This window comes from Janthinobacterium sp. SUN033, assembly GCF_030397595.1.
GTDB classification, from domain to species: Bacteria; Pseudomonadota; Gammaproteobacteria; order Burkholderiales; family Burkholderiaceae_D; genus Janthinobacterium; species Janthinobacterium kumbetense.
Genome location: NZ_JAPQNV010000006.1, coordinates 340986 through 397081, shown reverse-complemented (window position 1 = coordinate 397081; position 56096 = coordinate 340986). Strand labels below are relative to the sequence as shown.

The following is a 56096-nucleotide window of genomic DNA, read 5'->3' as shown; positions in this document are numbered from 1 at the left end:
TCCATGTAGTCGGCAATCGAGCCTGGCCGCGAACGGGCGCGCATGCGCACCAGGCGGAACACGGGCAAGTCGTCCGTATGCATGGAAAACAGGATCTTGCGGGCAAGAATGAAGGCTACCGTGATGACGCGCGACGGGCCGTCGTCCTCTTCGCGCAGGAAGTCCGTGCGCAGATGCAAGTCGCCGTTTTCCGCTTCGTAATAGCGGGCCGACGCTTCAATATCCTTGACTTCGTCTTCGCCCGGCAGGGTGACGTTGTAGATGGCCTTGACCCAGGCCCGTTCATCATCGGTGGGGTCGGTCAGGTCGACCCACACCGGTTCGGCATTTTCGAGGTCTGCGCGGCTGTCGATCGGCACCTGGTTGAGCCGGCCATTCTGTAATACAAAGACATTGATCATGCGCGCTCTCAGCCGGATGTTGGGTTATCGTGATGTGCTGGCGCTGGCGCCAAAAATGAAAACAGCGCAAGTGTACCCGCAAAGGCCTTTTCACGACCACCCCCGGCACCGCTTTTTCACGGAAAAAGTGCGGCGTTGCACCAACTGGGCCGATTAAGATGCTGCGCCGCAATAATGCCAATCAGGCATCCTTGATTTTATGAAAAGAAATTCCACTATCCTCAAGGCAATTCCGCCGCCCCCATGCGGTGCAGGATGATACTGGTACGCCGGTTCAGGTAGCCCGTGTCGCGGTGACGGTCATAATAGCGGGGATTCGGCAGCATCACGGCCAGTTTTGCCGCCTGTCCGGCGCTCAGGCCCGCCGCGCTGACCCGGTAATAGTGGCGTCCGGCCGCTTCGGCGCCAAAGATGCCCGTGCCAAACTCCACCACATTCAAATAAATCTCGAAAATGCGCTGCTTCTCCATCAGGCTTTCCAGCATGTACGTGATGATCAATTCCTGGCCCTTGCGCACATAGCTGCGCGAGCCGGACAGGAACAAATTCTTCGCCAGTTGCTGCGTGATGGTGGAGCCGCCCGCCACGACCTTCTGCTTCTTGCTGTTTTTTTCATATGCCTTTTGCAAGGCTTCCCAGTCTACGCCTTCGTGCTCGGAAAAATTCGCGTCTTCCGAGGCGATGATGGACCGTTTCAAATTGTTCGAGATGCGGTTGTACGGCACCCACGTCTGCTGGATGGTGGCGTTGGGATTCTTGTCCTGCAAAACAGACAACTGTTCGCGCATGAAAGCCGTGCTGGACGGGTTATGGTCGACCCACCACCAGATTTGCAGGAAGAAATACAGTTGCACGACGATAAACGCCAGCACGGGCAGGATGAACAGCCACTTGATCCAGCCGTAGCGGCTGCCGCTGCGGCGCGCGCCCTTCTTGCCGGCGCTCACAGGGCACTGCGCAATTGCGCCAGCAAATCCTGCGTCTGCGGCCGCACGCCGCGCCACACGTAAAACGCTTCGGCCGCCTGCTCCACCAGCATGCCCAGGCCGTCGCGCACCTGCGCGCCATGCTGGGCGGCAAAATCCATGAAGACGGTGGGCTGGGCGCCGTACATCATGTCCAGCGCCAGGGTGTGGCGGCCGAAAATACCCGGCGGCACGGGCGGCAAGTCGCCCGCCAGGCTGGCCGAAGTGGCATTGATGACGATATCGAACTGGCCATCGGGCTGCGCGAAGCTGCCGGCGCGCAGCTGCCCGGGGTGCGCCAGCGCGTCGGCAAACTGCGCCACCAGCGCCTCGGCCGTGGCCACGGTGCGGTTGGCAATGAACATTTCCTGCGGCCCCTGTTCCAGCAAGGGCAGTACGACGCCGCGCGACGCGCCGCCGGCGCCCAGCAGCAGGATGCGCTTGCCCGCGACGCTCACGCCCGCGTTGCGCACGATGTCCGCCACCAGGCCCGCGCCATCGGTATTGTCGCCAAGAATGGTTTCATTATCGAAACGCAGGGTATTGACGGCACCGGCCGCTTGCGCACGCGGCGTCAACTCGGTGGCCAGCGCGCACGCGTCCAGTTTAAAGGGCACCGTCACGTTCGCACCCTTGCCGCCCTCGGCGGCAAACGTACGGGCCGCCAGGGCAAAACCGTCGAGCGGCGCCAGCCGGCGATCGTAGACCATGGCCTGGCCTGTCTGCAAGGCAAACGCGGCGTGGATCAAGGGGGACTTGCTGTGGGCGATGGGATTGCCGAAGACACAATATTGATCGGGATTCATTTCTTGCTTGTTCAATTGCTGCCGCCAGTCAGGTTAGCTTCCATTTTTTCTTCGCGCGTAAATTTGAAGCGGGTGATGACGACCCACAGGTCATCCTTGTCACTCGACAACATATTCGGTGGAAAACGGCCATACGGCGCCGCGCGGCGCACGATGGCCAGGGCCGCCGCATCGAGCGCCGGGTTGCCCGAGCTTTTTTCCACGCGGGCGCCGCCTTCCTTCTGGTAAATCGTGCCGTCCTGGAAGATGGGGATGTAGACGACCAGTTCGCCATACATCTTGCGGCCATTCTTTTGCGGGAAATTCAGGGTGCCGATTTCCTCGATGCGCTTTTGCAGGGTCTTGTAATACATGGCATAGCCGACTTCCTGCGTGCTGGGCGTAATAAAAGTCTTGCGCGGACGTTTATTTTGGTCTTCCACGGTCTGGCTGATCTCGGCCGCCATGCGCGCGATGGCCTTGCTGCTTTCCATCAAGTCCGAGCCGCTGGCCAGGGGATTGGGCTTGTCCTTTTCCGTGACGGGCGCGGCGCTGTAAGGCGTCGGCTTGGCCGCCTGCGTCAGCAATTCCTGCTGTTTTTGTTCCAGTTCGGCAATGCGCCTGGCGCTGGCCTTGACGCTGTCGCCCTCTTCCACCTTGCGCATGTCGGGCAAGGGCGACTTGGCGCGCCCCTTGTCGGCCTGTCCGCCACCGTCGAGGTTGGCTTGCGCCAGCGCCTCGGCCTTCAGCGGCTTGTTCGCATGCTTGGCATTGACCAGGATCACTTCCAGGCCGGGATCGGTGGCCACGGCCCGCTGCGGCGCCGGGGCGACAAAATGCATCGCCAGCAAGGCGCCGTGCGCCAGCAGCGAGACCGCCACGGCTATCATCAGGAAACGATTCTCTCGGAAAGACTTCACGCGCAACCCAGTTCGCAACAAGCACAAGATACAAGATGGCTGAATTCTACGTCAAAGGGCGGTGCCGGCAACAGTTTTCAGCACCGCCTGATGGCCTGACGGACGCCTTACTTGACCCCGGGTTCGCTGACCACGTCTTCGCTGGCCAGTTCCGCCACTTCCGCCTCGGCATCGCTGACCTGGTTGGCCGCTTCCGGCGATGCTTCCGGCGCCACATCGCCCTCGTCTGCGCCTTCGTCGCCCGCATCTTCCTCGTAGTCCAGCTCGGCGTCGTCGGCCGCCGCGTCCGGCACGGCGGCGATTTCCAGCAGGCGCGCTTCGATGCTCAAGTCGACTTCATCCCAGCGCAGCAAGTCCAGTTTCACCTGGGCGCCGCGCGCCACCGATGGCATGCCCGGCAGCTTGATGACCAGCGGAATGTCGACCAGGCGCAGGATTTCATCCTTCAAGACGACGGCATCGACCTGGCGCGCGTTTTCCTGGTGCAGCCAGCGCAAGCACCAGTAGCGTTCCATGTTCGACTGGAAATCGCCATACGCGGCATACGCAGCGTCGAAGGCCGAGACGATGGCGAACAAATTCGCGTCGCGCGGCTTGAACGGCGCCACCAGCGGCGCCGTCACGCCATGCTCGGCGCAGGCGATGATTTGCCACTGGTTCACCAGGTCCGTATAGCGGCGCAAGGGCGAGGTGCTCCACGCGTATTGATCCACGCCCAGGCCCTGGTGCGGCGCCGCATGGGTGACCATGCGCACCTGCATCTTTGCCGCCCAGCTATTGCCGCTGCCGCCGCCCTGGCTGCGGTAGATGCCCGGCACGCCATGGTCGTGCAGCATCTTGCCCCAGGTACTGTTGGCAAAAATCATCAATTCGGCGACGATCTTGTCCAGCGGCGCGCCACGCTTGCGGCGCGCCACGGTGACGATGTCATTTTCCACATAGAAATTGAAATCAACGCGGTTATTCTGTTCCGGCTTCAAGCCAAACGCTTCGCGCTTTTTCATGCGGCCCTGTTCCAGCTGCTGCGCCCATTGCCACAACACGGCAAAATCGGCCTTGTGCGGATACTCGCCTTCACCGCTGGCCAGGGTTTCCTCGTTGACCAGGTCGTCCAGCTGGTTATGGCGCAAATTGCTGGCGATCGGCACCAGTTCCGCGCGCGTGTGCGTGCTGACAACTGCCCAGTCCGCTTTCGGGTCCAGCGTGGCGTACAGCGACAGGGCCGGGCACGTCGTGCCTTCCGCGAGCGTGAAAGCATTCACGATTTCATCCGGCAGCATGGTGATCTTGTCGCCTGGCATGTAGACGGTCGACATGCGCTGGCGCGCCATCTTGTCGATCACGTCTTCCGGGCGGATGCCCAGGCCCGGCGCGGCGATGTGGATACCTACTTTCACGGTGCCATCCGGCAACGGTTGCACGGAGAAGGCATCGTCGATCTCGGTGGTGGTCACGTCGTCGATCGAGAAGGCGGCCACGTCGGCCAGCGGCAGCTTGGCCGTCACGGATGGCACGGGCACGCTCGGGAAGCCGGCGCCTTTCGGAAAATTCTCGAAGAGGAATTTCGACAAGTGCAAGTCTTTCGGCGAAGCAATACCACCGACGGCCAGCATCAGGCGCGGCGGCGTCGTGTGCAATTCCGTGCACGCCGCTTCCAGTGCCTTGTATTCGATGGTGTTCTTGTCCGGCTTGAACAGCAGTTGCAGCACCATGGGCTGCATCGAGGCAGGCAAGCGGTTCTGTTTCAGCTCTTCCACATACGCGGCTTGCACCAGCGCCTGCTGTTTTTTCTTTTCGATGCCGGCCAGGGCCGCCTTCAGGGACGCTTCCGGCGCCGCCTTGTAGCGGCCACGGCCCTTCTTGTAGAAATACACGGGCGCCGAATGCAGGGCCAGGATCAGGCCGGCAGCTTCCGGCGGCAATGGTGCGTGACCGAAATACTCGGCACCCAGCTCGGCAAAGCCGAACTCGTCTTCGCCTGCCACTTCCCACAGGAAATCGAGGTCGATCTCGGCAGCAACAGTCTTGGCTTGCTCCAGCAGCTCGGCCGGGGACGGTTTTTCATACTGCAGCAGCACATCCTTGACCTTGACCTTGGTGCGCTTGCCGCTGGCCATTTCGACCTGGTACGCTTCACCCGCTTGCGACAGGACCGTGCCGACCTTGAAATCGCCGGATTCTTCAAAAAATAGATTCATTGTTATGCTTTGTTTATTAATGTGTCGGTTGCAACGGTGCGAGTGACGGACGTCAACTCCAGCACCGCCGGCAAAAATACTTCGGTTACCAGCAGCAATCCCTGGTGACGCTGGTACAGGCAGCGGCGGGCAAAAAACAGCGACTTGTCATCGACGCGCTGCCCTTCCCCTGCCAGCGCCGCCTGCGCCCGCTGCACCAGCGGGTGCCCGGCGCGCAAGCGGGCAAATTCCAGTTCACCGCGCCGTACCATGCGGTCGCCAAACAGGGTCGTACCCAGCGAACGCTCGCCCAGCGCGGAAAACAAGGGCCAGTCCGTGGCCGTCGCCTGCATGGGCACGACGGTATGGCCAAACACGGCCGGTTTGTTATCACAGCGCAACAACACTTCGCGTTCCCACACCCGGCCCGCACGGTGCAAACCGATGATGGCGGCCTCGTCGGTCAAACAGCGCGATGTTTCCTGATGCAAACATTGCACGCGGAACGCGCTGCTATGCGCTTTCAGCTTGGCCGTCAGCGAACCGCCGCCCGTCAGCCAGTGGCGCAAGGCCGGCGGCGCATTGACGGCATTCACGTGCGCATGCCATTGCGCCTGGCGCAGCGAACCCGGCCTCACCGGGCAGAGTCCGCGTCGATGCCGCAAAAGGCCAGAACGGGCGCCAGGTATGCGGCAAATTCGCTGATGCCATGGTCGCTGCCATCGATGACGCACTGCTGCGCCCCCTGATAATGCGCCACCATGTCGCGGTAGTCGAGCACTTCATCGCCCGTAGCGGCAATCAGGAAATAGCGTTGCGGCTGCGTAATTTTCTCTACAGCAAACGTGCGCAGCTCATCGATGTATTCGCGCTTGAACTCGAATGGCTTGTCCGAATGGAATTCGGTCGTCACGCCCACATGTTGTTCCAGGTCAATCAGGGGAACAATCGCCGGATTGAGCAGCACGGCGCGGCAACCGAGCTGTTCGGCCAGCCAGGTGGCGTAATAGCCGCCCAGCGAGGAGCCGATAATCGTCAGGTCGGCCGGCGCCACCTCCTTGACCAGCGACAAGGCCAGCTCGATGGCCAGCTTGGGCGAGGCCGGCAATTGCGGGCACAGCCATGCTGCTTCGCGGCCCAGCGCCTGCATCTGCGCGGCCAGCAGGCGCGACTTCATCGACAGGGGCGACGAGCGAAATCCATGCAGGTACAGAATCATCGGCCCAGCGCCTCCAGCAATTTCTGGTGCACGCCGCCAAAACCGCCGTTGCTCATGACGACGATCTGGTCGCCGGGACGGGCGCTGGCGGCCACGGCCGCCACCAGGGTATCGATGTCTTCATAGGCGCTGGCAATCTGGCCCAGCGGCGCCAGCGCGTCGCCCAGGCTCCAGCCCAGCGCGGCATGGCTGCCGAAACCGAAGACCAGGTCCGCATCCTTGAGGCTGCCGGGCAGCGCATCTTTCATGGCGCCCAGCTTCATGGTGTTCGAACGCGGTTCCAGCACGGCCAGGATGCGGCCGCTGTTGCCGATGGTTTGGCTCATTTTTTGGCGCAGGCCGCCCACGGTGGTGGCAATGGCCGTCGGGTGATGCGCGAAATCGTCGTACACGGTAATGTTGTTGACCACGCCGCGCACTTCCATGCGGCGCTTGACGCTCTCGAACGTGGCCAGCGAGGCGCACGCCTGGGCAATCGGCACGCCCACGTGGCGCGCGGCGGCGATGGCCGCCAGCGCATTGCTGCGGTTGTGCTTGCCCGTGAGCGCCCATGCCACATGGCCTTCCTGCTGGCCATTGAAGTACACGTCGAAGCTGCCATCGGCCTGCTCTTGCAGTTGCCAGTTGGCATCTTGACCAAAACTTTCTTTTTCGCTCCAGCAACCGCGCGCCAGCACGCGCTGCAGCGACGCTTCATCGCCGTTGAACACGAGGCGGCCGATGCCGGGCACGGTCCGTACCAGATGGTGGAATTGCGTCTCGATCGCGTGCAGATCGGGGAAGATGTCAGCGTGATCATATTCCAGGTTATTCATGATGGCCGTCTTCGCGTGGTAATGCACGAACTTGCTGCGCTTGTCGAAGAAAGCCGTGTCGTATTCATCGGCTTCGATGACGAAGAAGTCCGAATCGGCGCTCTTGCCGTCAATCTTGCCGCTGAGGCGGGCGGAAATGCCAAAGTTCATCGGCACGCCGCCGATCAGGAAGCCCGGCGCGTAGCCAGCGTCTTCGAGTATCCAGGCCAGCATGGCCGACGTTGTCGTCTTGCCATGCGTGCCGGCCACGGCCAGCACCCACTTGTTGCGCAAGATGTGTTCGCCAATCCACTGGGGGCCGGACACATACGGCAGGCTGCGGTTGAGGATTTCTTCCACCAGCGGGTTGCCGCGCGAGACCACATTGCCAATCACATACAAATCCGGGTTCAGCTTGGTTTGTTCCGGATCAAAGCCTTGGATCAGTTCGATTCCCTGCGATTCCAGCTGGGTGCTCATCGGCGGATATACGTTGGCATCGCAACCAGTGACTTTATGGCCGGCTTCCTTGGCCAGGACAGCCAGGCCGCCCATGAAGGTACCGCAAATGCCGAGAATATGAATATGCATGTGATCAGTGCGAAAGGTGCACGCTTAAGTAAGTAAGACGGTGAGATAAAAAACAGCAAGTGCAGGATTTTACCTGACGCCATGACTTTTTCCGCTTCGGAGTATCATCTCGCTCATGACGAACGATGCATTTGACGATAGCGCGCAGTTGCGCCTGGAAATCGCCGCCGCTGCCGCGCGCCTCGTGGCGCAGGATGGCGCCGACTATGGCAGCGCCAAGCGCAAGGCGGCGCGGCAAGTCCTGGGCGACGCGCCGAACCGCCCCAATATCTTGCCGGACAACGACATGATCGAAGAACAGGTGCGGCAATACAATGCCCTGTTCCTGGCCGACAGCCAGCCGGCGCGATTGTTCCAGCTGCGCACGATTGCGCTGCAGGTGATGGAAGCGTTGCAACAATTTCATCCCCTGCTCAGCGGCCCCGTGCTCAATGGCACCGCCGGCCCCCACGACGAGATCTATTTGCAACTGTTTGCCGAGAGCGCCAAGGACATCCACATCTTCCTGTTGAATAAAAATGTCGTGCTCGACATGTCGGAAAGCCCGCATTTCAAGGGAGCGCGTTATGATGCGGTCGAGACAGCCAGTTTCTTGTGGAAAAACGAAGGCGTGCACGCGGCCATGTATGAACTCGACGACATGCGCGGCGCGCTGAAAACCAAGGCGGATGGAAAAGTGCTGCGCACCGACATCGCCGGGCTGCGCAGCCTGCTGGCCGCCAGCCTCGCCGACGGCGTGCCGGCTGCCGACTAACATTGATATAGATAAAGTTATGACAAAAAAGAATTGGATCGCCTGCGCCATCGTGGCGCTGATGTTCGGCGGCATGGGTGCTTACGTCGGTTTGAGCAAGGAAAAAGCGAAAGAAGCGGGACCGCAGACGACCGCCATCGCGCCAGGCGCGAAGGGTCCCGTCAACGAACTGTATGCGCTGTCCCTGCCGGACGCGGCGGGCGTCACGCAGGCGTTATCGCAATGGAAAGGAAAAAACCTGCTGGTGAATTTCTGGGCGCCGTGGTGCCCACCTTGCGTGGAAGAAATGCCAGAGTTATCCGAAGTGCAAGGCCACTACGGGGCGAAAAACCTGCAGGTGATCGGCATCGGTATCGATTCGGCCAGTAATATTGCCACTTTTGCCAGCAAGGTCAAGATCGCCTATCCCGTGTATGTGTCCGGCATGAGCGGCACCGACCTGTCGCGTCATTTTGGCAATGCCACGGGCGGTTTGCCCTTTACGGTGCTGATCGGCGCCGATGGCGAAGTCAAAAAGACCTATCTGGGCCGCTTGAAATTTGATCAGTTGCGCGCCGATCTGGATAAATTGTAAATTCGGAGCGTGCTTTTTTCTCTTGCCAATGCGTATCTTTGGCGGCAAAATGCGGAACTTTCGCTAAAACGGTCTTCCATACATGGCAAAAAACCTCCTTCTGCTCAACGGTCCCAACCTGAATTTGCTGGGAACGCGCGAGCCTGAGGTCTACGGCGCCAGCACCTTGGCCGATATCGAGCAGGCAGCAATGGCGCAAGCCATGGCGGCCGGTGCCGACCTGGTTTGCTTTCAAAGCAACCATGAAGGCGCGCTGATCGACCGCATCCATGCCGCGCGAGCGGAAGGGATCGATGCCATCGTCATCAATCCGGGCGGCCTGACCCATACCAGCGTTGCCTTGCGCGATGCGCTGGCCGGGGTCGCCATCCCGTTCGTGGAAGTCCACATCTCGAATATTTATCAACGCGAAACGTTTCGACATCACTCATTTCTCAGCGCGATCGCGCAGGGGACGATCTGCGGCCTGGGTATCGATGGATATCGGTTTGCCATCGACTTTGCGCTTAAAAAACGTTAATCTACGCGATCTGCACGCATTTAGCGCGGCGATAGGTTCTTGGACATCACCGCATCACTCATAAAACAAACTACATTCCTAGGGGTTTTACATGGATCTACGAAAACTCAAGACCTTGATCGACCTGGTCGCCGAATCGGATATCGCAGAGCTGGAAGTTACCGAAGGCGAAAGCAAGGTTCGCATCGTCAAATCGTCGGCCATGCCGCAAAACCAGATGGTCATGATGCAGCCGCAAGGCATGCCAGCCCAATACCAGCCAGCCGCGCCAGCCGCCGCTCCCGCTGCGGCAGCCGCCGTCGTGGTCGCCGCCGAGCCAACGGGCTATGTGGTCAAGTCGCCGATGGTCGGTACATTCTACCGTTCCTCCGCTCCTGGCAGCGCCGCCTATGTTGAAGTGGGCTCGACCGTCAAGGAAGGTGATACCCTGTGCATCATCGAAGCGATGAAGCTCCTGAATGAAATCGACTCCGATAAAGCCGGTGTCGTGACCCAGATCCTGGTCGAAAACGGCCAACCGGTCGAATTCGGTCAACCCTTGTTTGTGATCGGCTAAAACCCAGTCCACACGGCCGGCAACGGCCGTTTGCAGTTTTAGCCCCTCACACTTGTTGTTTCGCCGGCTCGCCGGCTCTCACAGACATACGCGAACCTACCATGTTTGAAAAAATCCTGATTGCCAACCGTGGTGAAATTGCCCTCCGTATTCAGCGCGCCTGCCGCGAAATGGGCATTAAAACGGTTGTAGTCCACTCCGAAGCCGACAAGGACGCGAAATACGTCAAGCTGGCCGACGAATCCGTTTGTATCGGCCCGGCCCAGTCGTCCCTGAGCTACCTGAACATGCCCGCCATCATCAGCGCCGCTGAAGTGACGGATGCGCAAGCGATTCACCCAGGCTATGGCTTCCTGTCGGAAAATGCCGACTTTGCCGAACGCGTCGAGAAATCGGGCTTCGTCTTCATCGGCCCCCGCTCGGAATCGATCCGTTTGATGGGCGACAAAGTGTCGGCCAAGCAAACCATGATCAAGGCTGGCGTACCGTGCGTCCCCGGCTCGGAAGGCGCGTTGCCGGACGATCCGAAAGCGATCGTGCAAATTGCCCGCAAGATCGGCTACCCGGTCATCATCAAGGCCGCCGGCGGCGGTGGCGGACGCGGCATGCGCGTGGTGCACACGGAAGCGGCCCTGATCAACGCCGTGGCGATGACCAAGACGGAAGCCGGCACGGCCTTCGGCAACCCTGAAGTGTATATGGAGAAGTACCTGGAAAATCCGCGCCACGTGGAAATCCAGATCCTCGCCGACGAACACAAGAACGCCGTCTGGCTGGGCGAGCGCGACTGCTCCATGCAGCGCCGCCACCAGAAAGTGATCGAAGAAGCACCGGCGCCGGGCATCCCGCGCAAGCTGATCGAGAAAATTGGCGACCGTTGCGCCGAAGCGTGCCGCAAGATCGGCTACCGCGGCGCCGGCACGTTCGAATTCCTGTACGAAAACGGCGAGTTCTATTTCATTGAAATGAATACCCGTGTGCAAGTGGAACATCCGGTCACCGAGATGATCACCGGCATTGACATCGTGCAAGAGCAGATCCGCATCGCCGCCGGCGAAAAACTGCGTTTCCGCCAGCGCGACGTCCTGCTGTCGGGCCACGCCATCGAGTGCCGTATCAACGCGGAAGATCCCTTCAAGTTCACGCCATCGCCAGGCAAGATCGTCTCGTGGCATGCACCGGGCGGCCCCGGCATCCGCGTCGACTCGCACGCCTACGCCGGCTACTACGTGCCGCCGCACTACGACTCGATGATCGGCAAAGTGATCGCTTACGGCGCCACGCGCGAGCAAGCGATCCGCCGCATGCAGATCGCCCTGTCCGAAATGGTGGTCGAAGGCATCAACACGAATATCGCCCTGCACCGCGAACTGATGATCGACGCGCGCTTCATCGAAGGCGGCACCAACATTCACTATCTGGAACAGAAACTGGCCGACATGCCGGACCTGGGCAAGAACCTGAATAGCGGCAGCCCCAGCATCGCCAAGAAATCCGAAATCAAGGCGGGCGCATGAGCTGGACGGAAATCGTCATCGAAATCGCCCGTGACAACGCCGAGGCCATGTCCGACGCGTTGATGGAAGCGGGCGCCCTGTCGGTCTCGGTGGAAGACGCCGATGAAGGCACGGATGCCGAGCAGCCCTTGTTTGGCGAGCCAGGCATGGAACCGAAGGAAGCGGCGTGGGAACGCAGCCGCGTGGTGGCGCTGACGGACGTCGACGCCGACCAGGCCGCCATCGTGGCCGCCGCCGCCCAGGCGGTCGGCATGACGGACGTACCTGTCTTTACCATGCGTCCCGTGGAAGAGCAGGACTGGGTGCGCCTGACCCAGTCGCAATTCGCACCGATTCACATCGGCAAGAATATCTGGGTCGTGCCCAGCTGGCACGAGGCACCGGATCCTGACGGCCTGATCCTGGAACTGGACCCTGGCCTGGCTTTCGGCACGGGCAGTCACCCGACCACGCGCCTGTGCATGGAATGGCTGGAAGCGAACCCTGCTCCCGGCAAGACCGTGCTCGACTACGGTTGCGGTTCCGGCATCCTGGCCATGGTGGCCAAGAAACTCGGTGCGGAAACTGTCGCCGGCGTCGATATCGACCCGCAAGCGATCGAATCGGCGCGCGACAATGCCGAACGTAACCAGTGCGAGATCGAATATTTCTTGCCGGACACGTTTGCCACTTCGGCACACGCCACGGCCAAGTTTGACATCGTCGTCGCCAACATCCTGTCGAGCCCATTGAAACTGATGGCACCGATGCTGTCGGGCCGCGTTGCCGACGGCGGCGCCCTGATCCTGTCCGGCGTGCTGGCACGCCAGGCGGAAGAAGTGGCCGCTGCCTATGCACCGTTCATCCAGCTGGGTGTATGGGCCGAGCAAGACGGTTGGGTGGCCCTGCATGGCCGCCTGGGCAGCACGCAAGCACCTGCGCCCCGCGCGGAAGGTGCATAAGCACAGCAATGGCCCTCGCCACCAAATGCCCCCATTGCAACACGATATTTCGGGTCGCTGCTGACCAGTTGAAGTTACGTGGGGGCATCGTGCGCTGCGGCACGTGCAGGGAAGTCTTTGACGGCAATGCCACGCTGGTCGATCCAGCTGCGGCATCGCCGTTTTTAACATCCGGCCCCGGCACTGCCGCCCCCCTGTCGACCAGTTACCCGATCGACAACAGCCTGCCGTCCTCCACGGACGACGAACCCATTTATTCCCTCGACTTCGATACCTCGTTCGACCCATTCGGCATCTTGCCGGAAACGGCGCAGCTCAAGGACGATGCAGACGATGGCGAGCACATCGAGCTGGACCTCGACGTGGCCCTGCCCGACGAGGCGCTGGACCACGTGCCGGCCGCCGCACCGCTCGATATACCTGAAGCAACACCAGTAGAAACACCGGCAGAACTGCCCGAACCACCGTTGCCCCAGCCAATGGCGCCCTTCAAGCGCCGCCAGATCGATGACGCGCCCGCCTTCGCCACGTATTTGCGCGATAGCCGCCGCGAACCGAACCTGGAAGCGGCGGCAACCCCAGTGGCCCCGACATTGCCTGCCGCCGAAAAAGTCAGCCTGGACAAGCCCCTGCCGGCGGCGCCTGCCGCAACCAGCCCCACGCGCCGGGAACCCACGCTGGCCGACCCGCTGCCCGTCCCCCCCATTACGCCGGATGCCGCCGAAGAGCAGGAAGAACCCATCCAGCCGCCGGCCGACGACGAGCCGGCCTTTGTGACATTGGGCCGGCGCCGCGAACAGAGCGGCAAGGCCTTGCGCGTGGCCATGGCCCTCGGCTCGGTGGTACTGCTGCTATTATTATTCCTGCAAGTAATGACCACCTTCCGCAATCCGCTGGCGGCGCAATTTCCGCAGTGGAAACCGACCCTGGTAGCGCTGTGCAAGCTCAGTGGCTGCCAGGTCGACTTGCCGGCGCAGATCGAGGCGCTGTCCATCGAGCAAGGCGAGTTGCAAACTTTGAAGGACCAAACCTTTTCCTACGTCTCGCTGCTGCGCAACCAGGGCCGCAGCGTGCAAGCCTGGCCCAGCATCGAACTGATACTCAACGATGCCAACGACAAACCGGTCTTGCGCCGCGTGATCGCGCCGCGCGACTACCTGCCGGCCACTATCGACGTGAGCACGGGGTTTGCGCCGCGTTCGGAACAAGCCATCAAACTGTACTTTGCATTAGACCAGCTCACGGCGTCTGGCTACCATATCGCCATCTTTTACCCTTAACAGACACTATCATGACCAAAACATCGCTGATCTGCGGCTCGCTTGCCACCGACACCATCATGCAATTCCCCGGCCGCTTCGGCGAATCCCTGCTGGCCGACCAGTTGCACAAGGTAAACGTCTCCTTCCTCGTGCCCACCATGCGCACGGAGTTCGGCGGCTGCTCGGGCAACATCGCCTACAGCCTGAAAATGCTGGGCGGCGACCCGCGCATCGTCGGCGTCATGGGGCAAGATAGCGCCGCCTACCTGGAGCGTCTGCAAAAGCTGGGCATTTCCACCGCCAACATCCTGATCAAGGCCGACAGCTACAACGCGCAGTGCTTCGTCACGGCCGACGCGGACAATAACCAGATCAACGCCTTCCACCCGGGCGCCATGTCGTTTGCGCATGAAAACCCGATCGCCAATGCGGGGCCGGCCAAGGTCGCCATCATTTCGCCGGATGGCGACCAGGGCATGCTCAAGCACGCCGCCGACCTGGCCGAGCTGGGCATTCCCTTCATGTTCGACCCGGGCCAGCAGTTGCCACGCTTCAACGGCGAACAGTTGATCGACTTCATCAACAAAGCCACGTATGTGTCGGCCAACGACTATGAAATGGAGATGTTGATGGAACGCACGGGCCTGACTCTGCCGGACATCGCCAGCCGCCTGGAAGCGCTGATCGTCACGCGTGGCGAAAAAGGATCGGAAATCTATACGGACGGCAAGCGCATCGACATTCCTGTCGTGGCCGCCAAGGAAGTGCTGGATCCGACCGGTTGCGGCGATGCCTACCGTGCTGGCTTGCTGTTCGGCATCACCAACGACCTGGGCTGGGAAACCAGCGGCCGCCTGGCCAGCCTGCTGGGCGCCATCAAGATCGCCACCCAAGGCGCGCAAAACCACGTATTTACGCCGGAAAGCATCGCCGACCAGTTCGAAGCGGCGTTCGGTTACCGCTATTAATATGTAGTCCGGTCGGCTTGTGCACTAGCGCCAGGCCGACCTCCTCGTTTTACCTCAATACAATAATCATCCCCACCAGCACTTGCGCAATCTGCAGCAAGATCAACGCCACCAGCAAAGACAGGTCCAGGCTGCCCACCAGCGGCACGACCTTGCGGATCGGGCGCAGCAGCGGCTCGTTCAGGGCCCGTACGAACGGCGCCAGCGGCGCATGCGGGTTGACCCAGCTGAAGATGGCTTCGATGATCAGCAAGGCCATGAAACCGTAGAGTATCCATTGCAGGAAGCGTTGCAGCGACTTGAGCAGTACCACCTCGACGGGATAGCCGGAAATAAACAGCACCGAGCTGGCCAGCAGCACGATCAGGAAGGCGCCGATCAGGCTGGCCCAGTCATACCCGCCCACGCCCGGCACCACGCGGCGCAGGGGGCGCACCAGCCAGTCGGACAATTGAAACGTGAATTGCGCCACCGACGAGGGCGGCCGCACGCGCACCGCCTGCATCCAGAAGCGCAGCAGCAACACGCCGCCCAGCAAGGTGGCGATGGTATCAACGATCAATGTAAGGATAACGATCAGCACGACTAATTCTCCAAAAAAAAACCGCTGTGTGATTGAGTCACACAGCGGCGTGTTGCCTCATCCAGGCACCCGTATCGCAGGAATTACGATGGGCGGGTGCTGGTTGGGAATGGCCAGGCTGCAGCCGGTGCCAACACGGTTTTTGCTACAGGTGCGATAGGCGCCGATGGCTTGGCGACAGGAGCTGCCTTCTTCGGTGCGGCCTTTTTAGGCGCGGCCTTCTTGGCTGCTGGCTTGGCTGCCACGACGGCTGGTGCCGCTGGAGCTGCGGCCGGCGCTGCGGCTGGTGCGGCTGCCACGACTGGCGCTGCGGCTGGCTTGGCGGCAGGTTTCGCTGCGGCTTTCGCTGCCGGCTTGGCGGCTGGCTTGGCTGCAGCTTTTGCTGCTGGCTTCGCTGCTACCTTGGCCGCTGGCTTGGCTGCAGGTTTTGCTGCGACCTTGGCGGCAGGTTTCGCTGCTGCTTTGGCTGCCGGCTTGGCTGCGACTTTCGCTGCTGGCTTGGCTGCCGGTTTCGCTGCTACCTTGGCTGCTGGCTTCGCTGCAACCTTGGCCGCAGGTTTGGCTGCCGCTTTCGCTGCTGGCTTCGCCGCTACCTTGGCCGCTGGCTTGGCTGCAGCTTTTGCTGCTGGCTTCGCTACTGCCTTGGCTGCTGCTTTGGCCGCTGGCTTGGCTGCGGCTTTGGCGGCCGGCTTGGCTGCTGCCTTGGCGACGACTTTTTTCGCTGCTGGCTTGGCTGCCGCCTTGGCGGCCGGTTTCGCTGCTGCCTTGGCTGCAGGTTTCGCTGCGGCTTTTTTCACTGCTGGCTTGGCTGCTGCTTTTGCTGCTGGCTTCGCTGCTGCTTTTGCCGCTGGCTTGGCTGCTGCTTTGGCTGCAGGTTTCGCTGCTGCTTTGGCGGCCGGCTTGGCTGCTGCCTTGGCGACGACTTTTTTCGCTGCTGGCTTGGTTGCTGCCTTGGCTGCAGGTTTCGCTGCAGCTTTTTTCACCGCTGGCTTGGCTGCTGCCTTGGCCGCTGGTTTTGCTGCGGCTTTTGCTGCTGGCTTGGCGGCCGGTTTGGCGGCTGGTTTGGCTGCGGCTTTTTTCGCGACAGGTTTGGCTGCAGGTTTTGCTGCGGCTTTCGCTGCTGGCTTGGCGGCCGGTTTTGCTGCTGCCTTGGCCGCTGGTTTCGCTGCGGCTTTCGCTACTGGCTTGGCAGCCACTTTTGCTGCAGGCTTGGCTGCGGCTTTGGCGACTGGTTTGGCGGCTGGTTTTGCTGCGGCTTTGGCAGCTGGTTTAGCGGCAACCGTCTTCGCTGCGGCTGCCGGCTTCTTCGCGGCAGGAGCAGCCTTGGCGGCTGGTTTCTTTACTTCTGATTTCTTAGCGGCTGTTGCCATTTGTCTCTCCTTCATCTGAGATGAGAAATTTAAGCTACAAGATTTAAACCCGTCCGACCCACCACAGGGATAGGCCAGGCGAATTATTCATCGGCACAAACGGTCGTTTGCGCTAATGAATTCGGCACCAGCTGAACTGCTGCAACTCCTCACGTTTGCAGCACTTCAGCCATCGTCGGTGCCACCCTGCTTTATCTCGCAGCTGGTGGCAAAGTCTGAATTCGGTCATTCGTTTTCGATGCCGTGCGTTTTTTCGCTCCTCGCATCGCGCTCGCCACAACACCCATCCGTCAAATAAAAAACCGCCATGCCTGAAAAAATTCGGGCACGGCGGCAGACGAAAACGGTGTGGTTTTGTGCATATCCGTGTAAATCTGTATCCCTGTTTTGCGAGGTTTTTTCGCTACCGCGCTGGTTAAAAAACCCCGCATTCTAACGCTCGCATTTGCAATCTCATAAAGTACACGAAAACCTTGTCAATGCGCAACCGGCACGACACGTTTTCGCCCGCTTTTTTGCACGTTACGCGTGCTATCGCACAATCGCGCGGCAAATGCCGCCGCCAGCGTCTCCGGAAATGATTTTTGGGGCCCGCGATGCGGCCATTCGCGGCAGCCGAAAATCCTGGTGCAAACCTCATCGCATGACGCGATGAGGCACGCATTTTCCCGCCGCCATGCAGGCGAAAAAAAAGCGCCGTCTCAATGACGGCGCTTTTGGGCGTTGACTGAAAAAGGGTTACTCCCAGTTCAGCGCACCACCGGTTTGGTACTCGGTCACGCGCGTTTCGAAGAAGTTACGTTCCTTCTTCATGTCGATCATTTCGCTCATCCACGGGAATGGATTTTCTTCCTGGGCGAACAGCGGCTCGATGCCGATCTGCTGCGCGCGGCGGTTGGCGATGAAGCGCAGGTAGCCCTTGAACATCGGCGCGTTCAGACCCAGCACGCCGCGCGGCATGGTGTCTTCCGCGTACGCATATTCCAGTTCCACGGCTTTCATGAACAGGTCCTTGATCTCTTCGCGGAAGGCGGCCGTCCACAACTGCGGGTTTTCCATCTTGATCGTGTTGATCAAGTCGATGCCGAAGTTGCAGTGCATCGATTCGTCGCGCAGGATGTACTGGTACTGCTCGGCCGCGCCCATCATCTTGTTCTGGCGGCCCAGCGCCAGGATCTGCGTGAAGCCGACGTAGAAGAACAGGCCTTCCATCAGGCAGGCAAACACGATCAGGGATTTGAGCAGCTTCTGGTCGTTTTCCACCGTACCGGTGACGAACGCCGGGTCGGTCAGGGTGTTGATGAACGGAATCAGGAATTCATCCTTGTCGCGGATCGACTTGACTTCGTTGTAGGCGTTGAAGATCTCGCCTTCGTCCAGGCCCAGGGATTCGACGATGTACTGGTAGGCGTGCGTGTGGATCGCTTCCTCGAACGCCTGGCGCAGCAGGTACTGGCGGCATTCCGGCGCCGTGATGTGGCGGTAGGTACCCAGCACGATGTTGTTGGCGGCCAGCGAGTCGGCCGTCACGAAGAAGCCCAGGTTGCGCTTGACCAGGCGGCGCTCGTCGTCCGTCAGGCCGTTCGGGTTTTTCCACAGCTCGATATCGCGCTGCATGTTCACTTCCTGCGGCATCCAGTGGTTGGCGCAGCCGGCCAGGTATTTGTCCCACGCCCACTTGTACTTGAACGGCACCAGCTGGTTGACGTCCGTCTTGCCGTTGATGATGCGCTTGTCGTCGGCATTCACGCGGCGCGCGACTTGCTCGGCGTTCGCTTCGGACGGCTCGGCACCGGCCGGCAGGTTCAATTCGGTATTACCCAGTGGCGCTTGCTGCGCCGGACGCGGCGCAGCTGCCGACGTGGTTTCATCATCCCATGACAACGACATATTCTTCTTCCTTTCCATGCCGGCGAGCCGGCGATCCGCAACAGGCCCGTTGTATCGGACAATGCGGACATTGACAACATTGAATCAGCCCGACCGTGCCGGGCTGACAACTAAAATCTTACTGGCAGGCTTCGCATTCCTCAAAGCCATCGTCACCCGGACGCAGGTAGCAAGCTTCGCCATCGGCGTCGTCCGCTGCCGCTGCCACTACCGGCGCCACGGCCACTGCTGCCGCCGCCACGACCGCCGCCTGGGCGCTCTGCGCGCTGGCCGACATGCCGCCATCGACTGCCACGGCGTTCAGGGCGCCCGTCTTGGAGGTCGATTTCTCCATGTGGGTAGCGGCGATGGTACGCAGGTAGTAGGTGGTTTTCAGGCCACGCAGCCATGCCAGCTTGTAGGTCTCGTCCAGTTTCTTACCCGATGCGCCAGCCATGTAGATGTTCAGCGACTGAGCCTGGTCGATCCACTTCTGGCGACGCGAAGCCGCTTCCACCAGCCAGCTTGGCGACACTTCAAAGGCGGTGGCGTAGATATCGCGCAGGTCTTGCGGGATGCGGTCGATCTTCACCAGCGAGCCGTCGAAGTACTTCAGGTCGGAGATCATGACTTCATCCCACAGGTCGCGCGCCTTCAGGTCGCGCACCAGGTAGCCGTTGATCTCGGTGAATTCGCCCGACAGGTTCGATTTCACGTACAGGTTCTGGAATGTCGGCTCGATACAGGCCGAGACGCCGATGATGTTCGAAATCGTCGCCGTCGGGGCGATCGCCACGCAGTTCGAGTTGCGCATACCGAACTTGGCGATGCGCTCGCGCACCGGTGTCCAGTCCATGGCCGACGAGGAATCGACTTCCAGATAGCCGCCGCGCTCTTCAGCCAGCAGCTTGACCGAGTCCTGTGGCAGGATGCCGCGGTCCCACAGCGAACCGGCATACGATTCATAGCGGCCGCGCTCTTCGGCCAGTTCCGTCGACGCCAGGTAGGCGTAGTAGCAGACGGCTTCCATCGAGGTGTCGGCAAACGATACGGCGGCGTCCGAGGCGAATGGGATGCGCATCATGTGCAGGCAGTCCTGGAAGCCCATCACGCCCATGCCGACCGGACGGTGGCGCATGTTCGAATTGCGCGCCTTGTCGACGGCGTAGTAATTGATGTCGATGACGTTGTCGAGCATGCGCATGGCGGTGCGCACGGTCTTGGCCAGCTTGACGTGATCGAGCTTGCCTTCCTTCATGTGCGCCGGCATGTTCACGGAACCGAGGTTGCAGACGGCGATTTCATCGCTGCTGGTGTTCAGGGTGATTTCCGTGCACAGGTTCGAGCTGTGGACGACGCCGACGTGCGACTGCGGGCTGCGGATGTTGCAAGGGTCCTTGAACGTGATCCATGGGTGGCCCGTTTCAAACAGCATCGACAGCATCTTGCGCCACAGATCCAGCGCGGCGATCTTCTTGAAGACGCGGATTTCGCCGGCGGCGGCCTTGGCTTCATAGCCCACGTAAGCCTGTTCAAAAGCCTTGCCGACCTTGTCGTGCAAGTCTGGCGTGTCCGACGGCGAGAACAGGGTCCATTCGCCTTTTTCCATGACGCGCTTCATGAACATGTCGGGAATCCAGTTTGCCGTGTTCATGTCGTGCGTGCGGCGGCGGTCGTCGCCCGTGTTCTTGCGCAGGTCGAGGAATTCCTCGATGTCCATGTGCCAGGTTTCCAGGTAGGCGCAGACGGCGCCCTTGCGCTTACCGCCCTGGTTGACTGCCACGGCCGTGTCGTTGACCACTTTCAGGAACGGCACGACGCCTTGCGACTTGCCGTTGGTACCCTTGATGTGGGCGCCCAGGGCGCGCACTGGCGTCCAGTCGTTACCCAGGCCGCCGGCGAACTTGGCCAGCAGCGCGTTGTCCTTGATGGCGTCGTAGATGCCTTCCAGGTCATCCGAGACGGTGCTCAGGTAGCACGACGACAGCTGCGAGCGCAGGGTGCCCGAGTTGAACAGGGTCGGGGTCGAGCTCATGAAGTCGAACGAGGACAGCAGGCTGTAGAACTCGATGGCGCGCGCTTCGCGGTCCGCCTCGTTCAGTGCCAGGCCCATCGCCACGCGCATGTAGAACGCCTGCGGCATTTCGATGCGCACGTCCTGAATATGCAGGAAGTAGCGGTCATACAGGGTTTGCAGACCGATGTAGCCGAATTGCAAGTCGCGGTCGGCCACGATGGCTTTGGCCAGGCGTTCCAGGTCGAAGCTGGCGAGTACCGGGTTCAGCAGCTCGGCGGCGATGCCCTTGGCGATGTATTGCGGGAAATACGTCAGGTACTCGGCGGCAGCGGCCGCTTGCGGCACTTCCTTGCCGAACACTTCCTTGCGCACCGTGTGCAGCAGGATGCGGGCCGTGACCTGGCTGTAGGCCGGGTCTTTTTCCATCAGCGCGCGCGCTGCCAGGATGGCCGACTTGTGCAACTCTTCGACAGGCACGCCGTCGTACAGGTTTTTCACCGTTTCAGCCAGGATGGCGTCGGCATCGACGTGCTTTTCCAGGCCGGCGCAGGCGGCGTTGATCAGGTCGCGCACTTCCTGCATGTCCAGCAGGCGGCGCACGCCGTTGTCGGTCACGTTCAGTTGTGGTGCGGAAACTTGCGCCGAGGCGCCTTGCGCTTCCTTCTGCAGGCGGCGCTCTTCCATGTGCTTGGCGCGGTACAGCACATAGGCACGCGCCACGTCATGCTCGCCCGAACGCATCAGCGACAGTTCCACCTGGTCTTGCACGTCTTCGATATGGAAGGTGCCGCCGCCCGGGTGGCGGCGCACCAGCGCAGCGACGACGCCGTCGGTCAATTGCTCCACCAGTTCGCGGATGCGTGCCGAGGCAGCGCCCTGGCCGCCGTTAACGGCCAAAAACGCCTTGGTCATGGCGATGGCGATCTTCGAAGGCTCAAATGCCACCACCGCGCCGTTGCGGCGGATGATGCGATAGTCGCCCAATGCCGCGCCCGTGCTCGCCACGCTGTTGGCCGCGCCTGGCGCTGGCGATACTGGCGTTGGATGGATGGAAATATCTTGTGGTGATTGCATTGAAGCTCCCGTTGTCAGCTAAAGTCAGCCTGCAGTTTTGCTGCCGCGTGTGTTGTTGAATAGAACGCCCGATGGTCAGGGTTTCTTCAGGTATTTGTTGCTAAATAGTAAATTCATAGTGCATAAAACAGGTCAGTATCCATCTCGCCACACCGCACTGCCCGGCTGGCGCAAAACACGATCAAGGGTGATAAACCGCCAGTTCCAGTGCTTTATCAGCAATCCGGGTAGCTTTGACAATAATTCTGAAAACGTCTGTGATGGCACTACATATAGTCTTTACATCCAACTTCTGCACTAATTGTAGTACCCATCGAAGGGCGATGCAATAGTTTTCCGGCATCCGTCGGCGTAATTTTTTGTATTTTCATATACGATTTCGGTTGACTTTTCAGGGCATGGCTGGGAAGCCCAATCCCCGCGAAGTAAGCGCTAACGCAGCTTGTCCGTTCAGGGTTTCCAGCCAGCATTCTTGATAAAAATGCCAGTCAAAAAACGGCCCCGGATCCGTCTTCCTGCCCGGCGCGATATGCTCGTGGCCGCGCACCTGGGACAGCCCGTAGCGCGCCACCAGCGCCGCCGTCAGCGCCGCCAGCACATGATATTGCCGCAGCTGGAACGGCACATCGTCCGCACCTTCCATTTCGATACCGATGGAATAGCCATTGCACTGCGGGCGTCCTTCGAAGGCGGACGCGCCCGCATGCCAGGCACGTTGATCAGCAGAAACATATTGCAACAGCGCACCATCGCGCCGCACAAAAAAGTGCGCCGACACCTGCAAGCCACGCAGGTCGGCGAAAGAAGGATCGGCATTATAATCTACCCGGCCCGTAAACAAGTCCGACACATGCGGCCCGCCAAAGCGGCCACCCGGCAAGCTGATGTTATGGATCACCAGCAAATCGACTTGCGCACCGTCCGGGCGCGCATCGCAGTACGGCGAGTCATAGCGCAGCGCGCCGTCGCACCAGCCGTCTTCATCTATCGTCCATGCGCTCATCAAGTAGGGCTTCCTGTATCGTCAATTTCTGCATGCGGTAACGCAACTGGCGCACGCTCAGGCCCAGCTGGCGCGCCGCCCGTGCGCGGTGGTAGCGCGCCTGCACCAGCGCCAGCATGATCATGTCGCGCTCGGCCTGGCGCAAATACACGTCCAGCGGCAAGACCTTGGCCACGCCATACGCCGCCATGCCGGGCAGACACTGTTGCCGCTCGGACACAGCCGGCATGGCCGGCGCCGCCCGCAAGGGCACGTTGCCCGCCGCGAAGGGCAAGGCCAGCCCGTCGAGCGCGATCACGCCGCCGTCGGCAAAGGCCAGCGCCCGTTCCAGCACGTTTTCCAGTTCGCGCACATTGCCGGGAAACGCATATGCGGCCAGGGCCGCCAGCACCGGCGGCGCCAGGCTCACGACCCGGTGCGGCGACAGGCGCGCGAGGATCACCTCACATAATACCTGCAGATCGCCGCGCCGTTCGCGCAGCGGCGGCAGCGCCAGCTCGATGACATTCAGGCGGTAAAACAGGTCCTGGCGAAACGTCCCGGCGGCCACGCCGCGCGTCAGGCCATGCTGGCTGGCGCACAGGATGCGCACGTCGACGGCTTCGTCAGTACTGCCGCCCAGCTTGCGCACGCGGTGCTCTTGCAACACGCGCAACAGTTTCACCTGCATGGACAGCGGCAGATCGTCGACTTCGTCGAGCAGCAAGCTGCCGCCGTGGGCCGCCTGGAACAGGCCCTGGCGCTCGTGCAGCGCGCCCGTATAGGCGCCCGGGCGGCAGCCGAAGAATTCCGCTTCCATCAGCGCTTCGGGAATGGCGCCGCAGTTGACGGCGATAAACGGAAAACTGGCGCGCGCGCCCTGCGCATGGATGGCGCGCGCTGCCAGCTCCTTGCCCGTGCCCGATTCGCCGCGGATGGCCACCGGCGCGCCGCAGCGGGCGATGCGGCCGATCTGCGCGCGCAGCGCCTGCATGGGCAGCGAGTTGCCGCTCAGTTGCGGCGCCGGCGGCATGCCGGCGGCGGTCGGCGGGCTGGAACGGGGGCTGGGACGGGACATGGTGAGCGCGCCTTTCTGCAATGGCGGCGACGAACCGCCTGCTGCAGATGCTACGCCGGACGGATGCCGGAGGACGTTACGATACGGATGAGCAACGCACGCGCGCCTGCGGACCGCCCCTTACAGCGTGGCGTGCGCGTGGCTGCAGTAGTCGTGGCCCTTGGCCTGCACGTTTTCCGAGGCCGGGTAGTACACGCCGCAATGGGCGCAGCACAGCATCAGCTCGGCATCCGGCAATTCCTGCGGCCGCACCGGCGGCGTAAACGGATTCGGCCGCTGCTGCTGTTGCGCGCGGGCCCGCTGCTGCATGCCACGGATCTTGCTGCGGATAGCGAACAGCACCAGGAACACCAGCGCCAGCCAGAATAAAACACGTGTCATGCGAATCCTCGGTGTAAAACCACTTCCAGTACAAAACGGCTGCCGACATAGGCCAGCAGCAAGGTGGCGAAACCGGCCAGGGTAAAACTCAGGGCCGTCTTGCCGCGCCAGCCGCGGAAGCGGCGGCCTGCCAGCAGCGAGGCAAACAGCAGCCACGACAGCATGGTAAACACGGATTTGTGATCCCAGTTGAGCGCCTTGCCAAATAATTGCTCGGAGAACACGATGCCCGACAGCACGGTCAGGCTGAGCAAAATAAACCCCAGGCCGATCATGCGGAACAGCAACTTTTCCATCGTCAGCAGGGCTGGCAGCTGGTCCAGCGCCGTGCCGATGAAGCCGCGGCTTTCGCTGCGCGTGTGCAAACGCGATTCCTGCAGCGCCATCAGCACGGCGTGAAAGGCGGCAATCGTCAGGGTGCTATAGGCGAGCACGGCCACGGCAATATGCCAGCCGAAGACGGCCGACTTGCCTTCCATGCTGACCTGGCTGCCGGGAAAGGCCCAGGCCAGGCCGATGGCGATGACGGCGCTGGGCATGACCATGCGGCGCAAGCCGTCCAGACTGAAATTGCGGTTCTCTAACCAGTAAGCGCCTACCGAGACCCACAGCGCGGCCGACAGCATGGCGGAAAAACCGAAGCGCAATGTGCCCGGCGCCATCAGGTCGAACCACAGGGTGGCGGCGTGCGCCAGCCAGGCGACGCCGGTCAGGCCGGCAATAAGCCGGGCACGGGACGAGGGAAGCACCGCGCACACCGCATACAACAGGGCGGCGATGAAAAAGAAATAGATCTGCATAGTTTAAGTTTACACCATAGCCGACAAGCGCGATTCAGGCGACAGGCTGGGTGACAGGCACGACGCCGTCATCCAATGCCGCAAGCCTGCCATGATATCGCGCCTGAGGCATGACGGGGTGGCGCACCCTCAAGATTTCGGCAATCTTTCCTGCGGCACACTGTCGCCGCGCTGCGGGTATGTTGCCACCCTGATTAGCCAGTCCTATAATTATGTCCACAAAGCAATATTTATCCACCCTGACGCCACCGCCCCCCGCCATGTCTTTTCTAAAATTGTCCTGGACCTGTCTCTTGCTGGCCGCCTGTACTATATTAGGCGGCTGCATGAAAGATGCACCTTCCCAATCCACGTACGAGGAATACTTCCGTACGTCCATCCAAAGCTATGATCTGTACAAACAGTACTTCGACATCGCGAAGCTGGAAAAGCTCAATGGCTGGAAAGAGAACGAACAGTACGAAATCAAGGGCTCGGCCGTGCTGCGCGCCAAGGTGGGCTACCTGGAATTGCTGGCCGACGTGGCCGACAGGCTCGAAACAGAGGCGAAGACGGATGGCTCCGTGGGCATGACCATGGGCCTGGGCCTGATGGCGCGCGGCATGGGCGGTGAAAACAAGGTTTTCCGCGAATTCTGGGCGCAGCAGCAGGAAAAGAAGGCGATTCCCGCGCCGCTGCTGGCGCGCCAGGCGGCGATGACGGCCGAACGTTTCGAGAACCTGATGCAGTGGTCGGACCAGATCGTGCAAGACAATTACGGCGCCATCATCAGCCGCCAGCTCAAGAAAGGCGACGAGCTGACCCGCATCTACACGCTGAGCTTCCGCCAGACGGAGAAAGGCTGGATGGGCTTTAACGCCCGCTAAAGGCAACCCGCCACAAGCTCCGCACCAGCACTGGCGCGGAGGTTTTTTCATGGTTTCCTGATTTACTTCACATTCAGGCTCTTTTTCGCCTGCTCCAGCAAGTCCGTCTTGACCCAGTCCCTGGCCACGGGCGGCTTGCTCATGCGGCCCACGCCCGTTTTCACCATCACATCGGTGGTCACCTGGATATGCTCGGGCGAGATGTCATACGAATACGGCGAATTGCTGATCGCGTCGTCGAAGTCGTCCTTCGTGATCTGGCCGCGGAACACCACTTCGCGCACATACTTTTCCGCCGTCGCCTTGTTGTCGATAAAGGCCTTGGTGGCTTCGACGAAGCAGCGCATGAATTTTTCCGCCACGGGACGGCGTTCCTTGTAAAACTTTTCCGTCATCACCATGGTGCGCACGGGTTCGCCGATCGGCGTGTCGTACGGCTTGATGACTTCGGTGCCGAAACCCTTGTTGATCGCCTGCGACGATTGCGGCTCCGACTGCATCATGGCGTCGATATTCTTGCCCATCAGCGCCTGGTTCAAGTCGGCGTAAGCCAGGAACACCAGTTGCACATCCTTGCCCTTGGTTTCGGAATACGTCAGGCCCGCCTGCGACAGCTCGGCCAGCAGCAGCACTTCCTGGATGCCGCCGCGCGTCACGCCCACGCGCTTGCCCTTGAGTTCCTTGACGCTGGCGATCTTTTGCCCGGCGCCCGCCACCAGGCGCGCGCCGCCCTTCGCAAAGCCTGCCACCACATAGATGGGTGCGCCGCCGGCACGGCCGGAAATGGCCGCTTCGGAGGCCGTCGCCCCCACGTCCAACTCGCCCGCGATAATCGCCTGCATCACGTCGAGGCCCTTGGCGAAGACATGCTCTTCGACCTTGATGCCGCACTTGGGCGCGATTTCCTTGATGTACGACACGGCGCCGTAATGGGCGAACTTCAAATTGCCCAGGCGCACGACTTCCTGCGCCTGGACAGCGCCCATGCCGAAGGCCAGCATGAGGGCGGCGACAATACCGGTCTTCAAAGTTGATTTTTTCTGCATCGGGTTCTCCTGTGGTGGTGGGTGTGTGCCCGCAAGGGCATAAAACACGGCGCTTTTATTATGAGGAGATAGTACCGTGTGTTGGAGCCAGGGCAACATTTTTTTTGCCGGCAGCCACGCTGCCGGCGTTGTCACTACTGCCCCGCCAGCGCCACCACCGGATCGAGTCCCGACGCCTTGCGCGCCGGCATGAAGCCAAACACCAGCCCCGTCACCACGGCGCAGGCAAAGGCGCCGCCGACGGCGCTGAGCGAAAAGATCACCGGCACGTCCCATACCAGCAGCAAGCCGGCCACCGTCACGCCGACCACGATGCCGGCCACGCCGCCCACCACCGACACCAGCACGGCTTCGGTGAGGAACTGGCGCAGGATGTCGCGCCGGCGCGCGCCCGTCGCCATGCGGATGCCGATTTCGCGCGTGCGCTCGCGCACCGTCATCAGCATCACGTTCATGACGCCGATGCCGCCCACCACCAGGGAGACTGCGGCGATCAGGCTGAGCATCACGGTCATGTTGTCCTGCGTCTTCGCTTCCGCGGCGATCGACGCGGCCGCGTTGCTGATGCCATAGTCGCGGATGCGGTGGCGCTCGAACATGGTGGCGTCGACCGCCGCCTCCACCTCCGTCACGCGCTTGACGTCGGCCACCGCCATGACGGTGTACGTCGGCTCGCGCTGGCCGAAGACGCGGATGCCGGCCGTGGAAAACGGCAGCAGCAGCACGTCGTCTTCATCCTTCTCGCCCGTCAGCGCGCCCTTCGCGCTCATCACGCCGATCACCTGGAACGGCACATTGCCGATCAGGATGCTCTGCCCCACAGGATTGGCCACGTCGGGCATCAGCTTTTCCGCCAGATGCGCGCCCAGCACAGCCACGGTGGCCATCTCGCGCTCGTCCTCCTCGGTAAAGAAGCCGCCCTTGGCCACCGGCCAGGTCTGGATCTGCGGCAGGGCCGGCCCCGTGCCCCGCACATAGGTCTGCACATCGAGGTTGCCATGGCGGATCACCTTGTTGCCCGTGACATTCGGCAGCACGTGGGTGATGCCCGGCACGTCCTTGAGCGCATCGAGGTCGGCCAGGGTGATGCTGCGCCCGGGGATGCGCGAGCTTTCGCCGCGCGACGCCATGTACAGCAGATTCGAGCCGAACGCGCCCAGCTGCGCCATCACCTGCTGGCGCGTGCCCAGGCCGATGGCCAGCATGACGATCACGGAAGCGACGCCGATGACGATGCCGAGCAGGGTCAGGCCCGTGCGGAAGCGGTTGATCCACAACACGCGCCAGGCGGCGCGCGCCGCATCGAGCAATTCCGTGCCCAGCGACGCACCCGTGTCATGGGCGGCGCGCGACATGTCCAGCGGCGGCAGGGCCGTCGACGTGGATGGAATGGCGATGGCGCCCGAGTCTTCGACGATTTCGCCATCGCTGATCTCGATCACCCGGCGCGCCTGGGCCGCCACCTTGCGGTCATGCGTAATCAGAATGATGGTGTGGCCCGCGTCGGCCAGTTCGCCCAGCAGGGCCATGACTTCGGCACCGCTGCTGCTATCTAACGCCCCCGTCGGTTCATCGGCGAGGATGATGCGCCCGCCGTTCATCAGGGCGCGGGCGATCGACACGCGCTGCTGCTGCCCGCCGGACAACTGGTTTGGCCGGTGGTCGAGCCGCTCGCCCAGGCCCAGGCGCTTGAGCAGCGCTTCCGAGCGGGCGTGGCGGGCGGCTGCCGGCATGCCCGCGTACAGGGCCGGCACTTCCACGTTTTCGCGCGCCGATTCGGTGGCGATCAGGTGATAACCCTGGAAGACGAAGCCGAACGCTTCGCGCCGCAGCCACGCCAGTTCATCGGGATTCAGGCTGGCCACGTCCTGGCCGGCGAAGCGGTAGGTGCCGTCACTGGGCCGGTCCAGGCATCCCAGCAAATGCATCAGGGTCGACTTGCCGGAACCGGACGCGCCGACGATGGCGACGAATTCGCCGGCGCCGATCGACAAGGTCAGGCCGCGCAGCACTTCCACGGCCGGCGCGCCGTCATGGCCGCCGTAGCGCTTGCGGATGCCCCGCAGTTCAATCAGGGGAACCGGCTGGCCAGGTTCCGCTGGCTGCCCCAGCGACCTGGCCTCGCTCATGGCGCTCACAGCTGGAACCTGCTGCTGCCGCTGCCGGCCGGCTGCTCGCCCGTGACCAGCAATTCGCCTTCGCGCAAGCCTTGCAGCACTTCCGCGCTGAGGCGGTTGCGCACGCCCACGGTGACGGTGCGCGTATCGACCTTGCCGTCCGCATCCATCACGCGGGCCGTAAACTGCCCCGGCTTGGCGCCTTCTTCCGTCGACGGTTTCAGGGCAGGCAAGGGCACGGCCAGCACATTGTTCGCCGCGGCCGTGACAAACACCACTTGCGCCGTCATCTGCGGCATCAGTTCGCCGTCCGCGTTATCGACGTCGAACAGCACCGTATATAAAATCACCTTGCTGGTCGACGGCGCCAGGGCCGTGCCGGCGGCAGAACCGCCTGGCACCGGCGGCGCCGGCAGCACTTGCCGCACCTTGCCGCTCCAGCGCCGCTGGTCGCCGCCCAGGGTGGTGAAATACACGGGCATGTCCGGGCGCACGCGGCGCACGTCCGCTTCCGACACTTCCGTCCACACGGTCATGGCCGACAGGTCGGCGATGCGCAGGATGTTCGGCGTCTGGTACGTGGCGTTCAGGGTTTGCCCTTCCTTCGCATCCAGGCCCACCACCTTGCCCGCCATGGGTGCGTAGATGCGCGTATAGCCGAGGCGCGCCTCGTCCGCCTTCAGGCTGGCCTGGGTCTGGTCGATCTGCGCCTTCAAGTGGTCGATCTTGGCGCCGGCCGAGGCCAGCGTGGCTTCTGCCGTTTCCAGGTCGGCCAGCGGCGTCGAGTCGAACTTGGCCATCTGCTTCTGGCGCACGTGCTGCTGGCCCGCCAGGCGGTGCTGCGCCTGCTGGTCGGCCAGCTGCGCACGCAAGCCCGCCAGGGCGGCGCGGCCCGCATCGACCGTGGCTTGCTGCACGCTGGGGTCGATCTCGGCCAGCAACTGGCCTTTTTCCACGGCGCTGCCGGGCTGCACGTGCAGGCGCGTGATCTGGCCCGACACCTGCGCGCCCACGTCGACATAGGTTTGCGGCTGCAGGGTGCCGATGGCCGTGACGCTCGCCTCGATATTGCCGCGCTTGACGGGCGCCGTGTCGAATACGGTGGCCGGGCCGCGCGTGGCCCACAGTGCGCCGGCGCCGAACAGCGCCAGCAAGACCACGCCGCCCAGGATGCGGGCACGGCGGGAAGGCAGGCGGGCCGCCATCAGGCAGCCGCCTTGGATGAAGTCAAAACGAAATTACAAACGTCAAACGGTGTCGCCAGGCGTGAAAAGTACATCGGTCTATCCTTGAAAATGGCGGTGAACATCACCGCAGGAACGTCACAAGACCTGCCAGCGCGGCGACGGCTGCCAGCAGGGAACTACGAAACAGCAAGCGGGGGGCATACGGCAGCAGCAGGGCCACCAGCAGCGCGCCCACCCCGATGAATCCGAGCCAGGCGACCACGCCAACGGTGGCGCTCCAGCCGGCCACGCAAGGCCAGATGGCCAGCGCCAGCAACAGCGCGCCAGCCAGCTGCAGCGCGCGCCGCACGTTCGGCGCCGCGTCCCTGCCCCAGACCTGGCCATGGTGGCGGTCCATCGCCAGGGACAGGCTGGCCATGCCCGCATACGACAGGCCCAGCGCGCACAGGATGGTATTGATCATGACTGTCCCTCCGTATTGACTTGCAGACTGGCCGAGGGCGCAGCGCTTTCCCTGGCGGCAGCCTTTTTCACCGACTTTTCCTTGCGCTTGTGGACTTTCCACGCGCCCCAGGCGGCCAGCAGGCCGAAGGCCATGCTGCCCAGTTCCACGCCAGCGCTTTCCCAGTCGCCGCGCGCAATCTGCGCGGCCAGGTTGTCGCCCGTGCTCAGGACATTCAATACGGGCAGCAGCAGGCACAGGGCCGCCAGCAAGCCCAATTGCTCGATCCACGCGCGTTTTTCCGCGCGCAGGCAAGCGTGCACCAGCATCAGGAACCAGACGCCAAAGAAGGCGCGCACTTCCCAGCCGGCACGCTGCTCGATGCCGACGGGGATCAAGCGGTTGGCCCACAGGAAGCCCACGCAGGCGATCGCCAGGCCGGCGATCGCCGCCACGTTCAGGCATGCGATGACGCGGTACACGCGCTGCGTGTAGGCGCCGAACTCGCCGCCGGACTTCTGGCGGCGCTTGACCATGAACAGGATGGCGCCCGTGCCCATCATGGCCGTGCCGGCCAGGCCGCAGAAGAAGTACAGCCAGCGCATGGGCGTGCCGCCGAAGCCGACCATGTGCAGGTTCGACATGACGGAGCGCGTCAGGCCAGCGCCGCCCGTGTCCGACTTGCCCGGCAGGCGCACGGCGACCTGCTCGCCTGTGGCCAGCGCATAACAGGCCCTGCCCGAATTGGCGCTGAGGCGCGTGAGCAGTTCCGTGTCCTCATTCCAGCCGTACATGCACACGCGCATGGAGGCATCGTTCGGATTGTCCAGCACCACGGCGCGGATTTCCTGGCCGATGGCCTGTTCGGCGCGCAGCGCGAACGATTCCAGCGCGGGAATGGCCAGCGGCTGGCCCGACCGCGCAGGCTTGCCCGCATCATTCCAGTCGGCCAGGAAGGCTTTCTTGGGATTGTCCATGCCGTATTGCGCCGCCACGGGGGCCGGCACATAGTCGTCGCTGAAGAATGCCAGGCCCGTGTAGGCGATCATGAACTGGAACGGCAGCGTCAGCACGGCCACCGCGTTGTGCGCGTCGAGCCACGAGCGCTGACCCTTGGCCGGGCGGAAGGTGAAGAAATCCTTGAAGATGCGCTTATGCGTGATGACGCCGCTCACCAGCGCCACCAGCATGATCATGGTGGTGATGGCGACGATCCACACGCCGATGCGGCCCGCGTGCAGTTCATAATGGAAATCGACGAAATGGTGGCCGCCGATGGTTTCCCGTTCCGTTGCCTCGCGCGCAGGCTCGATGACAGCGCCCGTCAGCGGATCGAGGTCCGCCGAGCCATAGCCGCCGCTGGGCTGGAACCAATAGGCGGACAGGCCATGGCCGGGACGCTGCACGGGCCAGATTTCCCACATATCCGCCTTCGGATGTTCCTTCCCCATGAAGTCGAGCGCCAGCTCCAGGCGGTGCGCGCGGTCCGTGACCTTCGGCAGCGGCAGATCGTTCGCGTGCGCCGCCTCGGCCAAAGCGTGCTCGGGCGTCATCCAGTGGCCGATCGGGTCGTCGAAGACGGCCAGGGAACCGGTCAGGAAGATGGCAAACAGCAGCCAGGAAATCCACAGACCGCTCCACGTATGCAGCCAGGCCATGGCCTGGCGCAAGCCCCCCTGCTGCGGCGTTTTCACCACTTTATCGACCTTGACGGCGTTCATGCGGCACCTCGCGACAGCAGCATACCGATGCCGCCGCAGACGATGGCCGGCAACAGCATGCCCAGCCAGGCGCGGCGCAGGTCTTGCACGGCAAAGACCCAGATCACGGCGCAAGTGTAGACGACGAAGGCGCTCAGGGTCGCCGTCAGCACGGCTTCGGCGCGCGACAGCGGCAGCACGGCCGACAGCAACACGGCCACGCCGGACGTGAGCGCATAGCCGCCAAAGATGGCGGCGAGCACGCGCGAGAACAACATCATGTGGGCCGATTTCATCATCGCGGCACTCCTGGGTATGGCTGTTGTGCCGGGCGGCAGACCTTGTACATCAGATGCATCACACTGCGTCCTTCCATTTGGGTTGATCGTGGCGGCGGCACGCAGCGGCATGAAACCTGGCAGCGTGGCGCCTTGCATGGGTACTGGATATTGAGTCTCTTAACTACAGGTGCCGCGAGAATCGAAAACGGGCAGCCCGATTGAACATTATTTTTTATTGCAAGGGCTATGGCGCCGGTTCGACGCTGACCCAATACCGCGTGCGGCTGCGCACCTGCACGGGCAGCGAGTTGGGCAGCATGTTCAGGATGCGCTGGGTGTCGGTCAGCGGGAACACGCCCGACAGGCGCAGCTGGGCGACTTCCGGCGCGCAATGAATCACGCCGGGGCGGTAGCGGGCCAGGTCGGCCAGGAAATCGCCCAGGGTTACGTCGTCGACGATCAGCTGCCCGTGCGACCAGGCGTGCGCATGTACATCGATGGCGTGCGGCGCATCCGGCGCATGGCGGGAAAAGGCCACGCCGCGCCCGGCCGCCAGCAACAAGGGCGCGCCGACATCGTCGCGGGGACGGATTTCAACGGCGCGTTCAAACACGTCCACGGTGCTGTAGCCATCCTGCTGGCGCACGGCAAAGCGCGTGCCCAGCGCGCGCACCCGGCCTTCGCGCGTGGCCACTTCCAGCGGGGCGTCGCTGCCGGCGCCATGACCGCTGGTGACGAGGACCTCGCCGGCCAGCAACTCGATCAGGCGGCGGCCGGCGTCGAAACGCACGTTCACGGCCGATCCCGTATTCAGGCTGAGCACGCTGCCGTCAGCCAGCGCCACCACGCGCCGCTCGCCCGTGGCCGTGCGGTAGTCGGCATGCAGGGCGCGCACGCCATTCCAGGCGCCCGTCTGCGCGGCCAGCATGCCGCCGCCTGCCGCCACGCCAAGCCACGCCAGCAACTGGCGCCGCTTGCCGTTGACGGCTTGTTGCTGCGTACCGGCCAGCGCCTGCGCGGCCGCGCCACGGTGCAAACCGTTGAAGCGCTGCGACACCGCTTCGATATGCTGCCAGGCCCGTTCGTGTTCCGGGTCGACCCCGCGCCAGCGCTGCCAGGCGGCGTGTTCCGCCTTGCTGGCCTGCTCCGACATCAGCACCGTCAGCCACTCGGCCGCCTGCTGCTGCACCTCCTCGCGGATGGCCGCCGGAGCTGCGGGGTCTGCCGCTGCGCTCATGCCGGCAGCGAGAAAAACACCTGGCGGTTGGCCCGCGTCAGATATTGCTTGACCGAGCTGGCCGACACGTTCAGGCGCGCGGCGATCTCGGCATAGCTGAGGCCTTCCAGCTGCGCCAGCAAGAACGCCGTGCGCACGGGCGCAGGCAAGCCGTCGAGGGCCTGGTCGATTTCCTGCAAGGCTTCCAGCGCCAGCAGCCGCTCCTCGGGCGCGGGCGCCACCTCGGGCGGCAGGCAGGCCAGCGCCTCCAGATAGGCGTCTTCCAGCACCTGCCGGCGGTAGCGGTGCGCCACCAGACGCCGCGCGATGGTGGCGAGAAAAGGCCGCGCCTCGCGGATCTGCGGCGCCGTGCCGTTGGTCAGCACGCTGATGAAGGTGTCTTGCGCCAGGTCCGCCGCCTCGCCCGCATTGCCCAGCTTATGCCGCAGCCAGCCCTGCAGCCAGCCATGATGGCTGCTGTAGAGCGCGTGCAGGTCTTGTTGCTGTGCAAAATCGGCGGCCGACATGGCATCCCTTTCCGCTCAGGCGTGCGGCACCCGAGAATGTAAATAAGAATTATTCTCATTTTAACCGTGTTTTTGACTTTCATGCAATCGCGGCATTGCCAGAAATACCAACTAATTCAAAAGCAGGCCAACCGCCAGGCGATGCAGCGCAGGACCGCCAGCCAACCGCGATAAGGTAAAATGACGGCCATCGTCCGGCTTTCGCCGCCCACTCCCAAGCTTTTCATTGCAGGTTCATCATGCTAGATAATCTCACCCAACGGCTTGCCAAAGTCGTCAAGACCATGCGCGGCGAGGCGCGCCTGACCGAGGCGAACACCGCCGACATGCTGCGCGAAGTGCGCCTGGCGCTGCTCGAAGCCGACGTCGCCCTGCCCGCCGTGCGCGAATTCATCGCCAAAGTCAAAGAAAAAGCCATGGGCGAGGATGTCATTTCCTCGCTCACGCCAGGCCAGGCCCTGGTTGGCGTGGTGCAGCGCGAGCTGGCCGCCCTGATGGGCGCCGACCTGGGACCGGAAGCGTCGCAGATCAGCTTTGCGCAGCAGCCGCCCGCCATCATCCTGATGGCCGGTTTGCAGGGTGTGGGTAAAACCACCACCGTCGGCAAGCTGGCGAAATACCTGAAGGAAGAAAAGAAGAAGAAAGTGCTGACCGTCTCGGCCGACGTGTACCGTCCCGCCGCGATCGCCCAGCTGCAATCGGTCACCGCCCAGGTAGGCGCCGACTTCTTCCCGTCTTCCAGCACGGACAAGCCGGTCGATATCGCCCTGGCCGCGCTGGACTGGGCGAAAAAGCACTACCACGACGTGCTGATCATCGATACGGCGGGCCGCCTCGGTATCGACGAAGAGATGATGCGCGAAATCGCCGCCGTCCACGGCGCCGTAAAACCGATCGAAACCCTGTTCGTCGTCGACGCCATGCTGGGCCAGGACGCCATCAACACGGCGAAAGCGTTTAACGATGCGCTGCCGCTGACCGGTATCGTGCTGACCAAGCTCGATGGCGATGCGCGCGGCGGTGCGGCCCTGTCGGTACGCCACATCACGGGCAAACCGATCAAGTTTGCCGGCGTCTCGGAAAAACTCGACGGCCTGGAAGCATTCGACCCGACCCGCATGGCCAACCGCATCCTGGGCATGGGCGACATCCTCGCCCTGGTGGAAGAGGCGCGCAAGGGCGTCGACAGCAAGGCGGCGGCCGACCTGGCGCAAAAGATCAAGGTCGGCGGCAAGTTCGACATGAACGATTTCAAGGCGCAACTGGGCCAGATGAAGAAAATGGGCGGCATGGCCAACCTGATGGACAAGCTGCCAGCCCAGTTCCAGCAGGCGGCAGGCGGCAAGAACATGGACCAGGCCGACAAGCAGGTACGCCGCATGTGCGGCATCATCGACTCGATGACGCCGCAGGAACGCGCCAAGCCTGAACTGATCAAGGCCACGCGCAAGCGCCGCATCGCCGCCGGCGCCGGCGTGCAAGTGCAGGAAGTGAACCGCATGCTGACGCAATTCGAGCAAATGCAGACGATGATGAAGAAATTGTCGGGCGGCGGCATGATGAAGATGATGCGCTCCATGAAGGGCATGATGCCCGGCATGAGGTAGTGGAAGGCGTCAAAATCCGCTGCGCGGGGAGCTTTGCGGCCGGCGATGCTCAGCGCACTAGAGTGCGCTTGCGCTTCTCGACCACAAATCATCCCCGCTCGCTGTGATTTTGAAGGCCTTTTTTACGCCGCGTGAGATGTAGTTCAAGTCAAGAAACACCGTTATAAAATCATGCCGGATTGCATTTTCATGGCGTCCGGCATCATTTCCTCCCTCCCCGCAGTACCCCTCCCCGCACAGCCAGCAACCATGCCATTTACGGGCAAAAACGCCGTTCTGCGCCCCCAAGCGGTGCGCCCGGGCGACAGCATGGTCATTTCCCTGCTTTTTCCTCGTGAAAACGTGAAAAACACTTGCATACAAGGTAAATCCACACCAATATTAGCCGTGCGATTAATTGCGCAATTTCCCATGTGTTTGTTAAGGAGGCTCGAAGATGGCAACAGCCAAAAAAACCCCAGTAGCAGCGCCAGCCAAAGCAGCAGCAGCCAAGCCTGCAGCCGCCAAGAAAGCAGCACCCGCAGCCAAAGCAGCAGCTAAACCAGCAGCGGCGAAGAAAGCGGCAGCACCGGCAACACCACGCAAGCCAAACGCAGCATTCATGAAAGCAATGACGCCATCGAAAGAGCTGGCCGCCGTTGTTGGCGCAGCACCACTGCCGCGCACGGAAGTGACCAAAAAGGTATGGGATTACATCAAAAAACTCGATCTGCAAGATCCGGCCAACCGCCGCATGATCAATGCGGACGACAAGCTGAAAGCAGTTTTCGGCGGCAAAGCCCAAGTCTCCATGTTTGAAATGACGAAACTGATCTCCGATCATTTGAAATAATCAGATACGCACAGGGCGTTCCGCGCCGTGTGAGTGCCCCGCCGCATCACTGCGAGCGGGGCATTTTTTTGCCTGCGGTTCAACTGGCCGGCTTGAATTCCCACTGCCGCCATGCCGCCCGCACGGCATTCGGGTACTCGGCCCGCCCCCGGCTGCCGTTGTAGCGTCCCAGCGCCAGGTACAAATCGCCCTTTTCCATATCCAGGTACATGCGCAGGATCGCGCAGCCATAGCGCAGATTCGTCTGCATGTGGAACAGCTTGCTGCGGTCGCTGTCGCCGATGACGCCCGTCCAGAACGGCATCACCTGCATGTAGCCGCGCGCGCCGGCCAGCGAGACGGCATATTTGCGGTAGGCCGACTCCACCTGGATCAGGCCCAGCACCAGGGCCGGTTCCAGGCCCGCGCGGCGCGCTTCATACCAGACCGTTTCCAGGAATTCCGTGCGCAGCTGCGCATCCGGCAGCTTGCGCTGCAGGCGCGACGACATCTGCGCCAGCCATTGCTGGTAGCGCTGCAAGTCGGCGGGAGTGGCAAATTTGGGTTGCGGCGGGCGTTCGTCGCGGATCGCGTGCGACAGCGCCAGGCGGACGGAGTCGGCCAGCGCCTCCTCCTTCTGGTTGCCGGCCTGCGCCGGAGAGACGCAGGCCAGGCAGGCGGCCAGCGCGAGCGCGCCAGCCGTTTTACTTACGGATATGCGCTTCACTGCGCCATTTTGCCCTGGATGAAGGCGACGATCTCGTCCGGCGCCACGCCGGTCGCTTCCGCATCGCGGCGGCCCTGGTACTCCAGCTTGCCTTCTTTCAGGCCGCGCTCGCCGATGACGATGCGGTGCGGCACGCCAATCAGTTCCCAGTCAGCAAACATGGCGCCAGGGCGCAAGCCGCGGTCGTCGACGATGACATCGACGCCAGCGCCTTGCAGGGCCGCGTACAGCTTCTCCGTCTCTTCCTTGACCAGTTCGCTGCGGTCCATGCCCATCGGGCACAGCACGACCTCGAATGGCGCGATCGACGCCGGCCAGATGATGCCCTTGTCGTCGAAGTTCTGCTCGATGGCGGCGCCCAGGATGCGCGTCACGCCGATGCCGTAGCACCCCATCTGCAGCGGCGCAGGCTTGCCGTTTTCGTCGAGGAAGGTGGCTTTCATGCTTTCCGAGTACGCCGTACCCAGCTGGAACACGTGACCCACTTCGATGCCGCGCTCGATGGCGAGCGTGCCCTGGCCGTCCGGCGAAGCGTCGCCGGCGACGACATTGCGCAAGTCGGCCACGATGGCAGGCTCGGCCACGTCGCGGCCCCAGTTGGCGCCCGTGTAGTGGAAACCGGCGTCATTCGCGCCGCAAACGAAGTCGCTCATGTGGGCAACCGTGCGGTCCGCCACCACGGTGACGGGTGCTTGCGTACCGATCGGGCCCAGATAGCCGGGAATGGTGCCGTAGACTTCCAGGATTTCCGCTTCCGTCGAGAAACGGTGACCGGCCAGGCCGGCAACCTTGCCCACCTTGATGTCGTTCAATTCATGGTCGCCGCGCAGCAGCAGCATGAAATGCTGTTTCGTGACTTTTTCATCCTTGCCAACGGTTTCCACCGTCAGGGCGATGGTTTTCACGGTCTGCGCCAGGGCTATGCCCAGCAGGGCAGCCACGGTTTCGCACTTGACGGTGTCCGGCGTGGCCGTTTTCGTCAGCGCCTGGCTTGCTGCCGGGCGCTCGCCCGCTGGCGGCAGCGCTTCGGCCGCTTCCATGTTGGCCGCGTAATCGGAGGTCGGGCAGTACACGAGCGCGTCTTCCCCCGTGTGGGCGATGACGTGGAACTCATGCGAACCGGAACCGCCGATGGCGCCGTTGTCGGCTGCCACGGCGCGGAATTGCAGGCCGAAACGCGTGAAGATGCGCGTGTAGGCGTCAAACATGACCTTGTACGACGCTTGCATGCCGGCCAGGTCGCGGTCGAACGAGTAGGCGTCCTTCATGGTGAATTCGCGGCCGCGCATCAGGCCGAAGCGTGGGCGGCGCTCGTCGCGGAACTTGGTCTGGATGTGATAAAAGTTCAACGGCAGCTGGCGGTAGGACTTGATTTCCGTGCGCACGACGTCCGTGATGACTTCTTCCGATGTCGGCTGGATCGCGTATTCGCGGCCGTGGCGGTCTTTCACGCGCATCAGTTCGTCGCCCATCTTGGTCCAGCGGCCCGTCTCTTGCCACAGTTCGGCCGGCTGCACGAGCGGCATCAGCAGTTCGATACCGGCAGCTTTGTTCATCTCGTCACGGATGATGGCTTCCACCTTGCGGATCACGCGCAAGCCCATCGGCATGTAGGTATAGATGCCGGAACCGAGGCGTTTTATCATGCCTGCACGCATCATCAATTGGTGGCTGACGATTTCCGCGTCAGAAGGTGCATCTTTAAGTGTGGAAATAAAAAAACGGGAGGCGCGCATAACGGTGAATTCTTTTTAAAAAGAGAGGGTTATAATCAACCTAATTTTAAAGGATTAGCTGGCTGATGCGTCCATACTTTACACAAATGCGCTCAATTGGTGCGATTCCGGCGCTTTTCGCACCCCGAAAAGGTCACCGGCTTGCGAAGTTGTGGGTAATTATGTAAAAAAGGATGCACTGTCGCAGAAAGTTTGAGGTGCATTATGCTCGACCGTGAAGGGTTTCGGCCCAACGTCGGCATCATCCTGCTAAACGCCCAGAACGAGGTGTGGTGGGGCAAGCGGGTGCGCGAGCACTCATGGCAGTTTCCGCAAGGCGGTATCAAATATGGCGAAACACCGGAACAAGCCATGTTTCGCGAACTTGAAGAGGAAATCGGACTCAGACAGGAACACGTCAAAATTGTCGGCCGCACCCGCGACTGGCTGCGCTATGAAGTGCCAGACCACTTCATCAAGCGCGAGATTCGCGGCCATTACCGTGGCCAGAAGCAGATTTGGTTTCTGCTGAGAATGTGCGCGCGCGATAACGACGTCAATCTGCGCCTGACCGACCATCCGGAGTTCGACGCCTGGCGCTGGCATGAATACTGGGTCCCGCTCGATGTCGTCATTGAATTTAAACGCGATGTCTACCAGCGCGCCTTGCAGGAGCTGTCCCGCTTCCTGACCTGGCCCGTGCATGGCAACGCACAGCAAGCGCACCGCCACACGTCGCGCTACCTGCGCCAGCCCCATGCGCCACGGGCGCAGGATGGGGCGGCACTGGCCAAGCCTTGCGACGGCATTGCCGCCGAAGGGTGTACGCCGGAGCTGATCTTGCCGGGCAAGGGGTAGTCCACCGCAATGAACGCACTCTCCCACGCAAAAGGGGCAGCCTGAACAGGCTGCCCCTTTTTTCATTCCGGCAGGAAACTTCCCTGCCGGCAAGGCTGACTTAGTTTGCTGCCGGCGCTGGCGCAGCGGCTGGCACGTCGAGCGTGATCGCCTTCAAGCCCAGGATGTTGCTGCTGTAGTGGCGGATCTTGTTGGCCAGGGCTGGGTCATTGTTCAGCTTTTGACCGTACGACGGCACCATTTCCACCATCTTGGCTTGCCATTCCGGCGTTGCCAGGCGGCTCTTGAAAGCCGTTTGCAGCACCTTGATCATGATCGGCGGCGCAGTCGAGGCGCCTGGCGACGCACCCAGCAGGGCGACGATGCTGCCATCGGCGGCACCGACGACTTCCGTGCCGAACTGCAGCAAGCCACCTTTTACGGGGTCATCCTTGACGATTTGCACGCGCTGGCCCGCGTTTTGCAAGGTCCAGTCTTCCATCTTGGCGTTCGGCAGGTACTCGCGCAAAGTCTTCAGGCGGTCTTCCGGCGTGTTCATGACCTGTTCGACCAGGTATTTCGTCAGCGGAATATTGTCGTAACCGGCTTGCAGCATGGGTTTCACATTGCCAGTGCCGATCGAGGCAGGCAAGTCGATCCACGAACCGTTTTTCAGGAACTTGGTCGAGAAGGTGGCAAACGGGCCAAACAGCAAGGCTTTCTTGCCGTCGATGATGCGCGTGTCCAGGTGCGGCACGGACATCGGCGGCGAACCGACGGACGCCTTGCCGTAGACCTTGGCCGCATGCGCCGCCACCAGCTCCGGATTGGTGGTGACCAGCCATTGGCCGCCCACCGGCACGCCGCCGTAGCCCTTGGCTTCCGGAATGCCCGATTTTTCCAGCAGCGGCAGCGAACCGCCGCCGGCGCCGATGAAGACGAACTTGGCGCGCATGGTCTTTTCCTTGCCGGCGTTCAAGTCTTTCACCGTCACGTTCCATACGCCATCGGCGCCGCGCTGGATGTTTTCCACCTGGTGGCGCAGGTGCAGGACCATGCCATGGCTATCCGTCAGGTACTTGACCAGGCCGCGCGTGAGGTTGCCGAAATTGACGTCGGTACCGATTTCCATGCGCGTCGCGGCCACTTTCTGGCCCTTGTCGCGGCCTTGCATGACCAGCGGCGCCCATTGCTCGATCTGCGCCTGGTCTTCCGAGAACAGCATGCCCTTGAACAGGTTTTCCTTTTGCAGCGCGGCGTAGCGCTTCTTCAAAAAGGCAATATTGTCATCGCCCCACACAAAGGCCATGTGCGGCACGTTATTGATGAAGGTTTGCGGCGCGCCCAGGTGCTTGTTGGCAACCTGATAAGCCCAGAATTGCTTGGAAATTTCGAATTGCTCGTTGATGGCAACGGCTTTCTTGGTCTCGATGCTGCCATCGGCCGCTTCCGGCGTGTAGTTCAGTTCAGCAAACGCCGAGTGGCCCGTGCCTGCGTTGTTCATCGCATCCGAGCTTTCGGCGGCCACGGAATCGAGGCGCTCGACCATTTCCATCGTCAGCGACGGATCGAGTTCCTTGAGCATGCTGCCCAGGGTGGCGCTCATGGTGCCGGCGCCGATCAGCAGCACGTCGACCGGTTTTTCGGACGAGGCCGGAGGGGTCTTGTCACATGCCGCCAGGATCAGGCACGACATCAAAAGTAATAGCGATTTACGCATACGTAACTCCGTTTATGAATACTGAAGGATGATTCTTGCGCGCCACCGTGGCGGCACCATCGCCGTATTGAATGAAAAACAGCTAGCCAGCCGGAACGCCAGGGCGGCCGGACAGGTCAATGTCGATGGTGATAGGCATGCTGCCGCGCTCCGGGATATCCCAAGAGCATGATCTGGTGGCAAAGGTGCGGGCAATGGACAGCGCGGACCTCGTTGTCGGCTGAAAAACCGGCAATGAAATCGCCGTCATGTCCAGTGCAAATATCAAGAGCGGCGATTTTATCACCGTTATTTGGCGCCGCCGGGCCGTGGCGGTAGTGGATAATACTTACTGCAGGGTATTAAATGACGGTGACTATCGGGTCATGCATGCGGCCGCCAGACGGCAAAAAGGGCATCCTCGATGCCCGTTATTTATGTACGCGGTACAATGCCGGCTGCCCTTTAGCCATAGTCCTTCAGCCATGTTCAACCCCTCTTCCGACGATGTGCGCCGTTTCTTTTGCGAAACATTGCGCAAGCACCGCGCCCATGAAATCCTCACGCCGATGGAAGCCATTGCGCTCGACTGGATCCTCGAACACCCCGAGTATGAAAACGAGCTCTCCGACGTCGAAGCGGCGCTGGCGCGCGACTATTCCGTCGAAGGGGGACAAGCCAATCCTTTCCTGCACCTGTCCATGCATCTGTCGATCACGGAACAGGTGCAGGTGGACCAGCCGCGCGGCATCCGCCCGGCCGTCCAGCAGCTCACCCAGCGCCTCGATTCGGCCCATGCCGCCCAGCACGAAGTGATGGAATGCCTGGGCCAGATGATCTGGGCGTCGCAGCGCTCGGGCTTGCCGCCGGACACGGACGCCTATATCGACTGCGTCCGCCGCCGGTAGGAACACCTGTTAAAACCTGCTGCGCGTCGCGCTTTGCGGCCTGCGATGCTCACCGTACTAGAGTACGGTTGCGCTTCGTAGCCACAAATCACTGCCGCTCGCTACGGTTTTGCCAGGTGTTGTGCCAGTACTACCTCACATCGGTTTTACTGCCTCCTTCATGCGCTGAGGCAAGGCCTGTGTCGGCCCTCTCCCCATCAATCCCAGCACCACCTGCAACGCCATAGCGATGGCGCCGACGATGAAGACCACGTCGCCAAAGGTGCGTATCCAGCGCAGATTCTGCAACAGCGGCTGCTGCATGAACGCTTCACTGCGCGCATACCACAAGCCTTCCGTCACGCTGGCGTGGAACTGGATGATGCCAATCGGCAGCAGGCTGGTAAAGATCATCAGCACCAGGCCCGCGTTCAAGCCCCAGAACGCCGTCTTCATCAACGCAGGGCTGAAACGGTAGTCGGGCCGCAGATAGCGCAGCACCAGCAAGGTAAAGCCCAGCGCCAGGAAGCCGTACACGCCGAACAGCGCCGCATGCGCATGCACGGGGGTCGTGTTCAAGCCCTGGATGTAGTACAGGGCCACGGGTGGATTGATCATAAAGCCCAGCACGCCCGCACCCAGCATGTTCCAGAAGGCGACGGCGACAAAGCACATCATGGGCCAACGCAGGTTTTCCATCCATGGCGCACGTTCTTTCAGGCGCCAATTTTCCCACGCTTCATGCCCCAGCACGATCAGCGGCACCACTTCCAGCGCGCTGAAACTCGCGCCGATGGCCATCACGGGCGTGGTGGTGCCGGCGAAGTACAGGTGGTGGAAAGTGCCGGGAATCCCGCCCAGCATGAACAGCGAGGCCGACGCCAGGCTGGCCGTCGTGGCCATACGCACCGACACCAGGCCCAGGGTCGAGAAAATGAAGGCCAGCGCCGTGGTGGCAAACACTTCAAAGAAGCCTTCCACCCACAGGTGCACCACCCACCAGCGCCAGTATTCCATCACCGATAAATGCGTGCGTTCGCCGTAGAACAGGCCGGCGCCATAGAACAGGCCGATGGCGCCCACGGATGCGGTCAAGAGCGCCAGCAAGTTCTTGTCGCCGCCCTTCTGGCACAGGGCCGGTATGACGCCGCGCAACATCAGCACCAGCCACAGCAGGATTCCGACGAATTTGCCGATCTGCCACAAGCGCCCCAGGTCCACATATTCATACCCCTGATGGCCGAGCCAGAAATTCCACTCGGGCGGCATCACTTGCGCAATCGCCAGATAGTTGCCGATGAAGGACCCGACGACGACCGCGACCAGGGCCCAGAACAGCACGTCGACGCCCAGGCGCTGCCACTTGGGGTCCTTGCCGCCATTGATCAGGGGCGCCAGGAACAGGCCGGCGGCCAGGAAGCCCGTGGCGATCCAGAACAGCGCGGCCTGGATATGCCAGGTGCGCGTGAGCGCATACGGGAACCAGCGCGACACGTCGATGCCGTAGAACTGCTGCCCCTCCACCGTGTAATGCGCCGTAAAGCCTCCGATGAAGACCTGGAAGATGAACAGGGCCACCACCAGAAACAGGTATTTTCCCAGTCCCCGCTGCGAAGGCGTCAGCGCGAACGTGGTGAGCGGATCGCGCGGACCGGCCGCCGGCAGCGCTTCATCATGGTCGCGCAGGAAGGCCCAGCCCCAGACGAGGAAGCCCACGCCGGCCAGCAGCACCACCACGCTGGCGACCGACCAGACGAGGTTTTCGCCGCTGGGCTGGTTGCCGATCAGCGGTTCATGCGGCCAGTTGTTCGTATAGGTCACTTTCTGGCCAGGACGCTCGGTGGCGGCGGCCCATGCCGTCCAGAAGAAGAACTGCGTCATCTGTGCGCGCCGCTCGGCGCTGGGCAAGGTGTTTTCCTTCATGGCGAAATGCTCGCGGCTGGCGTGCAGCGCAGGCGCGTCAGAGAACAGCTGGTCGTAATAGTGCGCCGTGCTGGCGATGGCTTGCACGCGGCGCGGCGACAGGCGCAGTACTTGCGCCTCATCGACCCGGTTGCCGCGGTATTCCAGCTTGAGCGCTTCGCGCAGCGCCGCCTGCGCGGGGCCGTCGAGCGCCGCGTAGGCCTTGCCATGCTGCTCTTGCGCGGCCAGTTCCAGCCAGGCCGTCAGTTCGCGGTGCAGCCAGTCTGCCGTCCAGTCGGGCGCCTGGTAGGCGCCGTGGCCCCAGATGGAACCGAGCTGCATGCCGCCGACGGATTGCCAGGCCGTCTGGCCGTCGAGGATGCCCTCGCGGTCGAACAGTTGCCGGCCATCCTGCGCCAGCACTTGCGCGGGGATGGGCGGCGCCTGCCGGTAGACTTCCGTTCCGTAGTAGCCAAGTAGCGAAAACGTCACGATCAGTACACCGATCAGGGTGAACCAGAGTTTTTTGTACGGACCCATGGGTCATTCCTTTGTCAGTGCACCACGGCCGGCGCAAAGCGCTCGAACAGGATATTGTTTTCTGTATGGATGTGCGCCATCAGGTCTGCACGGAAGGTGCGCAAGCCCGTGTACAGCGCGCGCCAGGTGGTGCAGGCGCCACCAGGGGCGGTGATATCGTTCGTCATTGCCTCCATCGCGCGCAAGGCCACGCCATGGTCGTCGTGCTCCATGCGCATGACGTTGATGGGCGCACCGGCCCGCGGGCCCTGGCCGCGCACGATCATCGGGAACAACACGTCTTCTTCCTTGCGCATATGGCTTTCCAGCTCCTGCGCCATGGCCGACAGGTGTTCCGCCAGCCCGTGCGGACAGTCGGCGCGGTCGCCATGCACCTGCTCGACCTTGCGTGCCAGGCGTATCAGTTCGGGCAGCTGCTCGCGGTGCACGGCGTGGTAGCGCGCCAGCAGGTGTTCCACCAGCTCGGTGGCCGAGGCGTCCTGCCAGTCACGCTCGCCGCTGGCGTCAATCCGTCCTGCCAGCAGTTTCAGTTCCTCGACGATGGGCGCCGCATCCACGCCGGCCGCTTCGGCCGCCGCGCGCAGGGTCTTGTTGCCGCCGCAGCAGAAATCCAGGCGGTGCGCATCGAACAGGCGCGTGGCGCCAGGGATGCGGCGGGCCAGCTGGCCCAGGGATAGCTCGATCATTTCCATAACAGTTCCTTGAGGATGAATAGGTAGATTTATTGCGCCGCGCCCGCGTGGTAGACGCCGGGTACGGGTTCGCCCGTCACTTCCAGCACGCCCACGGCGCCCTTGCCTGCGCGCGACAATGCATGGTCGACCAGCAGGTAGCTGCCCGGATGCTGTACCTTGAGTTCGACGATGGTCGCGCCTCCCGGTGCCACGAGCGTGGTTTGCACGTCGTGTTTCGGGCTGCTGATCGACCCTTCGCTGTACACCTTGTCGAAGATCTCGCCGATGATGTGGAACGATGAAATCTTGTTCGGGCCGCCGACGCCGAAATAGATGCGCACCGTCTCGCCCACTTTCGCCTGCAATTTGTGCGTCTTGCTCAAGGCGCCCACTTCGCCATTGAAGACGTAATAGTCGGGCAGCTCATTGGCCATTTTTTCCAGGTTCGGTTCCTGGTGCACGGGCGCGCCGTGCGGACGGCCCGTATACATCTCGCCCTGCATCACGTAATACTCGCGGTCCACCTTCGACAGGCCGCCTTCCGGTTCGACCAGGATCATGCCGTACATGCCGGCCGCGATATGCTGCGGCACCAGGGGCGTGGCGCAGTGGTAGACGAACAGGCCCGGATTGAGCGCCTTGAAAGTGACCGTCTTTTCCTGCCCCGGCGCCACCTGCGTGTGCTGTCCGCCGCCATGGCCGCCCGTCACTGCGTGCAGGTCGATCGAGTGGATCATCTTGCTGTCCTTGGCATTGAACAGGGTCAGTTCCACCGTGTCGCCCACCTTCGCGCGCAGCATCGGGCCGGGCACTTGCCGGTTGAAGGTCCAGTACGTAAAACTGGTGCCGTCATCGAGCTTGCCCGGCAGCTCCACCGTCTCCATGCGGTATTTCAGGGTTTGCGGCGCGCGCGCGCCGATGGCGGTGGGCACGGAGGCAGGATTGGCCGCCACGCTGACGGCCGATGGGTCGGGGCCGCGCATCGGCGACGGTGCGGGCGTGTACAGGGCCAGCGCGGCGGCCTGGCTCGATTCGCTGGCCGCGCTGCCGGCGCCGGCAGCCTTCGGTGCTCCCGCTTCGGCCAGCGAAGTGCCGCTCACGACCAGCTTGCCTTCCATGCCGATCTGGCGGTGGCCGGGAATCGAGCAGTAATAGGTGAACGTACCGGCGCGCGTGACCTTGAAGCGCACGGTGGTGCTGCCGCTATTGGCGCTGAATTTGCTTGAAGCCACGTTCAGCTCGGGGATCAGCAGGTCGTGTTCGGCGCCTTCGCCGCTTTTCAGCACGAGTTCGACCGTTTCCCCCACCTTGGCCGCCAGCACCGGGTTGACCTGGCCCTTGGCGTCGATGAATACCATCTTGCCGTCGACGATATTGGTTTGCAGTTCATAGCGCTTGACCACGCCGGTGGCAGGTTTGGCGGCAGTGGCGGCAGCGCTGGCAGGCAGGCTCGCCTGGGCCTGCACGGACAGGGGCATGGCCAGGACACAGACGGCGGCGGCAATGGCGCGGAGGGAGGGAGTCGTTTTCATCAAGCTTTCCTTGGTCTTGTATGCCGGTTTGGCAGCCATACCTAGGCAAACCATGTGCCAGGAAAAACTTGTTTTAAATCAATGATTTAAAAAACACAGGGTCGTAATGACCCTTGTTTACCGTGGTTCGTTGTACCCTGCATGGTACTTATGACCACCACTGCCATCCACCTGCTGCTGCTCACCGACCTGGTCGCCGACCTGCCCGTGGCAGTGCGCCTGCAGCGCCTGGTCGGCAGCCTGCGCGCACACTTCGGCTGCGACGCCGTGGCCTTGCTCAAGCTCGATGGCGAGCACTTGCGCCCCGTGGCGATGGCCGGCCTGGCCAGCGACGCGCTGGGGCGTCGCTTCGCCGTCGCCGACCATCCGCGTCTGGCCGCCATCCTGCAACGGCGCGGCGTGCTGTGCTTCCATCACGACAGCTCCCTGCCCGATCCCTACGATGGCTTGATCGCCGAGCGGGCCGGCGAGCCGCTGCCCGTGCACGACTGCATGGGCATGGCACTGGACCTGGAAGGCGAACGCTGGGGTGTGATCACGCTCGACGCCCTGCAGGTAGGCACCTTCAATGGACAGGCGCAGCGCGACCTGGGTGAACTGGCTTGCGCCATCGAGGCGGCCGTGCGCGTGACCCGCCTGGAAACGGAAATCCGCGCCCTGCGCCTGTCGGGCGGCGCCATGCTGGCCGATGCGCAAGCGCCGCGCGAGGAACACGATTTCGTCGGCCAGAGCAGCGCCATCACGCACTTGCTGCACGAATTGCAAGTGGTCGCCGATTCCGAACTGCCCGTGCTGCTGCTGGGAGAGACGGGCGTCGGCAAGGAATTGTGCGCGCACCGCCTGCACCGCCTGTCGCGCCGCGCAGGCAAGCCCTTGATCCACGTCAATTGCGCGGCCTTGCCCGAGTCCCTGGCCGAAAGCGAATTGTTCGGCCATGTACGCGGCGCGTTTTCCGGCGCCGTCAGCGACCGGCCCGGGCGTTTCGAGGCGGCCGAAGGGGGCACCCTGTTTCTCGATGAAGTGGGGGAATTGCCGCTGTCGATACAGGCCAAGCTGCTGCGCACCTTGCAAAATGGCGAAATCCAGCGCCTGGGTGCGGACCGGCCGCGCCGGGTCAACGTGCGCGTGATCGCCGCCACCAACCGCAGCCTGCGCGAGCATGTGCGCGACGGCACCTTCCGCGCCGACCTGTATCACCGCCTGTCCGTGTATCCCGTGCCGATTCCGCCGCTGCGCGAGCGGGGCAATGACGTGCTGCTGCTGGCCGGCGGTTTTCTTGAGCTCAACCGCGCGCGTCTGGGCTTGCGCAGCCTGCGCCTGTCCGCCGCGGCGGAAAACGCGCTATGCCATTACCGCTGGCCGGGCAATGTGCGCGAACTGGAACATGTGATCAGCCGGGCCGCGCTGAAAGCCGTGATCCGCGGCGCGGACCGCAAGGACATCGTGACCCTGGAAACGGATATGCTCGACCTCGATGCGCTGGAGGCGCCAGCCGGTGCGAACGCGTCGCTGCCTGCGCCGGCTGCGTGCGGAGCGCCGGCGGCGCCGCTGCTGTCCATGCATCAGATCGTGGAAGCAAGCCAGCGCCAGGCCATCCGGCAAGCGCTGGTGCTACATCAGGATAACTGGGCCGCTGCCGCGCGCCAGCTGGGGCTGGACGCCAGCAATCTGCACAAGCTGGCGCGCCGGGTCGGCTTGAAAGCCTGAGCCCGGCTAAAACTCAGCGGTGAATGACCAGGGTGGTCGGCAGGCTGTGCAGGTAGGCGGCCAGGTCCTTGATGTCCTGGTTGCTCAGCGGTTTCACCTGGCCCGTCATGATGGCGTTGTTGCGGCCATTGGCCTTGTCGCCCCGCTTATACGCCGTCAAGGCGTGTTCCAGGTAATCCTTGTGCTGGCCCGCCAATTTCGGATAGGACGGGTCGATGGGCGAACCGTAATCCTTGCCGTGGCAGGTGGCGCAGCTGTATTTTTCGGCCAGGGCCTTGCCCGTGTTGATATTGCCGGCGGCGCTGGCGCCGAACGAGACGGTGGCGCAAACGAGGGCGGCGAGTAGTGTTTTCATCATCTGGCTGGTCCTCAGTTCGGCTTGGCTTGTTGCGCATAATACGCGGCGACATCGGCGATATCCTGGTCCGACAGGCTGCTGGCGATGCCCTTCATGCTCGGGTGCTTGCGATCACCCTTCTTGTAGGCTTGCAGCGCATTCTCGATATATTTTGCCGGCTGGCCGCCGATCATCGGCACCTGGAACACTTCGGGGAAGGTTGCCTTGTAACCGGGGATGCCATGGCAGCCGATACACATTTCCACCTTGGCAGTGGCTGCCTTGGCGTTTCCTACAATGTCAGCCGCTGTGACGGCATTTGCTATGCCGGCAAGCACGAGAAGTGCAAATATTTTTTTCATAGTGGCAATGTGAACAAAGGTAATCGGAGAAACGCCAGAGCTGGTTTTTATTGATTTTATGTGTTGACAATTAAGGTTGACAATTAATCTGCTGCTTGCCGATTCTAGCCAAGATATTCTTGCAAGTCCACCTATAAAACCCGCATTGTAGGCAGGCAGGCACAGGCCGTCCGCGTGGCAGTGCGCCACAGTTCTGTTTATACTCACCATTTCCCTACTTTGGCAGACCGCTCATGCAAGCACAGCACACCCAGCAAGGCCAACGCTTCGAAGGTTCCGACAGCTATGTCGCCACCGCCGACCTGAAACTGGCCGTGAATGCGGCGCTGACCCTGCAACGCCCGCTGCTGATCAAGGGCGAACCGGGCACGGGCAAGACCATGCTGGCCGAGGAAGTGGCCGCCGCGCTGAACATGCCGCTGATGCAATGGCATATCAAATCGACCACCAAGGCGCAGCAGGGCCTGTACGAATACGACGCCGTCTCGCGCCTGCGCGACTCGCAGCTGGGCGACGAGCGCGTGCGCGACATCCAGAACTACATCGTCAAGGGCGTGCTGTGGCAGGCGTTCACGGCGCCCGAGCCGGTGGTGCTCTTGATCGATGAAATCGACAAAGCCGACATCGAATTCCCGAACGACTTGTTGCGCGAACTGGACCGCATGGAATTCTATGTCTACGAAACGCGCGAAATGGTCACGGCGCGCCATCGCCCGCTCGTCATCATCACCTCGAACAACGAAAAGGAACTGCCGGACGCCTTCCTGCGCCGCTGCTTCTTCCATTACATCAAATTCCCGGACAAGGACACGATGGAGCAGATCGTCGCCGTCCACTACCCGCACCTGAAACAGGAATTGCTGGCGCAGGCGCTGCAAACCTTCTATGAAGTGCGCGACGTGCCGGGCCTGAAGAAAAAGCCGTCGACGTCGGAATTCCTCGACTGGCTCAAGCTCCTGCTGGCCGAGGACATCCCCTTTGACGCGCTGCGCAGCAAGGACAACAAGGCCGTCGTGCCGCCGCTGCACGGCGCGCTGCTGAAAAACGAACAGGACGTGCACCTGTTCGAGCGCCTGATGTTCATGTCGCGCACCAACCGCTAAGGAGCGCCGGTGAACGACATCAGCCCGGACAAGGTCTTCGTCCCCCTGGAACTGCACGGCATCCGCCTCGAAGCGCTGGCGCCGCACCACGCGCCCGGCTTGCGCGCGGCGGCCATGGATGGCGAACTGTGGAACCTGCGCGTCACCTCCGTACCCGAGCCGGACCAGGTGGACCAGTACATTTTCAAGGGTATCGAGATGCGCCCTTCGCGCTTCGCCTTTGCCGTCATCGACGTGGCCAGCGGCGAGGTGCTCGGCACCACCAGCTACCACGACGTGGTGCCAGCCATCGGGCGTCTGGAAATCGGCTACACCTGGTATGCGAAGCGCTGCCAGCGCAGCCATGTCAACACCACCTGCAAATTGCTGCTGCTGGCGCACGCCTTCGACACACTCGGCTGCGCGCTGGTGGGTCTGCGCACCGACAATTTCAACCATGCCTCGCAGGCGGCCATAGAACGCCTGGGCGCGAAAAAGGATGGCGTGCTGCGCCACCATGCGCTGCGCCGCGACGGCACCGTGCGCGACACGGTCATGTACAGCATCACGCGCGGCGAATGGCCGGAAATCGCCGCCCATCTGCGCTACAAGCTGGCGCAGCGCCCGATCACCGCACTGCCTCGCGCAGGCGACGCCGGGACAGAGGAAGCGCCATGCTGATCGACTTCTTCTTCACGCTCAAGGATGCGAAGATTCCCGTCTCGATCAAGGAATTCCTGACCCTTCTTGAGGCGCTGCAAAAGAACGTCATCGACGCCTCGATGGACGATTTTTACTATCTGGCGCGCCTGACCCTGGTCAAGGATGAAGCCCATTTCGACAAGTTCGACCGCGCGTTTGCCCAGTACTTCAAGGGCGTCAACGCGGCCTTCGACACGAACGCGGCGATTCCCCTCGACTGGCTGCTCAAACGCATGCAGCGCGAGCTATCCGAGGAGCAGAAGGCGCAGCTGGAGAAATTCGGCTACGACAAGCTGATGGACCGCCTTAACGAGCTGCTGAAGGAACAGAAGGAGCGCCACGAAGGCGGCAGCAAATGGATCGGCACGGGCGGCACGTCGCCATTCGGCAATGGCGGCACGAACCCGGAAGGCATCCGCATCGGCGGCAAGGGCGGCAACCGCACGGCCGTGAAAGTGTGGGAAGCGCGCAGCTACAAGGATTACGACGGCGAGCGCGAACTGGGCACGCGCAACATCAAGGTGGCCTTGCGCCGCCTGCGCAAGTTCGCGCGCGAAGGCGCGGAAGATGAACTGGCGCTCGACGCCACCATCGCCGCCACAGCCAATAACGCCGGCTATCTGGATATCAAAATGCGGCCCGAGCGCAAGAACCGCATCAAGGTGCTGATGTTGCTCGACGTGGGTGGCAGCATGGACGACCATATCGAGCGCACCGAGGAACTGTTCTCGGCGGCGAAGACGGAATTCAAGAACATGGAGTTCTTTTACTTCCATAACTGCGTCTACGACTACCTGTGGAAGAACAACCGGCGCCGCAACGCCGAGCGTTTCCCCACCTGGGATGTGCTGCGCAAGTACCCGCCCGACACCAAGCTGATTTTCGTCGGCGACGCCACCATGAGTCCCTATGAAATCCTGCAGCCGGGCGGCAGCGTCGAATACAACAACGAGGAAGCGGGATCGACGTGGCTGGCGCGCTTTACCCAGGCGTTCCCGAAATTCATCTGGCTCAATCCCGAATCGGAGGGATTGTGGCAGTACCGCCAGTCGATCGGCGTGATGCGGCAGTTGATGAACAACCGCATGTTCCCCCTGTCGATCGACGGGCTGGAACGGGGCATGCGTCTGCTCAGTAAATAAGAGCACGCAACAAAAAGTCCATGGCGGCAGGGGGCCGCCATGCCGTACACTGCGACACGGCACTACCGTGCGGAGCCTCTCCGCTGCGGGCGGGTACCATACGCTGATACCAGCCCTGCCCAACCTGCTGCATCCTGTGCGCGGCCGCCATGGCCGCGACACTGTTCGATTGCGCACATCGTGCGCGCCTTCTGCTCCGGTAGAATCGGCGCATCGCTCTGCGCAAACCATGCACCATCGCTGCACCACGACATTGCCGCGCCAGCCCCGTGCTGCCGGCCGGTGCCAGCGCCATTTTCAAAGGAATGAGCATGCAAAGTCTGATCTCGATCGCCGCCGACCTGTCCTGGCCGTTCGCCATCACCCTGGCCTGGGTGGTGGGCGAATTCGGCCACCGCTGGACTGGCCTGCCGCGCATCAGTTTTTACGGCGTGATCGGTTTCGTCCTCGCGCAAACGCAGGTGGGCATCCTGCCGCAGACGGACGCCGGCCCCATGCTGGTGCTGGCCGACGTGGCCTTCGGCCTGATCCTGTTCGAAGTCGGCTACCGCATCAACCTGCGCTGGCTGAAGAACAATCCGTGGATCGCCGTCACGGGCCTGGTCGAATCCTTGCTGACCTTTGCCGTCGTCTACTTCATCGGCATCGAATTCGGTTCCACCTCGATGACGGCGCTGCTGCTGGCGTCCCTGGCCATGTCCACCTCGCCGGCCACCATCATGCGCGTCATCAACGAGGAGCGCAGTTCGGGCCAGGTCACGGAACGCATCGTCCACCTCACCGCTCTCAATTGCGTGCTGGCCGTCTTCACGTTCAACATCATCGTCGGCTTCTGGATGTTCCAGAGTTCCACCGACCTGATCGAAGCGAGCAGCAGCAGCGCCGCCGTGCTGGCCGCCTCGGTGGCCGCCGGTACCGTCTTCGGCATCGTCGTGCCGGCCATGCTGCGCCGCCTGGGCAATATGGCGCAGGATGCCACCGTGGCCTTCGCGCTGTCGGTGATGCTGCTCGTCGCCCTCACCTACACCACCAGCCTGTCGCCGCTGCTGGCCACCCTCACCTTCGGCCTGGTGGCGCGCCACCGCCGTGTCGCCTTCAGCCAGGCGCAGCGCAATTTCGGCGCGCTGGGCGAGCTGCTGACGGTGCTGCTGTTCGTGTATGCCGCCTCGACCCTGGAATGGGCCAGCGTGGCTGCCGGCGCGGGCCTGGCCCTGGCCGTCGTCGGCGGGCGATTGCTGACGAAGGTCGTCGGCGTGGCCGCGTTCTCGCATGTCAGCGGCATTTCCTGGCGCAAGGGCGTGCTGACGGGCGTGGCGCTGACGCCCGTCTCCGTCTTCATCATCCTGCTGCTGGAACACGCGCGCCAGCACGGCGTGAACTTCGGCGACGAATTGAACGCCCTGGCCGCCATCACCCTGGGCCTGGAACTGGTCGGCCCCGTGCTGGTGCAGCGCGTGCTGATGCTGGCCAAAGAAACCCACGAAATCAAGGAGCGCTAAATGCCGCTGGAACCCTTTGGCCAATCGGCCGCGCTGACCTTCGGCGTCGAACTCGAACTGCAACTGGTGAACCTGTCGGACTATGACTTGACGGCCGCCAGCCCCGACCTGCTGCATCTGCTGAACAAAAAACCGTTTCCCGGCAACGTCACGCCGGAAATCACCGAGAGCATGATCGAGATCAACTCGAGCGTGCACACGCATCACGGCCCCCTGCTGGAGCAGCTGCAGGAAATCCGCGACACCTTGATCACGGCCGGCGACAAGCTCAATATCGGCATCGCAGGCGGCGGCACGCACCCGTTCCAGCAATGGTCGTCGCAAAAGATCTTTTCCAAGCCACGCTTCCAGGAGATTTCGGAACTGTACGGCTACCTGGCCAAGCAATTCACCATCTTCGGCCAGCACGTGCACATCGGCTGCGCCTCGGGCGACGACGCCATGTTCCTGCTGCATTCGCTGAACCGCTACATCCCCCACTTCATCGCCCTGTCGGCGTCCTCGCCCTACGTGCAGGGCCGCGACACCCTGTTCGATTCGGCCCGCCTCAATTCCGTGTTCGCGTTTCCCATGAGCGGGCGCGCGCCGTTTACGCTGAGCTGGGACCAGTTCTCCAACGAGTATTTCGCCAAGATGGAGAACACGGGCATCATCAAGAGCATGAAGGATTTTTACTGGGATATCCGTCCCAAGCCGGAATTCGGCACCATCGAACTGCGCGTATGCGACACGCCGCTGACGGTGGAACGGGCCGCCGCGCTGGCCGCCTACCTGCAGGCCCTGTGCCGTTACCTGCTCGAACGCCGCGAAACCCCGCCGGTGGAAGACGATTACCTCGTATATAACTACAACCGCTTCCAGGCTTGCCGCTTCGGCCTCGACGGCGCCATCACGCATCCGAAAACCTACGAAACGATGTCGCTGCGCGAAGACATCATGACCACCCTGCGCAAGATGGAACCGCACGCCGAGGCGCTGGGCAGCACGCCAGCCCTGAAACACCTGTCGGACGTGGCCAAGCAATGGAGCGACGCGCAATACCTGCGCAAGCAGCACAGCTTGCAGGGCAGTGCCGAGGGCATGGTCGATTCGGCGATCCGATGTTTTCGCGGTGAACCGATGAACTATTGACGCTGTCCGGTCCAGCCAACGTCGCGTCCATGGGGTCTGACCCGCCGGGTCAGACCCCAGCATTCAACAACGTCAAACCCAAAAAACCACACCCTATCTCCCCATCGTTTACAGCCGCCGCCACCGCTTGTTACAATAAGTGAGAATGATTCTTATTATTGTTTAAAAACACCAGCCCACCCGGGCCGGCCATGCAAGGGGAATGCGATGCCGCTGGCAGAGCCGCTACAACGCCAGGACATCGCGACACTGTATGCCGACCACCACGGCTGGCTGCAAGGCTGGCTGCGCAAGAAGCTGGGTAGCACGGCATGCGCGGCCGATGTGGCGCACGACACCTTCATGCGCCTGCTCGACCGCGAAGACGCCATCGCCGCGCGCGAGCCGCGCGCCTTTCTCGCCACCGTCGCGCAGCGCGTGCTGTTCAACCATTACCGCCGTCAGAAACTCGAAGAGGCTTACCTCGACGTGCTGGCGCAACTGCCGCCCCGGCATGCGCCATCGCCCGAGGAACGGTCGCTGCTGCTGGCCACCGTGTTTGAACTGGACCGCATGCTCGACGGCTTGCCGCCTCCCGTGAAACGGGCTTTTTTACTACGCCAGCTCGACGAGCTGCCGCAGGAAGACATCGCGCGCCAGCTCGGCATCTCGCTGGCCACGGTGAAACGCCACCTGCAGCGGGCCGGCAGCGCCGCGCAGGCGTGGCAGCAGCTGCAAATGCAG

At 62.4% G+C, this 56096-nt stretch carries 53 protein-coding genes and 1 pseudogene (2 of these 54 cut by a window edge); 23 read left to right on the top strand and 31 right to left on the bottom strand.

Translation table 11 applies throughout. From position 1 onward, the window contains the following. Positions 1–401: the beginning of a magnesium/cobalt transporter CorA gene (gene corA / locus OX460_RS25150; RefSeq protein ID WP_077408488.1), read on the bottom strand. Its footprint begins 565 nt before the window's first position; the window shows 401 of its 966 coding nt (coding positions 1–401); the start codon lies at positions 399–401; its stop codon lies beyond the left edge, outside the window. On the opposite strand from corA, the gene OX460_RS25145 reads away from it, so the two are divergent. Next, a complete protein-coding gene (locus OX460_RS25145; protein ID WP_289900298.1) occupies positions 400–558 on the top strand; it encodes a hypothetical protein in 159 nt (52 codons plus the stop codon). The genes corA and OX460_RS25145 overlap by 2 nt on opposite strands. 64 nt (positions 559–622) lie before the next feature. On the opposite strand, the gene mtgA is transcribed toward OX460_RS25145, so the two are convergent. From mtgA to mpl, 7 genes are all read right to left on the bottom strand, one after another. Further along, positions 623–1348, bottom strand: coding sequence for a monofunctional biosynthetic peptidoglycan transglycosylase (mtgA, locus tag OX460_RS25140; protein ID WP_289900297.1), 726 nt, complete (start codon positions 1346–1348; stop codon positions 623–625). Next, positions 1345–2172: a shikimate dehydrogenase gene (gene aroE / locus OX460_RS25135; protein ID WP_289900345.1), complete on the bottom strand. Its 828-nt coding sequence runs from the start codon at positions 2170–2172 to the stop codon at positions 1345–1347. Before aroE ends, mtgA begins: the two co-directional genes overlap by 4 nt. An 11-nt stretch (positions 2173–2183) precedes the next feature. Further along, on the bottom strand, positions 2184–3041 hold the full coding sequence (locus tag OX460_RS25130; RefSeq protein ID WP_077408490.1) for a TonB family protein: 858 nt from the start codon (positions 3039–3041) through the stop codon (positions 2184–2186). Positions 3042–3178: 137 nt separating this feature from the next. Further along, positions 3179–5269, bottom strand: a complete 2091-nt coding sequence (locus tag OX460_RS25125) for an RNB domain-containing ribonuclease (protein WP_099666530.1) — start codon at positions 5267–5269, stop codon at positions 3179–3181. Positions 5270–5271: 2 nt separating this feature from the next. Then, positions 5272–5886 carry a chorismate lyase gene (locus tag OX460_RS25120; RefSeq protein ID WP_289900296.1) on the bottom strand — a complete coding sequence of 205 codons (615 nt, stop codon included), beginning with the start codon at positions 5884–5886 and terminating at the stop codon, positions 5272–5274. Then, positions 5883–6467 (bottom strand): YqiA/YcfP family alpha/beta fold hydrolase, encoded by a 585-nt coding sequence (locus OX460_RS25115; RefSeq protein ID WP_289900295.1) that lies wholly within the window; start codon positions 6465–6467, stop codon positions 5883–5885. The genes OX460_RS25120 and OX460_RS25115 overlap by 4 nt, the downstream gene beginning before the upstream one ends. Beyond that, positions 6464–7852, bottom strand: coding sequence for a UDP-N-acetylmuramate:L-alanyl-gamma-D-glutamyl-meso-diaminopimelate ligase (gene mpl, locus OX460_RS25110; RefSeq protein ID WP_289900294.1), 1389 nt, complete (start codon positions 7850–7852; stop codon positions 6464–6466). The genes OX460_RS25115 and mpl overlap by 4 nt, the downstream gene beginning before the upstream one ends. A gap of 115 nt (positions 7853–7967) precedes the next feature. Between mpl and OX460_RS25105 the strand changes: the two genes are divergently transcribed. The 8 genes from OX460_RS25105 to OX460_RS25070 all read left to right on the top strand — a co-directional run bounded on the left by OX460_RS25105 (position 7968) and on the right by OX460_RS25070 (position 14944). Continuing rightward, positions 7968–8606, top strand: a complete 639-nt coding sequence (locus OX460_RS25105) for a hypothetical protein (RefSeq protein ID WP_152253126.1) — start codon at positions 7968–7970, stop codon at positions 8604–8606. A gap of 19 nt (positions 8607–8625) precedes the next feature. Further along, positions 8626–9180 carry a TlpA disulfide reductase family protein gene (locus OX460_RS25100; protein WP_289900293.1) on the top strand — a complete coding sequence of 185 codons (555 nt, stop codon included), beginning with the start codon at positions 8626–8628 and terminating at the stop codon, positions 9178–9180. An 82-nt stretch (positions 9181–9262) separates the two neighbouring features. Continuing rightward, the gene (gene aroQ, locus OX460_RS25095) at positions 9263–9700 is read left to right on the top strand and encodes a type II 3-dehydroquinate dehydratase (RefSeq protein ID WP_034746628.1); all 438 of its coding nucleotides are present in this window, start codon (positions 9263–9265) and stop codon (positions 9698–9700) included. A 91-nt stretch (positions 9701–9791) separates the two neighbouring features. After that, positions 9792–10256 carry an acetyl-CoA carboxylase biotin carboxyl carrier protein gene (gene accB, locus OX460_RS25090; protein ID WP_077408497.1) on the top strand — a complete coding sequence of 155 codons (465 nt, stop codon included), beginning with the start codon at positions 9792–9794 and terminating at the stop codon, positions 10254–10256. 101 nt (positions 10257–10357) lie between these two features. Next, the gene (accC, locus tag OX460_RS25085; protein ID WP_099666524.1) at positions 10358–11773 is read left to right on the top strand and encodes an acetyl-CoA carboxylase biotin carboxylase subunit; all 1416 of its coding nucleotides are present in this window, start codon (positions 10358–10360) and stop codon (positions 11771–11773) included. After that, positions 11770–12714 carry a 50S ribosomal protein L11 methyltransferase gene (gene prmA / locus OX460_RS25080; protein ID WP_251350274.1) on the top strand — a complete coding sequence of 315 codons (945 nt, stop codon included), beginning with the start codon at positions 11770–11772 and terminating at the stop codon, positions 12712–12714. The genes accC and prmA overlap by 4 nt, the downstream gene beginning before the upstream one ends. A gap of 8 nt (positions 12715–12722) precedes the next feature. Then, positions 12723–13994, top strand: a complete 1272-nt coding sequence (locus tag OX460_RS25075; protein ID WP_289900292.1) for a DUF3426 domain-containing protein — start codon at positions 12723–12725, stop codon at positions 13992–13994. An 11-nt stretch (positions 13995–14005) separates the two neighbouring features. Then, the gene (locus tag OX460_RS25070; RefSeq protein WP_099666521.1) at positions 14006–14944 is read left to right on the top strand and encodes a carbohydrate kinase family protein; all 939 of its coding nucleotides are present in this window, start codon (positions 14006–14008) and stop codon (positions 14942–14944) included. A 49-nt stretch (positions 14945–14993) separates the two neighbouring features. On the opposite strand, the gene OX460_RS25065 is transcribed toward OX460_RS25070, so the two are convergent. Continuing rightward, positions 14994–15527, bottom strand: coding sequence for a YggT family protein (locus tag OX460_RS25065; protein WP_251350272.1), 534 nt, complete (start codon positions 15525–15527; stop codon positions 14994–14996). A gap of 253 nt (positions 15528–15780) precedes the next feature. On the opposite strand from OX460_RS25065, the gene OX460_RS25060 reads away from it, so the two are divergent. Continuing rightward, a complete protein-coding gene (locus OX460_RS25060) occupies positions 15781–16800 on the top strand; it encodes a hypothetical protein (protein ID WP_289900291.1) in 1020 nt (339 codons plus the stop codon). Between the two features lie 835 nt (positions 16801–17635). On the opposite strand, the gene OX460_RS25055 is transcribed toward OX460_RS25060, so the two are convergent. From OX460_RS25055 to ccsA, 6 genes are all read right to left on the bottom strand, one after another. Further along, positions 17636–18787, bottom strand: a complete 1152-nt coding sequence (locus tag OX460_RS25055; RefSeq protein WP_071322017.1) for a ribonucleotide-diphosphate reductase subunit beta — start codon at positions 18785–18787, stop codon at positions 17636–17638. A gap of 118 nt (positions 18788–18905) precedes the next feature. Continuing rightward, the gene (locus tag OX460_RS25050) at positions 18906–21857 is read right to left on the bottom strand and encodes a ribonucleoside-diphosphate reductase subunit alpha (protein ID WP_289900290.1); all 2952 of its coding nucleotides are present in this window, start codon (positions 21855–21857) and stop codon (positions 18906–18908) included. Positions 21858–22248: 391 nt separating this feature from the next. Continuing rightward, on the bottom strand, positions 22249–22860 hold the full coding sequence (gene ampD / locus OX460_RS25045) for a 1,6-anhydro-N-acetylmuramyl-L-alanine amidase AmpD (protein ID WP_289900289.1): 612 nt from the start codon (positions 22858–22860) through the stop codon (positions 22249–22251). Beyond that, a complete protein-coding gene (locus OX460_RS25040) occupies positions 22838–23917 on the bottom strand; it encodes a sigma-54 dependent transcriptional regulator (RefSeq protein WP_354669842.1) in 1080 nt (359 codons plus the stop codon). Before OX460_RS25040 ends, ampD begins: the two co-directional genes overlap by 23 nt. A 120-nt stretch (positions 23918–24037) precedes the next feature. Continuing rightward, positions 24038–24298 (bottom strand): PP0621 family protein, encoded by a 261-nt coding sequence (locus tag OX460_RS25035; RefSeq protein WP_077408507.1) that lies wholly within the window; start codon positions 24296–24298, stop codon positions 24038–24040. Continuing rightward, entirely contained in the window at positions 24295–25098 is an 804-nt protein-coding gene (gene ccsA, locus OX460_RS25030; RefSeq protein ID WP_289900288.1) for a cytochrome c biogenesis protein CcsA, read from the bottom strand. The genes OX460_RS25035 and ccsA overlap by 4 nt, the downstream gene beginning before the upstream one ends. 326 nt (positions 25099–25424) lie before the next feature. Between ccsA and OX460_RS25025 the strand changes: the two genes are divergently transcribed. Then, positions 25425–25964 carry a hypothetical protein gene (locus tag OX460_RS25025; RefSeq protein WP_099666515.1) on the top strand — a complete coding sequence of 180 codons (540 nt, stop codon included), beginning with the start codon at positions 25425–25427 and terminating at the stop codon, positions 25962–25964. 62 nt (positions 25965–26026) lie between these two features. Here OX460_RS25025 and OX460_RS25020 read toward each other — a convergent pair whose 3' ends face one another. The 8 genes from OX460_RS25020 to OX460_RS24985 all read right to left on the bottom strand — a co-directional run bounded on the left by OX460_RS25020 (position 26027) and on the right by OX460_RS24985 (position 34480). Further along, on the bottom strand, positions 26027–26965 hold the full coding sequence (locus OX460_RS25020) for an ABC transporter substrate-binding protein (protein WP_289900344.1): 939 nt from the start codon (positions 26963–26965) through the stop codon (positions 26027–26029). A gap of 179 nt (positions 26966–27144) precedes the next feature. After that, positions 27145–29139: a MacB family efflux pump subunit gene (locus tag OX460_RS25015; RefSeq protein ID WP_289900287.1), complete on the bottom strand. Its 1995-nt coding sequence runs from the start codon at positions 29137–29139 to the stop codon at positions 27145–27147. A gap of 5 nt (positions 29140–29144) precedes the next feature. Then, positions 29145–30332: an efflux RND transporter periplasmic adaptor subunit gene (locus OX460_RS25010; RefSeq protein WP_289900286.1), complete on the bottom strand. Its 1188-nt coding sequence runs from the start codon at positions 30330–30332 to the stop codon at positions 29145–29147. A 103-nt stretch (positions 30333–30435) separates the two neighbouring features. After that, on the bottom strand, positions 30436–30777 hold the full coding sequence (locus OX460_RS25005; protein WP_289900285.1) for a DUF3325 domain-containing protein: 342 nt from the start codon (positions 30775–30777) through the stop codon (positions 30436–30438). Next, positions 30774–32477, bottom strand: coding sequence for a PepSY-associated TM helix domain-containing protein (locus tag OX460_RS25000; protein ID WP_289900284.1), 1704 nt, complete (start codon positions 32475–32477; stop codon positions 30774–30776). Before OX460_RS25000 ends, OX460_RS25005 begins: the two co-directional genes overlap by 4 nt. Further along, positions 32474–32755, bottom strand: coding sequence for a hypothetical protein (locus OX460_RS24995; RefSeq protein ID WP_251350264.1), 282 nt, complete (start codon positions 32753–32755; stop codon positions 32474–32476). The genes OX460_RS25000 and OX460_RS24995 overlap by 4 nt, the downstream gene beginning before the upstream one ends. Positions 32756–32981: 226 nt before the next feature. Continuing rightward, complete coding sequence (locus tag OX460_RS24990; RefSeq protein WP_289900283.1) at positions 32982–33974, bottom strand: FecR domain-containing protein; 993 nt, start codon at positions 33972–33974, stop codon at positions 32982–32984. Further along, on the bottom strand, positions 33971–34480 hold the full coding sequence (locus tag OX460_RS24985) for a sigma-70 family RNA polymerase sigma factor (RefSeq protein ID WP_289900282.1): 510 nt from the start codon (positions 34478–34480) through the stop codon (positions 33971–33973). Before OX460_RS24985 ends, OX460_RS24990 begins: the two co-directional genes overlap by 4 nt. Before the next feature lie 239 nt (positions 34481–34719). Here OX460_RS24985 and ffh point away from each other — a divergent pair, with 239 nt between their 5' ends. Beyond that, positions 34720–36087 carry a signal recognition particle protein gene (gene ffh / locus OX460_RS24980; RefSeq protein WP_034780269.1) on the top strand — a complete coding sequence of 456 codons (1368 nt, stop codon included), beginning with the start codon at positions 34720–34722 and terminating at the stop codon, positions 36085–36087. A 436-nt stretch (positions 36088–36523) separates the two neighbouring features. Next, entirely contained in the window at positions 36524–36919 is a 396-nt protein-coding gene (locus OX460_RS24975) for an SWIB/MDM2 domain-containing protein (RefSeq protein WP_071653383.1), read from the top strand. A 79-nt stretch (positions 36920–36998) separates the two neighbouring features. Here the strand turns inward: OX460_RS24975 and OX460_RS24970 are convergent, their stop codons facing one another. Both OX460_RS24970 and OX460_RS24965 read right to left on the bottom strand, forming a co-directional pair. Continuing rightward, the gene (locus OX460_RS24970; protein ID WP_099666507.1) at positions 36999–37625 is read right to left on the bottom strand and encodes a lytic transglycosylase domain-containing protein; all 627 of its coding nucleotides are present in this window, start codon (positions 37623–37625) and stop codon (positions 36999–37001) included. Then, a complete protein-coding gene (locus OX460_RS24965) occupies positions 37622–39361 on the bottom strand; it encodes a proline--tRNA ligase (RefSeq protein ID WP_289900281.1) in 1740 nt (579 codons plus the stop codon). The genes OX460_RS24970 and OX460_RS24965 overlap by 4 nt, the downstream gene beginning before the upstream one ends. Before the next feature lie 204 nt (positions 39362–39565). Here OX460_RS24965 and OX460_RS24960 point away from each other — a divergent pair, with 204 nt between their 5' ends. Continuing rightward, on the top strand, positions 39566–40198 hold the full coding sequence (locus tag OX460_RS24960; RefSeq protein WP_076566319.1) for an RNA pyrophosphohydrolase: 633 nt from the start codon (positions 39566–39568) through the stop codon (positions 40196–40198). Positions 40199–40298: 100 nt separating this feature from the next. Here the strand turns inward: OX460_RS24960 and mqo are convergent, their stop codons facing one another. Further along, on the bottom strand, positions 40299–41897 hold the full coding sequence (gene mqo, locus OX460_RS24955; RefSeq protein WP_218965305.1) for a malate dehydrogenase (quinone): 1599 nt from the start codon (positions 41895–41897) through the stop codon (positions 40299–40301). Positions 41898–42361: 464 nt separating this feature from the next. On the opposite strand from mqo, the gene OX460_RS24950 reads away from it, so the two are divergent. Continuing rightward, on the top strand, positions 42362–42784 hold the full coding sequence (locus tag OX460_RS24950) for a DUF1841 family protein (protein ID WP_034780276.1): 423 nt from the start codon (positions 42362–42364) through the stop codon (positions 42782–42784). A gap of 135 nt (positions 42785–42919) precedes the next feature. Here OX460_RS24950 and OX460_RS24945 read toward each other — a convergent pair whose 3' ends face one another. From OX460_RS24945 to nirK, 3 genes are read right to left on the bottom strand one after another with little or no spacing between them, the layout of a single operon-like run. Then, positions 42920–45205, bottom strand: a complete 2286-nt coding sequence (locus OX460_RS24945; RefSeq protein ID WP_289900280.1) for a nitric-oxide reductase large subunit — start codon at positions 45203–45205, stop codon at positions 42920–42922. Positions 45206–45219: 14 nt separating this feature from the next. Further along, positions 45220–45897 (bottom strand): iron-sulfur cluster repair protein YtfE, encoded by a 678-nt coding sequence (gene ytfE / locus OX460_RS24940; protein ID WP_289900279.1) that lies wholly within the window; start codon positions 45895–45897, stop codon positions 45220–45222. 29 nt (positions 45898–45926) lie between these two features. After that, positions 45927–47411 (bottom strand): copper-containing nitrite reductase, encoded by a 1485-nt coding sequence (gene nirK / locus OX460_RS24935; protein WP_289900278.1) that lies wholly within the window; start codon positions 47409–47411, stop codon positions 45927–45929. A gap of 150 nt (positions 47412–47561) precedes the next feature. Between nirK and norR the strand changes: the two genes are divergently transcribed. After that, a complete protein-coding gene (gene norR, locus OX460_RS24930) occupies positions 47562–49118 on the top strand; it encodes a nitric oxide reductase transcriptional regulator NorR (protein ID WP_289900277.1) in 1557 nt (518 codons plus the stop codon). A gap of 13 nt (positions 49119–49131) precedes the next feature. On the opposite strand, the gene OX460_RS24925 is transcribed toward norR, so the two are convergent. Then, a complete protein-coding gene (locus tag OX460_RS24925) occupies positions 49132–49473 on the bottom strand; it encodes a cytochrome c (protein ID WP_071075485.1) in 342 nt (113 codons plus the stop codon). 14 nt (positions 49474–49487) lie between these two features. Further along, on the bottom strand, positions 49488–49817 hold the full coding sequence (locus OX460_RS24920; RefSeq protein ID WP_092796428.1) for a cytochrome c: 330 nt from the start codon (positions 49815–49817) through the stop codon (positions 49488–49490). Positions 49818–50050: 233 nt separating this feature from the next. Between OX460_RS24920 and OX460_RS24915 the strand changes: the two genes are divergently transcribed. The 7 genes and pseudogenes from OX460_RS24915 to OX460_RS24885 form a co-directional block, all read left to right on the top strand. Continuing rightward, a complete protein-coding gene (locus OX460_RS24915) occupies positions 50051–50920 on the top strand; it encodes a MoxR family ATPase (RefSeq protein ID WP_034780284.1) in 870 nt (289 codons plus the stop codon). 9 nt (positions 50921–50929) lie between these two features. Beyond that, a complete protein-coding gene (locus tag OX460_RS24910; RefSeq protein WP_289900276.1) occupies positions 50930–51580 on the top strand; it encodes a GNAT family protein in 651 nt (216 codons plus the stop codon). Next, positions 51574–52743: a hypothetical protein gene (locus tag OX460_RS24905; protein ID WP_289900275.1), complete on the top strand. Its 1170-nt coding sequence runs from the start codon at positions 51574–51576 to the stop codon at positions 52741–52743. The genes OX460_RS24910 and OX460_RS24905 overlap by 7 nt, the downstream gene beginning before the upstream one ends. 311 nt (positions 52744–53054) lie before the next feature. After that, complete coding sequence (locus OX460_RS24900; protein ID WP_034780723.1) at positions 53055–54242, top strand: cation:proton antiporter; 1188 nt, start codon at positions 53055–53057, stop codon at positions 54240–54242. Beyond that, positions 54243–55373 carry a YbdK family carboxylate-amine ligase gene (locus OX460_RS24895; RefSeq protein ID WP_034780287.1) on the top strand — a complete coding sequence of 377 codons (1131 nt, stop codon included), beginning with the start codon at positions 54243–54245 and terminating at the stop codon, positions 55371–55373. 207 nt (positions 55374–55580) lie between these two features. Then, a pseudogene (locus OX460_RS24890) lies at positions 55581–56060 on the top strand (sigma-70 family RNA polymerase sigma factor); the annotation flags it as partial. 30 nt (positions 56061–56090) lie between these two features. Continuing rightward, on the top strand, positions 56091–56096 hold the 5' end (the start) of the coding sequence (locus OX460_RS24885) for a FecR domain-containing protein (RefSeq protein ID WP_354669844.1). The gene runs 801 nt beyond the window's last position; the window shows 6 of its 807 coding nt (coding positions 1–6); the start codon lies at positions 56091–56093; its stop codon lies beyond the right edge, outside the window.

What these genes read in the sequence shown, in the direction of transcription:
- OX460_RS24975 (WP_071653383.1), top strand. Translation starts at nt 36,524, where the DNA reads ATGGCAACAGCCAAAAAAACCCCAGTAGCAGCGCCAGCCAAAGCAGCA.
- OX460_RS24960 (WP_076566319.1), top strand. Translation starts at nt 39,566, where the DNA reads ATGCTCGACCGTGAAGGGTTTCGGCCCAACGTCGGCATCATCCTGCTA.
- mpl (WP_289900294.1), bottom strand. Translation starts at nt 7,852, where the DNA reads ATGCATATTCATATTCTCGGCATTTGCGGTACCTTCATGGGCGGCCTG.
- OX460_RS25000 (WP_289900284.1), bottom strand. Translation starts at nt 32,477, where the DNA reads ATGAACGCCGTCAAGGTCGATAAAGTGGTGAAAACGCCGCAGCAGGGG.
- OX460_RS25145 (WP_289900298.1), top strand. Translation starts at nt 400, where the DNA reads ATGCGCGCTCTCAGCCGGATGTTGGGTTATCGTGATGTGCTGGCGCTG.
- OX460_RS25015 (WP_289900287.1), bottom strand. Translation starts at nt 29,139, where the DNA reads ATGAGCGAGGCCAGGTCGCTGGGGCAGCCAGCGGAACCTGGCCAGCCG.
- OX460_RS24905 (WP_289900275.1), top strand. Translation starts at nt 51,574, where the DNA reads ATGCTGATCGACTTCTTCTTCACGCTCAAGGATGCGAAGATTCCCGTC.
- OX460_RS24925 (WP_071075485.1), bottom strand. Translation starts at nt 49,473, where the DNA reads ATGAAAACACTACTCGCCGCCCTCGTTTGCGCCACCGTCTCGTTCGGC.
- ampD (WP_289900289.1), bottom strand. Translation starts at nt 22,860, where the DNA reads ATGAGCGCATGGACGATAGATGAAGACGGCTGGTGCGACGGCGCGCTG.
- OX460_RS24950 (WP_034780276.1), top strand. Translation starts at nt 42,362, where the DNA reads ATGTTCAACCCCTCTTCCGACGATGTGCGCCGTTTCTTTTGCGAAACA.
- OX460_RS25035 (WP_077408507.1), bottom strand. Translation starts at nt 24,298, where the DNA reads ATGACACGTGTTTTATTCTGGCTGGCGCTGGTGTTCCTGGTGCTGTTC.
- OX460_RS25115 (WP_289900295.1), bottom strand. Translation starts at nt 6,467, where the DNA reads ATGATTCTGTACCTGCATGGATTTCGCTCGTCGCCCCTGTCGATGAAG.
- ffh (WP_034780269.1), top strand. Translation starts at nt 34,720, where the DNA reads ATGCTAGATAATCTCACCCAACGGCTTGCCAAAGTCGTCAAGACCATG.
- OX460_RS24945 (WP_289900280.1), bottom strand. Translation starts at nt 45,205, where the DNA reads ATGGGTCCGTACAAAAAACTCTGGTTCACCCTGATCGGTGTACTGATC.
- OX460_RS25130 (WP_077408490.1), bottom strand. Translation starts at nt 3,041, where the DNA reads ATGATAGCCGTGGCGGTCTCGCTGCTGGCGCACGGCGCCTTGCTGGCG.
- OX460_RS25100 (WP_289900293.1), top strand. Translation starts at nt 8,626, where the DNA reads ATGACAAAAAAGAATTGGATCGCCTGCGCCATCGTGGCGCTGATGTTC.
- OX460_RS24985 (WP_289900282.1), bottom strand. Translation starts at nt 34,480, where the DNA reads ATGTCGGCCGCCGATTTTGCACAGCAACAAGACCTGCACGCGCTCTAC.
- prmA (WP_251350274.1), top strand. Translation starts at nt 11,770, where the DNA reads ATGAGCTGGACGGAAATCGTCATCGAAATCGCCCGTGACAACGCCGAG.
- ccsA (WP_289900288.1), bottom strand. Translation starts at nt 25,098, where the DNA reads ATGCAGATCTATTTCTTTTTCATCGCCGCCCTGTTGTATGCGGTGTGC.
- OX460_RS24915 (WP_034780284.1), top strand. Translation starts at nt 50,051, where the DNA reads ATGCAAGCACAGCACACCCAGCAAGGCCAACGCTTCGAAGGTTCCGAC.
- OX460_RS25125 (WP_099666530.1), bottom strand. Translation starts at nt 5,269, where the DNA reads ATGAATCTATTTTTTGAAGAATCCGGCGATTTCAAGGTCGGCACGGTC.
- accB (WP_077408497.1), top strand. Translation starts at nt 9,792, where the DNA reads ATGGATCTACGAAAACTCAAGACCTTGATCGACCTGGTCGCCGAATCG.
- OX460_RS25075 (WP_289900292.1), top strand. Translation starts at nt 12,723, where the DNA reads ATGGCCCTCGCCACCAAATGCCCCCATTGCAACACGATATTTCGGGTC.
- OX460_RS25040 (WP_354669842.1), bottom strand. Translation starts at nt 23,917, where the DNA reads ATGTCCCGTCCCAGCCCCCGTTCCAGCCCGCCGACCGCCGCCGGCATG.
- nirK (WP_289900278.1), bottom strand. Translation starts at nt 47,411, where the DNA reads ATGAAAACGACTCCCTCCCTCCGCGCCATTGCCGCCGCCGTCTGTGTC.
- OX460_RS25005 (WP_289900285.1), bottom strand. Translation starts at nt 30,777, where the DNA reads ATGATCAATACCATCCTGTGCGCGCTGGGCCTGTCGTATGCGGGCATG.
- OX460_RS25025 (WP_099666515.1), top strand. Translation starts at nt 25,425, where the DNA reads ATGAAAGATGCACCTTCCCAATCCACGTACGAGGAATACTTCCGTACG.
- OX460_RS24900 (WP_034780723.1), top strand. Translation starts at nt 53,055, where the DNA reads ATGCAAAGTCTGATCTCGATCGCCGCCGACCTGTCCTGGCCGTTCGCC.
- mqo (WP_218965305.1), bottom strand. Translation starts at nt 41,897, where the DNA reads ATGCGTAAATCGCTATTACTTTTGATGTCGTGCCTGATCCTGGCGGCA.
- OX460_RS24995 (WP_251350264.1), bottom strand. Translation starts at nt 32,755, where the DNA reads ATGATGAAATCGGCCCACATGATGTTGTTCTCGCGCGTGCTCGCCGCC.
- OX460_RS24920 (WP_092796428.1), bottom strand. Translation starts at nt 49,817, where the DNA reads ATGAAAAAAATATTTGCACTTCTCGTGCTTGCCGGCATAGCAAATGCC.
- ytfE (WP_289900279.1), bottom strand. Translation starts at nt 45,897, where the DNA reads ATGGAAATGATCGAGCTATCCCTGGGCCAGCTGGCCCGCCGCATCCCT.
- accC (WP_099666524.1), top strand. Translation starts at nt 10,358, where the DNA reads ATGTTTGAAAAAATCCTGATTGCCAACCGTGGTGAAATTGCCCTCCGT.
- OX460_RS25055 (WP_071322017.1), bottom strand. Translation starts at nt 18,787, where the DNA reads ATGTCGTTGTCATGGGATGATGAAACCACGTCGGCAGCTGCGCCGCGT.
- OX460_RS25050 (WP_289900290.1), bottom strand. Translation starts at nt 21,857, where the DNA reads ATGCAATCACCACAAGATATTTCCATCCATCCAACGCCAGTATCGCCA.
- OX460_RS25020 (WP_289900344.1), bottom strand. Translation starts at nt 26,965, where the DNA reads ATGCTGGCCTTCGGCATGGGCGCTGTCCAGGCGCAGGAAGTCGTGCGC.
- aroE (WP_289900345.1), bottom strand. Translation starts at nt 2,172, where the DNA reads ATGAATCCCGATCAATATTGTGTCTTCGGCAATCCCATCGCCCACAGC.
- OX460_RS24990 (WP_289900283.1), bottom strand. Translation starts at nt 33,974, where the DNA reads ATGAGCGCAGCGGCAGACCCCGCAGCTCCGGCGGCCATCCGCGAGGAG.
- OX460_RS25105 (WP_152253126.1), top strand. Translation starts at nt 7,968, where the DNA reads ATGACGAACGATGCATTTGACGATAGCGCGCAGTTGCGCCTGGAAATC.
- OX460_RS25070 (WP_099666521.1), top strand. Translation starts at nt 14,006, where the DNA reads ATGACCAAAACATCGCTGATCTGCGGCTCGCTTGCCACCGACACCATC.
- norR (WP_289900277.1), top strand. Translation starts at nt 47,562, where the DNA reads ATGACCACCACTGCCATCCACCTGCTGCTGCTCACCGACCTGGTCGCC.
- OX460_RS24895 (WP_034780287.1), top strand. Translation starts at nt 54,243, where the DNA reads ATGCCGCTGGAACCCTTTGGCCAATCGGCCGCGCTGACCTTCGGCGTC.
- OX460_RS24965 (WP_289900281.1), bottom strand. Translation starts at nt 39,361, where the DNA reads ATGCGCGCCTCCCGTTTTTTTATTTCCACACTTAAAGATGCACCTTCT.
- OX460_RS25010 (WP_289900286.1), bottom strand. Translation starts at nt 30,332, where the DNA reads ATGGCGGCCCGCCTGCCTTCCCGCCGTGCCCGCATCCTGGGCGGCGTG.
- aroQ (WP_034746628.1), top strand. Translation starts at nt 9,263, where the DNA reads ATGGCAAAAAACCTCCTTCTGCTCAACGGTCCCAACCTGAATTTGCTG.